The sequence below is a fragment of the Myxococcus guangdongensis genome (assembly GCF_024198255.1).
In the GTDB taxonomy this organism is placed as follows: Bacteria; Myxococcota; Myxococcia; order Myxococcales; family Myxococcaceae; genus Myxococcus; species Myxococcus guangdongensis.
The window spans coordinates 115,344-173,014 of record NZ_JAJVKW010000012.1; the positions used below are offsets into that span (position 1 = coordinate 115,344).

Consider the following 57,671-nt stretch of genomic DNA (forward strand, 5'->3'; position numbering starts at 1 on the left):
CCATCCGGGTCGGAGTCGAGCAAGCGCAGGTAACCGCGCACATCCTCGACGAAACCCGGGAGCGGCTTCGACAGCGCATTGAGGTGCTGCTCGAAGGTCTGCGGAGGTTTTTCCTTCTCCTCGGCGTGCCGCCGGAGAATCTCAAGCAGCGTCTCACTATCGAGGTCGAAGAGATTCCTCAGGAAGCCGTCAGCGGACTGCGCCTCCATGAAGTCGGGCGGGTCTTCCTTCTGGAAGTGCTTCAGGTTGTTGGTCACCAGGACCTGTGCCTGCGCCTTGAAGGCAGCGGCGGCGACATGCCTGTCCCCGAGATGATTTCTCATGCTGGGCTCCAGGTGCTCGTAGCCTGTTACCCTCGAGTCGGGGAAATGCATCTCCAGCAGGGCGAGAGTCCTGTCGATCGACTCTGGGGTGCGGTTCCTCTTCGCTATCAGGTTCCGGCGGACCTCTTCGAGGACGCGGTCACTCCAATACGGCTGGATGAGACCCGCCGAAGCGACGCGCAACAAGGTGTCGCGCGTCACTCCCGAGAAGAACACGTTCGCGTCGATGAACACCCGAAAGACCGCTGGGAACACGCCCCACCCCGCAGCGGACCGGCGTGCTTCGACCGGCCCTAGCTGTAGTAATCCTCGTCGTCTTCACTGAGCTGCGTGAGCTCTCGAAGACCACTCGCCCTTGCCTCGTCCCGCTGCTGCTTATAGCGCAGGAGGTCCTCGAAGAGGATGCGTCGATGCTTGACGCTTCGGGTGTATTTGATTTTCCCGGACTCACACAGATTGACGAGCCCCTGGCGCGAGATGTTGAGGAAGTCCGCTGCTTGCTGCGTGGTCAGCGCCTTCCTTGAGGGCACGATGCTCACCGGCTCACCCTTGGCGAGCGAGGCGAAGAGCGTGCGCAGCAACTCCGCGGCCTCTGGCGGCAATTCGACCTGAGCGCCGTTCGGGAAGAGCAGGACCGGCGACTTCGGGCGGGCCCCTGACGCGGCCTTCCCCTGGACGAGCTGCCGATGGATCTGCTCGGCGATGGGGCGCTTCTCGGGCGGAAGCGCGACGGGGTCGTCGAGGTCGGTCAGCATGCGAGCACTCCCCTACAGCAACAAAGGAATCCCTGTTTATTCAGGGGTTTGAATCGGTCGGCTTCGATTCAAAATCGCTAAATTCGCCAACCTGATTTAAACAGGCCACCTGCTTCTGTCAAACCCGTCAGTGCCCCAGGCTGTCCACTCCTCGCAGCGGGCGCATCAGCGCGGAGACGAGTCGCTCGCGGCGCACCACGAACTCGGCCGTGCCCGTCATTCCTGGGCGCAGCTTCACGGGCACTCCCGCCGTGGAACGCGGCGCCTCCGGCACCCTCACGTCCACTCGATAGGGCGAGGCTCCCAGCGTGTCGTCCTGCCTCCTCGTCGTGTCCCCCGCGACGCGTGACAACTCTCCCAACAACACACCGAAGTCCTGGAACGGATAGCCGTCCAGCTTGATGCGCACCGCCTGCCCCTCTCGCAGGAAGGTGATTCCCTCCGACGTCACCGCCGCGCGCACCACCAACGCATCCTCCGACGGCACCACCAACCCCAACACACTCCCCGCCTGCACCACGTCCCCCCGGTCGAACACCGTCAGCCCCTGCACCGTCCCCGCTCGCGGCGCCACCACCTCCCACCTCGCCACCTCCAGCCGCGTCTCCTCCAGCTCCCCCTCGTACCGCTCCAGCTCCACCTTCGCCGCCGCCAACGCTGCGCCGTCCGCCAACGACGCCACCCTCGCGTCTCCCTCCAACCCTCGCTGCTCCAACTCCAGGCGCCCCAGGCTCGCCTCCAGCTCTCGCGCCGCCGCCCTCGCCGCTTCCACCTGTGAGCGCGCGACCTCCGCCTGCATCGCCGCGTTCTCCACCTCCACCGACGCCACGAACTCCTTCGCCTTCAGTTGCTCGGCCTGCCGCGCATCCCTCGCTCGCGCCTCCGCCTCCCGCTCCTTCGCGCTCACCTGCGCTCGCGCCGCCTCCAGTCGCGCCACCGTCTCCACCGCCGTCGCCTTCCGCACGCGCACCTGCATCCCGTACGCGTCCGCTCGCGAGGCCACCAGCGCCTCCAACATCGACACCCGCCCTCGCGCCTCCGCGACCTGCTGTTCGAGCAGCTTCTTTCGCGTCCGCACCTGCGCGTCATCCAGGCGCAGCAGCACCGCGCCCTGCTCCACCTGCTGCCCCTCTCGCACCGAGATGTCCGCCACCACCCCCGAGCGCTGTGCCTGGACTCGCGCTGTCTCACCCACCGGCGCCACCACCGCCTGTGCTCGCACCACCACGTCCAGCTCGATGAAGAACAACGCGCCGAAGCCCAGCAGCGCCAGCCCCGCGCACACCAGGTACAGCGTCCGCAACACCTGCCGCGTCCTCGGGAAGTCGAGCACCGGCAACAGCTCGCGATAGGTGTCCTCACTCACCGCCATGCCCCACCTCCGCGCCATGGCGCTTCCAGTTCGGCGTCGCCTGCGCGAGCGCGCTGTACAGCTTGCCCTGCGCCGACATCAGCGACTCGTGCGTCCCCATCTGCGAGATGCGCCCCTCGTTCATCACCACGATGCGGTCCGCGTGCTGCAACGTCTGCAACCGATGGCTGATGATGAGCGTCGTCCGCCCTCGCACGATGTCTCGCAGCCGGTCGTGAATGGCCTGCTCCGCCAACGGGTCCAGCGCCGCCGTCGCCTCGTCGAAGATGAGGATGCGTGGGTCCGTCACCAACGCCCTCGCGATGATGACCCGCTGCCGCTGCCCTCCCGACAACGTCAACCCACGCTCCCCCACCAACGTCTGGAACCCATACGGCAGCTCCGTGACGAAGTCGTACGCCCCCGCGAGCTGCGCCGCCCTCACCACCGCCTGCTCCGTCACCGGACGCCCACAGGCGATGTTGTCGAACACCGTGCCGGAGAACAGCTGCGTCTCCTGCGTCACCATCCCTATCTGCCCACGCACCGACTCGGGCGTCACGTCCCGCAGGTTGTAGCCGTCAATCGAGACCGTCCCCTCGCTCGGGTCGTGCAACCGCAACAGCAGCCGCACCAGCGTGCTCTTCCCACACCCCGACGGCCCCACCAGCGCCACCACCTCGCCCGGCGCGAACTCCAAATCCAACCGCTCCAACGTGTTGGACTCCCTGCCACTCCCATAGCGGAAGCTCACCCCGCGAAACCGCAGGTGTCCCTTCACCCTCGGCAGCTCCAACACCGCCGAGGCCCGCTTGTCCCCCTCCCCCGCCACCTCCTGCACCGCCCCCACCCGCTCCAGATGCGCTAGCACCCGCTGGTAGTCCCGCCACTGCGTCGCCAGTCGCACCAGCGGCCCGCTCATCTGCCGCGCGAACAACGTCGCCGCGATGAGCGCCCCCACCGTGAGTTCCCCGCGCAGCACCGCCCTCGAGCCCACCCACAACACCAGCGCGCTGCCCATCAGGTCCAACGTCTGCGACACACTCGCGCCAATCGCCCCGTGCATCGCCGCCTTGAAGCCGTGCTGCAGCGAAGGCGCCAACAGGCGCTGCATCGTGCGCAGGAAGGGCAGCTCCAGCGCATGCGCCTTGAGCGACTCGAAGCCCTTGAACGAGTCCATCAAGTGCGTCTGGTACAGGTCATGCTGTGACAGGTACGCCACCATGTGGTTGCGCACCTGCCGCCCCACCACCGCCGACACCAACAGGTGCAACGGCATCAGCGCCAACGCCAGCACCGCCAACACCGGCGAGTACAGCGTCAACACCGCCGCCGTGCTCAACACCAACGCCACGTCGATGGTGATGGCGATGGCGTTGTCAACGATGAACCCGCGCACCAACCCCACCTCGAGGAACCGGTTGAGGATGTCGCTCGTCGTGAAGCGCTGGAACAGACCCGAGGCCCCATCCAGGATTCGCCGGTACAGCGTCTCCACCACGTCGCGCTCGATGCGCGTGGACGCCTCCAGCACCAGGTAGCTGCGCGCATAGGACAACACTCCGGACACGACCGCCGTCCCGAGCAATCCCACGAGCAGCACGTCGAGCAGCGCCGTGTCCGCCCGCATCAACACCCGGTCGATGACGACCTGACTCCCCAGCGGGAACGCCAGCGCCAGCACCTGCAACAGCAGCGACAGCCCCACCAGCTCCGCGATGGCCCAGCGATAGGGACGCAGCAGCACCGAGAAGCGCCCGAGCGCGGACTGCTCGCGCTGCTTCGGAGCCAGCGGCGCCACCGCCGTCGTCATCCGGTCCGATGGCTTGAGCAGCAGCAACATCCCCTTCCACGAACGCTCGAACTCCTCTCGCGGAATCGTGCGCGTCGCGAACGAGGGGTCCCCCACCACGACCCCCTTGCGCGTCACCCTCCACACCACGACGAAGTGATGCCGGTCCTGCAGGTGCGCGATGGCTGGCAGATCGACTGAGTTCAAGAGCCCCCAGTCCGCCTGGATACCCGTGGTGATGAACCCGAGCTGCTCCCCCGTGCGCGAGAGGTCCAACAGGCTGGTGCCATAGCGGCTCACGCCCGCCAGCTTCATCAGCGAGGGGTAGTCCAGCTCATGGCCGTAGTACCTCGCCACCATGCGCAGGCACGCGGCCCCACAGTCCATGTGCTCCTGCTGTCGGTAGAACGGCACCGGCTTCCATCCCGGCGCGGAGCTGGGTCGCTCGGGCAGTTCCAGGGAGGATTCGTCCTCCGTGGGCGCCTCGGACGGCGCGCTCACGTCCGTGAGCACCACGTGCGGCCAGCGGTTGAACTGCGCGCTGCTGCGAGTCACCCGTCGCCCCAGTGCCCTGCGGACTCCTGGGAAGCGCAGCAAAACCTCGGCCGTGGCCCCTCGGGGCGCGGACAACAACGTGCTCGGCTCCAGCGCCGTCGCCGCGGCGAAGACGGGCGCATCCAAGAGCAGTGCATCCAGCGCGAAGTCCTCGCCCGGCCCGAGGGCCCGCTCCCCGTAGCGGACCGAGCCCTCACGCAGCACCCACCACTCCGCCGCCGTGGCCCCCGCGGGTATGAGCGCCGTGCCCTCCGCCACCGTACTCTCACGGAAGCACGCCGCGAGCCGCAGCGCGCCCTCCGGCTCCACGTCCTCCACGAACAGGTCCAGCAACGCCCTCCGCAGCGCGGGGCACAGCAGCGCCTTCAGCCCACCCGTCTCGTCGAGGGCCAGCGCATCCGTGAACGCCGCACCAGGGACCTCCAGCACCCGCGCGCCGCTGCTCGCCACCACGTCGAACCCGTGCGTCGCTCCCGCGTCACGCGCGTGCGTGCCGTACAGCTCACCCGCCGCCACATGGGTCACCCGGAGGAACGCACCGTGGCTCGCGCCCAGGTGCCCCATCACGAGCATCCCCTCGAGCACCAGGAGCACCGAGTCACACGGCTGCCCTCGCGTCACCACCAACTCCTGCGGCGCGAAGACACGGATGCGCCCCGCGCTCTCCAGATGGCGACGGACCTCGTCCGGCAGGATGCGCAGCACCCCGGATACACGACGTAACTCCAGGGCCGAGACCTCGGCGCTGTCCGCGAGCATGCTCATCATCGACACCTGTCAGCCAGGACGGCCCGCACCCCGGACACACGTCGTGCATCCGAGGCGAACGTCTCGACGCTGTCCGCGAGCACGCTCATGGCGCCGCCACTCAATCCTCCACGGTGAAGACGAGCGGCCCCTCGTCCGGGCCGTAGAAGTCGAGCAGCTCGCGGTGGTACGCCATCGTCAATCGGCAGAAGGTGATGAGCCTGCGACGGATGCGCGCCTGGTCCGCCGCGGTCAGCGGCCCCGAATCCGCGAACGGCTCCCGCCCGAACTGGTCGTGGTCATCACTGCAGTCCCCCACGTCATGGTCCCGGAAGGGCCCGAACGCCTCCACCGGCAACACTCCGTGCTCGGTGAAGCGCTCCCAGAACTTCCCCACCGTGGCCAGCGCCGTCGGGTCACCCTCCCCCACGCCGATGCAAGCCGAGTACGACAGTGGATCCGCCATGCCCAACCACCGCAGGTGGTTGATGAGCGCCTGCATCGCAATCAACGGAGACGCCCGCTCCAGGTCCGCCTCCGTCAACCCCGCCGCGAGCAACCCGCGCTTCAACCACGCGTGGTGCCAGTACTCGAACGACAGGTGCTCGCTCAGGATGGTCTTCAACCGCTCCGTCGGCTGCGACGCCACCGCCGCGCTCTGGTGCGACGAGGCCGCCAGCGCGAAGTGGTAGTTCTCCAGCAGGTACCCCACCGCCAGGCGCCGCGACACCGGCCCCGTCCAGAACCGGTGCAACATCGCCGACGGCCCCCACCGCTGCTGGGCGATGCCCGCCAGCGAGCGCAGGTGCTCGTAGTACGCCAGCGCGTCCACCTCGAGCGCGCTCGTCTGCACCAACACCGCGCGGTGATACAGGTCCTGCGCCACCGACGACACCAGCTCCAGCCCCAGCTTCGTCTCCCGCGCCAGCTCCGAGAGCGTGCGCTGCCCATCGAACAACGGAATCACGCGCCAGGCCTTCTCCGCGCTCTCGCTGTCGATGGTCATCACCTCCCAGGGCTCGCCCTGCGCCCCACCGAGCACCAGCTCGCGCCGCGCGAGTCCCTCGGGACGGACCCAGCTCGCCAAGGACAGCCGCATCGCGGGATGCAGCGGCCCGGGCTCACGCGTCGAGGGATGCCAGGCACGTCCGATGATGGGAAGGTGGCCGTTGCTGTCACTCATGGTTCTCACCGCCTGCGGATGGGTTGGAAGAAGGAGGAGCCACGAGCGAGACGAGCTCCTGCTGAACGAAGGCGCCCAACGTGTGGCGCGTGACGGCGAGCGCGAGCTCCATGTCCCAGCCCCGCTCGCGATGCAGCACCTCGGCCACCTGGACCACCGTCCTCACGCCGTCACAGGCGCGCCAGACGGCGTCGGTGCCCTCGTCCAAATCGAAGTAGTAGTTGTCCAGGATGAGGTGCACCTGCCCCTCCGCGCGGCGCCGCCGCACGCGCAGATGGGTGACCGGAATGAGCATGTCCATGGCGCTCATCCCTCGATGACATCCGTGAGATGGTTACACAGCCGGATGCACGTCTCCAGGTAGGCCTTCAGCGCCTCCGGTTGCGTCCTCAGCCGCGCGCCGTCGGGGAACTGGAGCTCCCAGAAGCGCTGCTCGAACGCGCGCGCCTCCGCGTCACCGCTGGCGGCGAGCTGCCCCAGGATTCTCGTGCGCCACTTGCGGCGGATGTTCGTGCTGCCTCGCGCGTGGCAGAAGGCGTCGCAGGTGGAGTTGAGCAACTCCCGCGCGCGCATCAGCGCCACGTCCGGCTGCTCCATCATCCCGTAGAGGTCCTCGAGCGCGTCGTCGACCTCGCGAATCTTCACCTCCCGCAACCACCGCGACAGCCGGTGGAAGTCGAAGCGGGCGCGGAGCCGCTCCAGGCGGCTGTCGTGCATCAGCGCGACGCCGGTGCGCACGCGGTGGAGGAAGACGATTTCGTCCTCCGTCATCCGCCGCTCCATCATCACGTTGTCCGGCCCACCCTCCTTCAGGTCGAGCGAGCCCAGCTTCGCGGCGAGCCGCTCCACGGCCGCGTCACTCCAGTACTCGAAGTCCACGCGCCGCTTGCCGAGCATGTGCACGGAGAAGAGCGCCTCCCCCGCCTTGTGCAGGCTGGTGCCCTTCGGCTCACCCCCACCGACGATGAACACGTCGATGTCGGAGAAGGCGTTGCCCATGCCCTCCACCAGGGAGCCGGACAGGAACACCGCGGCCTCCAGCGCGGGTGTCAGGGACTCGAGCGCCAACAGCTGGCCCAGGTCCACACCCAGGAGGTCCACCAGGTCGTCACGCGAAAGCTGCGTCATGAGGGCCGCCACACCGGAAAAAAGAAGAGGAAGGACGGCGCGGGCCCGTTTCAGGCGGCCCGCGCCCCCCCTGCATGAGCCTCAACGGCCCACGCGGTCAGCCTTCACCGGCGAAATCACAGCACCGGGAAGACGCGGCCCGGACCCGTGATGATGGGGCCCGTCACCACGGGACCCGTGATGACGGGGCCCGGCAGGGTGACGACGGGGATGTTGGAGACGGGGATGGAGCCACCGACGACGCACTTCATGGTGTCGGCGGACAGTTTGATGGCAACGCTGCGGGGCTTGTTCATGGTGATGCTCCTTGATGTGTCGGTTGTGACTGCGTGCTACGTGCTGCGTGCTGCACCTGTGGCGGCCACACCCCACCGCCTGAATCGAGCGAGTCCCCATGCGGGGGCCGTGCGAGGATGGGTCCCCTGGAATCCGGAGGACCGTGGATGCGTGCCGCTGCCTCGACACCCGTGCTTCGCGTGGGACTCAACAAGGTCGCGCTGCTGCGCTCGTCGCGTGGGAGCGCCGTCCCCGACCTCGGTGAGGCCGCGCGGGTGCTCGTCGACGGTGGGTGCCGCGCGCTGCTCGTGCACCAGTGGCCGGACCATCGACACGTGAAGCCCGAGGACGTCTCCGCGCTCGCGCGGCTGGATGTCATCCGCGACGAGCGCGCGACGCTGCACGTGGGCGGAGACCTGCGCGAGGACCTGGGCGCACTGCTCGAGCGGACGCCCGGTGTCGGCTGCTGGGTGGTGACACCCTTCGAGGCCCAGCACCTCACCACGCAGCGCGGCTGGCGCGCGGAGGATGACCAGGCACGGCTGGCCCACTGGGTGCGCTCGCTCCAGGGACGCACGCGCGTCTCTGTCTTCGTGGACCCGGAGCCAGCGGCCGTGGACCTCGTCGCGAGGGCGGGCGCCGCGGCGGTCGAGCTCAACTGCCGTGCGTATGTCGAAGGCTTCGCGACTCCCGCGCGGGAGCGAGCGCTGGAGGCACTGGTGCTCGCGGCAGACCGGGCGTGTCAGCTCGGGCTCGAGGTCAACGCCGCGCATGACCTGGACCGGCGACACCTGCCGCCGCTCATCCGCGCGGTACACCCCACGCTCGTGTCCGTGGGGCATGCCTTCGTCGCAGCGGCGGTCATCGCGGGGCTGCGTGAAGTGCTGCCTGGCTTCCTCCAGGCGGCCTCGGAGGAGTGAGAGGGGTCGTGACTTCGCGCCCCCAGGCGGCACCACCCGCCCGCGCGCGACCTTGAGGACCTCGCGGCTTGGCGCGATGGACGGGTGCATCCGCGTCATGGCGACACCCCGATGTCTCGGGTGCCGTGCAGCTCCAGCGCTTCCGCGAGCAACCGCACGCCCGTCGCGTGCAGGACGAGCGCGATGTCCTCGGTCCGTGGGTTCACGGGCGCCAGCTGGAACGGCGCGTTCGCCAGGAGCAGCAGCGGTGCGAGCACGTCCAGCCTCACGCGCCAGTCCGCGTCCCTCCGCGCGCGGGCCTTCACGGACAGCTCGTCGACCAGCCATGAATCCAGCGCGGCGAAGCGCTGCAACGCCGGCCCGGCCCACGCGGCCCACTCCCAGGAGATGCGTCCCTCGCCCTCACTCACCCGCGCCGCGCCCGCGCGCACCAGGTCATAGAGCCCGCGCGTGCACGTGCGCAGCTTGGCCAGGTCCTCCATGTAGTCGCTGTCGGAGTCCCCGGTGACAGTCGAGCCGCGCGGGTCCAGCAACAGGAAGCGACCCGTGGCTGGCTCGAACAGCACGTTGTCGTACTTGAAGTCCCCGTGGAATCGACCCAGGCACGGTGGACGCAGGCGCGAGAGCAACACGGTGTCGCGTTGCAGCTCGCGCATCAGGGACGCCGCGCTCGGGTACACCCGGCCGTGGATGTCCAGTTGCTCCGCTGAGCACAGGCGGTCGAAGCGCTCGGACATCCCTCGCCCCGCGCTCGCCCTGCGCCAGAACTTGTCCACGTAGCTGACGTGGAAGAAGTCCTCCGGTGCGGGCCGGTGATGGTCCGCGTAGAGCACGTCGAAGGCGAAGCCGAGGAGGCTCCGCGTCCCGGAGATGGCCTCGTCGACCGTCAGCGTGCCGTCCACCAGCACGCGCGACATGTCCGGCCACGGGCAGAAGTCCATGTCGTACTCGGCCCAGCCCTCCCCCGTACGCACCTCCAGCACTCGCGGGAAGTACCCCACCGCCCTGGGCGGCAGCGCCTTCAGCCACGCCACCTCGCGCAGGAGCTTGTCGCGGCCATGTGTGGCCCGCTTGGTGACGCGATGGCCCGTCACGCGCACGTCGCGCACGACGCCGCGCCAGTCCCCCTCCGAGACGGGCCCCCTCATCGCGTCGCCTCCCGCTGATGACGGAGGACATCCAGTCCCTCCGTGAGCGTGAGCGGCGGCTCGAACCCGAGCGCGGACAGCCGCGTGGAGCCCAGTCGGTTGTCGCGAGGACGCGCCGCGAGCGACGACTCCTTGCGCGCGCGTACCAGGGACACGTCCAGGTCGAAGGCATGCGCCAGTCGCCGCGCCCAGGAGTACTTCGTGGTGGCCTCGGCGCCGCTGAAGTGCAGCACCCCGCGCACGCCTCCACCCGCGAGGCGCGCGAGCACCGCCGCCACTTCGTCCACCAACACCGGGTAGCGGACCTGCTCGCTATCCGCGTACACGGACTGTCCCGCGGCGAGTCGCTCCAGCGTGGACGCGACGAACGTCGACTTCTCGTCCGGACCCGAGAGGCCGTAGAGCAGTGGCACGCGCAGCACCAGCGCGTCCTCGAGTGTCAGCGCCAGCAGCTCCCCTTCCCGCTTGGTGACGCCGTAGTGCTGCAACGGCCGGGGTGCATCCGTCTCCACGTACGCCTTCGAGGGTGCGCCGTCGAAGACATGGTCCGTGGATACGTAGAGCAGACGGGTGCGCGAGCGTCGGCACGCCTCCACCACGTGACCCGTACCGCCCACGTTGGTGGTCGACGCGAGCGTCCGGTGCCGCTCGCAGTCATCCAGGTTGCATCGCGCCGCCGCGTGGATGCACACGTCGAAGCGCCCCGTCACGAAGGCTTCGTCCACGGCGCGCGCGTCGGTGATGTCCAGGCGCTCCAGGCCCTCGCGTGGTGTCGTGCTCCAGGTCCCCACGGCCTGGGCTCCGTCCATGCGGAGGGCGCGCATCAGTCGACGACCCAGGAACCCACTCGCCCCCGTGACAATGACCTTCATGACCCGGCCCCCGTGTCCGCCTCGCCGCTACAGCAGCGAAGAGGACGCGCCCCCGCTCGCGCCCAGTCCCGTGCCCAACAGTGCCAACCGGTCCGCTCCCGCTCGGGGCCCCGGTACGCCGCACTTCACCGCCGCCACCTTCGTCGCGAAGCGCAGCGCCTCACCGAAGCCCTGTCCCGCCAACACCGCCGCGATGTAGCCCGCGTGGAACGCATCCCCCGCGCCCGTGGTGTCCACCACTTCGCAGGACTCCGCCGACACGCGGTGGTGCTCTCCACCCGACGTCCACCCCTCGCAGCCCTCCGCGCCCAGCGTGCCCACCACCACGCGCAGCCCTCCGCCGAGCAGCACCCGCGCGGCCGAGGCCAGCTCCCGCTCCCCCGTCAGCTCGCGCAGCACCTTGCCCGGCGCCACCAGGCTCGTGAGGTGCGGCAACAGCGGCCGCGCCTCGTCGGCCACCTCCGCGTCCGCCAACACCGGCAGCCCCCGCGCTCTCGCGTGCTTCGCCAGCGCCAACGAGAAGGCAGGCTCGTGCCCATCCAGATAAACCAGGCCACACGCGTCCAGCGGCGCGGCCTCCACGGGGACGCCATCCATCCGCAGCCGCGCATCCTTGTGCATCACCAGCGAGCGCGTGCCATGCGTCGTGTCCACCACGATGGCCGCCGTGTGCTGCGCACAGTCCGCCACCGTGAGACTTCCATCCACCCGCACGCCCGCCTCCACCAGCGAGCCGCGCGCGAGCCGCCCGAAGTCCCCTCCCCCGAAGACACCGAAGTAGCGCGTGGTGACCCCCAGCGCGCCCAGCATCGCCGCCACGTTGGCGCCCTGCCCGCCGCCGAAGAAGCGCAGGCCGTCCGCCTGCACCTTCCCGTCCGTCACCAGCGCCTCGCGCGTGGAGAAGACGATGTCCACCGTGTTGTTGCCGATGACGAGCACTTCCATCGCACCACCCCGTGTCTGCATTGCCTGCCCACCCCTCGGGCCTCGTCGCTCCCCCGCCGTCGCCACCTAGCGCGCCACCACCGGACGAACCGGTGCCTCCGCATGCAGCCGACGCAGCACGTCCGTCGCGATGCGCTCGGCCACCTGCTCTGGCCGCAGCTCGCTCGTGTCCACCACCACCCAGCGCTCCTCGGGCGGCAGCAGCGACACGAGGAACTCGTCGTAGGCCTGGTGACGCTCGGGGTTGTCGCGCAGGTACGTGTCCCGCACCGACTTCGAGGGACGCAGCAGCGAGCGCTCCCGCTTCGCCTTCGGCGTGGACGTCAGGTAGTAGTTGAACGCGAACGGGAGGTGCTCATCCCAGATGAGCTGACTGGGCAGCCCCGCCGCGTCCGGATGGAAGAAGCGGTTGCGCCCCACCTGGCTGAGCCAGTGCCGGTCCTGCACCAGGAACCCCGACGGCAGCCCGCGATGACACCGCGCCAGATCCAGCAGGATGTTCGCCGAGTAGAACCAATCAATCTGGAGCAGGTCCGGCGTGAGCTTCGCCTCGGCCAGGAAGTGGTCGAGGATGGGCAAATCATGCACGTAGCAGTGCCCCAACCGCGCGGGCAGCCCCGCCGCCGACAGGCTCGCGCCCAACAGCTTGCACACCGTCGTCTTGCCCGCGTAGTCCGTGCCTTCAATCAGCAGTCCGTGAATCATGTGCGTGGGCCTCGCTCGCATCAGGGTTGGAGGACGACCTTCAGCGCGCCCGCGGGAGCGCCCTGGCGCCGCGCGTCCACGTCGCAGCCCACCAGCGCCAATCCCTCTCGGAAGCGCGTCAGCGGCAGCTGGTGCGACACCAACCGTCGCGCGGGGATGACACCCGAGGCGATGAGGTGCAGCGCGGTGGCGAAGCTGCCGTCCAACGAATCGATGGAGCCCTGCACGGACAGGCTCCGGTCCGCGATGGCGCCCACGTCCAGCGGCACCTCGTGACGCTTGAGCCCCACCAGCAACAGCTGTCCACCGCGCGAGAGCCTGGACAGCACGTCCCCCGCCATGCGGCCGGTGGTGTCCACCACCACGTCGAGCGGCGCCGCGTCCCTCGCGTACCGCGCGCACACCTCGTCCAGTGACTCGGCCACAGTCCAGCGTCGGTCCACCACCTCGCGGCACAGCTCCCGCCGCCCCGGTGCGCGCTCCACCAGCGTGCCTGTCAGTCCCAGGCTCGACAGCACCCACGCGTACAGCACGCCCATGGGTCCGCCCCCCAGCACCACCGTGCGCAGCGACGGCCGCAGGCGCAGCTGGTTCGCGCCCGTGACGGCGCAGCTCAACGGCTCGGTGAGGCTCGCCTCCTCGAAGCCCACGTGCGCGGGCAGCGTGTAGAGGAAGCGCTCCGTCGTCTTGTGCAGGGGCGCCATCGTCCCGTCCGCGCTGACGCCCGTCTCCGTCTCGCCCTTGCGCTCACAGTGGTTCTGCCGACCCGAGCGGCACAGCCGGCACTGGCCACAGAAGAAGGTCGGGTCGATGACGACGCGGTCCCCCACCTGCACGTCGCGCACGGCGGGGCCCACGGCCACGACTTCACCCGAGGACTCGTGGCCCAGCACCACGCCGGGCTTCGCCGCGTACTCGCCGCCGATGATGCCCAGGTCCGTGCCGCAGAGGCCGGTGGCGCGCACGCGCACCAGCACCTCGTCCCGCGCCGGCGCCGCCGGCTCCGCGCGCTCCTGGAGCGACAGCTCCCAGGCCGCTGAATACACCAATGCCCGCATGTGACACGCCCCCTCGAGTCAGCCCACGTCCGCGAGCGCGCGACCCAACCGCGCGACGATTTCTTCCAGGTCGTCCTGCGTCGCGATGAGCGGCGGGCGCACCTTCACCACGTTGCCGAAGCTGTAACGCGAGCCACGCAGCACCAGCTGGTGCCGCTCCTGCGCCACGCGAATGAGCGCCAGCGTCTTCTCCACGTCCGGCGAGCCATCCTCGCGGACGATTTCCAGCCCCCACATGTACCCGAGCCCCCGCACGTCCCCGACGCACGGGTGACGCGTGGCCAGGGTGCGCAACAGCTCGCCCAGCACGATGCCGTTGCGACGCACGTTCGCCAGCAGGTGGCCGGACGTCATCGCCTTCAGCGTCGCGGACGCCGCGGTGAGCGCCACCGGATTGCACCCCGAGGTGAAGGAGTGCTCGTGGCTCTCCAGCACGTCCAGCTTGCCCTCGAAGAGCACCGCCGCCACCGGCACGCCGATGCCTCCCAACCCCTTGGCCAGCGTGACGATGTTCGGCTTGAAGCCCAGCGCCTCCGAGGCGAACAGGTGCCCGGTGCGCCCCATGCCCGTCTGCACCTCGTCCGCGATGAGGAGGATGCCCTTCTCCTCACACAGCTGGTTGAGCGCCTGGAAGTAGCCCGGCGGCGGCACCACGTTGCCGCCGTTGCCCAGCACCGGCTCCACCAGCATGCACGCCACCGAGCCGCTGCTCGCGTACTCGACGAAGTCGCTGATGCGCTCCACGCACAGCATGCCGCAGCCGGGGTACTTCGCCTTGTAGAAACACCGATAACAGTACGGCGCCGGCACCTTCACCGAGTGCGGTGACACCGCCTCCGGGAAGCCCTTGCGCCGGAAGGCATTGCCTGAAATCGCCGTGGTGAATTGTGTCTGTCCATGATGGGACAGGAACAGACTCAGCACGTCTGTCTTTCCCGTGGCCTTCTGCGCCACCTGCACCGCGCACTCGTTGGCGGTGGAGCCGGTGATGTCCCGCATCCATCCGGCCGTGAGGTGACTGGGGGCATGCGCGAGGAGCTCCGAGAGCACCTGCTTCGCCTGCGCCGCCATCAACGAGGAGCTGGCGTGCGCCATGCGGCGCAGCTGCTCGACGACGGCCTCCACCACCTCCGGGTGGTCATAGCCCAGGGGCACGTTGAACGTGCCCGACGCCGCGTCGAGGAACGCCGTGCCGTCCTCCCGCACCAACCGGATGCCACGCCCCCGGACGAAGCCCTCCGCCCTCGAGGCGCCCTCCGTCGTGACTTCGGACGCACCCTCTCGTACATCCGGCCCTTCCCCAGGAAGGACCTTCAGATTGAGACTGGACATGCGCGTTCCCCCGAACGGCATGAAACGTCCCCCCTTGGACGTTTCGAATCCCTGCTGCTGGTGTCTCAACGGGGGTCTTGAAAATCCGTCGGTGGGTCACCATTTCCCCGGCGCTTTTCGCGCGGCGTCACGCCTGCCGCGTCACCTCCCTCGTGAAAACAAAGACAGGGGTTGGCCGCGCCCGCATGGACGGCCAGGATGTCCGCCATGAAGACGGAGCACGTGGAGGAGACGCTGGAGCGCATCGCCCGCGAGGTGGAGTCCACACCGGGCGGCATGCTGGCCTTCGACGGAGACGGCACGCTGTGGAGCGGCGACGTCGGCGATGACCTGTTCATGACCATGACGGGGCACGACGCCGTGCGCGAGGACGTGCGTCCCCGCCTCACCGCCATCGCCACCCACTACGGCCTGGAGACCGAGGGCAGCCCCAGCACGCTGGCGCGCCGTGTGTTCTCCGCCTTCCAGGCCGGCCGCATCCCCGAGAAGGACATCTGCGAGATGGCCACGTGGGTGGCCGCCGGCTGGACGCTCGAGGAGCTGTCCGCCTTCGCTCGCGGCGTGGTGGAGTCACACGGCGTGGTCGAGCGCGTCCACCCCGAGGTTCAGCGTGTCCTGGAGTGGGCACGAGCGCACGACGTGCCGTGTTACGTGGTGAGCGCCTCGCCACTCGCCGTCGTGGAGGCCGCCGCGCGCATCGTCGGCATCCCCCCGGAGCAGGTGGTGGCCAGCACGCCCCAGTCCCGCGATGGCGTGGTGTGGACGGACGTGGTGTCGCCCATCCCTTATGGCCCCGGGAAGGTGACGTGCCTCAGGGCCCGCACCCAGCGCCCCCTGTACGCGGCCTTCGGAGACAACGTGTTCGACCTGGAGCTGCTCGGTGCGTCCCGGGTGCCGGTGGCGGTGCGTCCCAAGCCCCGGCTGATGGAGCGCGCGGACAGCCTGCCCTTGCTGGTCCAATTGCACCCGGTGGCCAGTCGCTGACAGCGTCCGCTGGGGAACGCGTCCGGCGAGCTTTTGGGGGCGTCCGCCGCCGCGTCCGTGCTAACTCAGGCGCCCTCACTTCACTTCTTCCAATCCGCCACGGAGAGACACAGTCATGCCGCTCATCGCCCTGCGTCCCCTGCTCGACTACGCCGCCGCCAACAACTTCGGGGTCGCCGCGCTCAACGTCAACAACATGGAGCAGATCCAGGCCATCATGGAGGCCGCTCGCGCCACCCAGAGCCCGGCCATCATCCAGGCGTCGCGCGGTGCGCGGAAGTACACCAACGACTTGTTCCTGCGCAACCTGATGCAGGCCGCGGTGGAGCTGTATCCGGAGATTCCGGTGGTCATGCACCAGGACCACGGCAACTCGCCGGAGACGTGTATCAGCGCCATCCGCATGGGCTTCACCAGCGTGATGATGGACGGCTCGCTCGAGGACGACGGCAAGACGCCGTCCAGCTACGAGTACAACGTGGCCGTCACGCGCGAAGTGGTGAACGTGGCGCACCGCTTCGGCGTGTCCGTGGAGGGTGAGCTGGGCGTGCTGGGCTCGCTGGAGCACGGCATGGGCGAGAAGGAGGACGGCCACGGCGCCGAGGGCAAGCTGACCCTGGACCAGCTGCTCACCGACCCGGACCAGGCGGTGGACTTCGTCAACCGCACGGGCATCGACGCGCTCGCGGTCGCCATGGGCACCAGCCACGGCGCCTACAAGTTCTCGCGCAAGCCCAGCGGTGATGTGCTCGCGATGAGCCGCATCGAGGAGATCCACAGGAAGATCCCCAACTGCCACCTGGTGATGCACGGCTCCAGCTCCGTGCCCAAGGAGCTGTGCGACATCATCAACGCCAACGGGGGCCGCATCAAGGAGACCTACGGCGTGCCGGTGGAGGAGATTCAGCGCGGCATCCGCGCGGGCGTGCGCAAAATCAACGTCGACACGGACAACCGCCTGGCCATCACCGGCGCCATCCGGAAGGCCTTCACGGCGAAGCCGGAGGAGTTCGACCCGCGCTACTACCTGACGCCCGCGCGCGCGGCGATGCAGGCCGTGTGCGAGGAGCGCATGAAGCAGTTCGGTCAGGCGGGCCACGCGAAGAAGGTGCCGCACGTCACGCTGGAGCAGATGGCGCGCGACTACACGGCGGGCAAGTTCGGCGACAACGCGCGCCCGGACACCATCGTCGGCAAGAAGGCCAAGTAGTCACGCCCCTTCCGGGGGAGGAACGCGCTGGATGGCGGCTCCCCCGGAGGAGGGTTCCTGAAGACAGGCGGCGCTCACTTCTCTCCCTGAAGCGACGTCGCCAGGTTCCGTGTCTCGTTCTCCACCTGGTAGTCGGCCACCACCTTCTGGCCTTGCCGGGGAGTCTGCTTCAGCCTCAGCGCCTGCAGGTCCAGCGGAATGACGGCGCCCTGCTGGTCCTCCTGGATGTAGAGGACGTCGTTGCCCAGTCGCACCACCTCGCCCGAAATCTGCTTCGTGCGTTTGGGGTCCGGCATCGTGTCCACCTTGGGACCTTGCACGATGGGGACCTGTCCCTGCGTGGGGGTGACGTCCGTGCCAATCATGCCGCCCAGGTTGAGCGGAGGCAGGACGGAGGCCCGCGTGGTGGTGTTGTCCGTCCCAATCTGGCTCTGCTGGAACTCACGCGAGTCGTTGTTGGGTATCTCCGCGGCGCCGACGGCGGGCAACAGCAGCGCTCCCGTGGCGGGTACCGCCAGGGCCAGACTCTTCCAGCGACTCCACCTCGTTCGTGTCATGACGCGTGCTCCGGCTCGGGGGTCCTCGACCCGTTTGCCGAAGCTAGGTCACGCCCCGGCGCTCACGCCTGGAGGGTGCCCCGGCCACCTCCCGGCGGAGCAGGCCGACGCTGTGGCCTGAGTGTTCAGCCGATGAACACCCGCGCCCCAGGCCCGTGGGAACAGGCTAGGGTGCACCCGCAAGGCCCGGCGGGCGCCCTTCCGGACGGAAGACGCGCCGGGGCGCCCTACCGCAGAGGCCTCACGTGAACGGTCGGACCAACGAGCACCGCATCGCCCTCTTTCTCGACTTCGAGAACCTCGTCACCAACACAGGCATCAGCGCCTCCAACTTCGACCTCCAGCCCTCGCTCGACCGACTGCTGGAGAAGGGCAAGGTGGTCTTCCGCCGCGCCTACTGTGACTGGTCGCGCTTCAGCGACGCGAAGATTGGCCTGCACCGGTTCGGCGTGGAGCTCATCGACGTGCCGCCCTCCACGCGCGCGGGCAAGAACGGCGCGGACATGCGCCTGGTCATCGACGCGCTGGAGCTGTGCTACGCGCGCGAGAGCATCGACACGTTCGTCATCGCCTCCGGCGACAGTGATTTCTGCCCGCTGGCGTACAAGCTGCGCGAGAACGGCCGCACCGTCATCGGGCTGGCGGTGAAGGAGTCCACCTCCCCCCTGTTCGTCAACGCGTGCGACGAGTTCATCTACCTGCGCACGCGGCAGCGCTCGGAGAAGAACGACAAGGGCGACAAGGGTCGTCACGGTGGAGCGGCCGAGGAGGCGGGGCACGGCAAGCGCGGCCGGCACGGGCGCGACTCCGGAGGCAAGGGCGGCAAGGCGGAGGCCGACAAGCAGGCGTCGTCGGGCGGCAAGGCCCACGCCAAGTCGGACGTGCCGCAGATTGCCCGCGAGGTGGTGCAGAACCTGCTGGCTCGCGCGACGGGCCCGGTGAACCCCTCGCTCATCAAGGAGACCATCGTCCGCAAGGAGCCCGACTTCGACGAGAGCGAGTACGGCTTCGCCACCTTCGCCAAGCTGCTCGCCGCGCTGGAGCAGGAGGGCGTGCTGCGCCGCATCCAGCAGGGCCGCCAGTGGTACGTGGTGGGCGCCGACGCGGACCTGGGCCACGGCGGCGACACCAAGGAGCCCAAGGAGTCCAAGGGCAAGAAGCACGGCAAGGGCCGCGTCGAGGAGGTCGAGGAGGAGCTGGAGTCCTACCCCGACCCGGATGAGGACGACGGGCTGTAGGAGCGATGACCCGCGGGCGGTGCGAACCGTCCCGCGGGTCAAGCAACGGGGAACGAGTCAGCTGGAAGGGTCAGGATTTCTATTTTGGGTTCTAGAAAGTAGGGCCGCCTTCCCCCTGCGGTGGAGTCACTCCGACGTGCTCCAAGTACTTTCTTCATTCCCCTGACATTCAATCGCTGTGTTTCCTTTCTTCTGGGTTTCAATTCCGCCCAGGGAGGAGGACTCCTCTTCGGCTTTCGTGAATGGTTGATCGTCAAGCTCGGCAAGGAGCTCAACGCGGGATGGCCCGAGTTCATCATCCAGCTCGCGCTCAAGGCGGGCAGGCCTTCCTTCGATCCCAATGAGAAGTCCGAGGAGAATACGGCCTATCTCCTGGACACACTGGACCTCTTCCTCGCCGAACGAAGTACCGATACGGGAGCCAGAGCCATCTTCCTTCCTCGTCGAGTCCAGCCACCTCTGGGTGGCGGACCAGGGTCTCAGCACGCGCTCTGTTCCCCAGGACAAGGTCGAGACTGAAAGAGGCGATGATGGTGACGAAGGAGAAGCAACGCGGCGCCCTGCTCGCGCTCAATTCCATCCTGGTCCTGTCGAGGAGCCTCGCGCACGAGGGGAGGAGCCACGACCTCGCCATCATCCTCGATATCACCGAGTACCTGCCGATGCTCATGCTCGAGTCCGAGGATAGGACCGGGGTGTTCCGCGAGCAGCTCGTCGACCTCGCGCGACGGTACCCGGTCTTCGCGCACGCATTGGAGCGCTTCGACGGGGTGGATTGACCCGATGCCCTCTTCGCGCCGCGCGCATACGTCAGCGAGCAATCAGTCGAAGCGTCCAGGCGACGCATGACGAACCCCGACCCTGCGTCCACCCCGCGCAGACGCGTGCTGCGCTTCCGCGTCGCGGGCTATTTCCGGGAGCTCTCCTCCGATGATTCTGGAGAGCCCTCACGGGTGGACACGCCTTCCATCGTGGAAGCGCGCGGGAAGCTGTCAGAGGCGCACCGCATCCGCGCCGCGCCCTACCTGGGGGGCGGCCGGGTGTTCGTCGTCTCCAGTGGCTTCGAGAACGACTGGTTCCGCGGCACCCAGCACATCGCCGAGCGCATCAGCCGGACCGATGGCTCCTGGATATGGCCGGACAGCCTGGCCCACTACGTGGCCATCCACCGCGTGGCACTCCCCGAGGAATTCCTCCAACACATGCAGTCCCACCAGTGGGCCTGTCCCTTCCTCACCGATGAGGAGATGAGCGCCTTCGGCGATGTGGTCTCGGAAGACCTCAGGAATCTCCAGAAGTTACGGCGACGTCACCGACGTCCCGTGTGACGTCTTCCGCTACGAATCCGCCGTTTTTGTGACGGCCCACGCTACAGCGCTTCCGGTGTTGGCCTGGAAGACGTCGTTGGCACGCCCACTGCTCTGTGCGGGCTCGCCGGGTTTTCAAATCCCCCAACCGGCCCTCACCGCGGAGCATCCAACATGTCACAGGGTCATTTCCGCCGACGCCTCACCCAGGCGTTGGTGCTGATGGGCGTCTGCAGCGCGCCCTCGGCGTTCGCCGTCGTCCAAGGCTCGGAGGGCGTGCGCAGCCACGACGCCCGCGTCACCCACAACCAGGGCCTGCGCCAGGGCCTCAGCGCGAAGCAGCAGGACAAGGCGGCCCAGCTTCGCAAGAGCGTGCCCGAGCTGCGCGTGGAGCACGACGCCACCACGGGCCTCGTCCGCTCGCTGGTCAACCCCGTGGGCGCGCTGACCTCCCCCCTCAAGGGTGACGCGCTCGCCGTGGGCCTCACCTTCGTGCAGAACCAGCGGGAGCTGCTCGGCCTGGAGCTCAAGGACCTGGCCAGCCTGGAGGTCACCGACCGCGTCTACTCGCGTCAGACGGGCATCACCCACCTCTACCTGCGCCAGACGCACGAGGGCCTGCCCCTCTACAACGGCCAGCTCCAAATCAACGTCGACAGCCAGGGCCGCGTGCTCAGCGTGCACAGCGACTTCCTGCCGTCGCTGGCCCAGAGCATCGCCAGCATCCAGCCCCGCCTGGGCGCCGCCGCCGCCGTCACCGGCGCCGCGCGTCACCTCGGCCTGAAGATGGCCACCGCGCCCCGCGCGCTGGAGAAGGAGGCCGGCCCCCGTCAGCGCACCCGCGTGGAGCAGTCCGGCCTGTCCACCGAGCCCATCGACGCCCAGCTCGCGCTGTTGCCCGTGCGCCCCGGTGACGCCCGGCTGGTGTGGAACTTCCAGGTCCACACCCCCGACAGCAAGCACGTCTACGACATGACGGTGGACGCCAACACCGGCGAGGTGTGGACGCGCTTCGACTGGACGGCCTCGGACGCGTACTCCGTCTACCGGCGCCCGGTGGAGAGCCCCATCCACAACACGCCGCTGCCGCCGATGGACGGCCGGCTGAGCCTGCTCAACCCCGCCAACCTCATCGCGTCACCCTACGGCTGGCACGACACCAACGGCGTCCCCGGGGCCGAGTACACCATCCACCGCGGCAACAACGTCCACGCCTACGACGACTCGGCCAACGCCGACGTGCCGCCCCTGCTGCAGCCCGACTGCGGCACCGGCCTCACCTGCAGCTTCCTGCTGGACCTGACCCAGGACCCGTCCACGTACAAGCCGGCGGCCATCACCAACCTGTTCTACTGGAACAACATCATCCACGACATCCAGTACCAGTACGGGTTCGACGAGGCGGCCGGCAACTTCCAGCACAACACCTACGGCAACGGGGGCCTGGGCAACGACTCCGTGCGCGCCGAGGCGCAGGACGGCTACGGCCTCAACAACGCCTACTTCACGTCTCCGCCGGACGGGCAGCGCCCGCGCATGGAGATGTTCGTCTGGAACCAGACCTTCCCCCGCCGCGACGGTGACTTGGACAGCGGCATCATCGTGCACGAGTACGGGCACGGCATCTCCAACCGCCAGGTGGGTGGTCCCAGCAACGCCAACTGCCTGCAGAACAACCAGCAGCCGGGCGAGGGCATCAGCGACTTCCTGGCGCTGATGTACACCGCGCGCCCCACGGACACCGGGCCGCAGGGCCGCGGCATGGGCACCTACGCCATGGGCCAGCCCACCACGGGCCTGGGCATCCGCACCAAGCGCTACAGCACCAACCAGACGGTGAACAACTGGACCTACGCCAGCATCAACGGCATGGCCGTGCCGCACGGCGTGGGCTCCGTCTTCGCGCAGGCGATGTGGGAGGCCTACTGGTCGCTGGTGGACCGCTGGGGCTTCAGCACCAACCTGTACAACGCGGCGGGCGGCGCCGGTAACCAGCGCATGATGCTGTACTTCAACGAGGGCCTGAAGAACACGCCCTGCGGCCCCACCTTCACCCAGGTGCGCGACGGCATCATCACGGCCGCGACGGCGCTGAACAACGGCGAGGACGTGTGCCGGCTGTGGACGGCCTTCGCCGACTTCGGCCTGGGCGTGGACGCCAACTCCGTGGGCCCCGCCAGCACCGCGCCCGTCAACGGCTTCAACGTGCCGGCCGCGTGCAAGACGGACGTGTGGGGCAAGGACAAGCCGTGGGACACGGGCGCCGAGCCGGACCCGGCCACCGCGGCCAACGGCATGTGGGAGAGCGAGGACATCTGGGTGCGCACGACGGCGACGCCCGGTCCGCACGAGAACCCGGAGGCCGGTCAGCCCAACTTCGTGCACGTGAAGGTGCGCAACCGCAGCGCGGTGGACGCGCACAACGTGGTGGTGAAGGTGTACGGCACCGCCGCGGCCACCAGCACCTCGTGGCCCAGCCTGTGGACGGAGCTGGGCGAGGCCAAGGTGGTGTACCTGCCGGCCGGCGCGGATGACGAGGTGGTGGTGCAGTGGAACCCGGCCGCCGCGGGCCACTACTGCCTGCTGGCGCGGCTGGTGACTCGGGCCGACCCGATGACGACGGCGGAGATTGGCAACCCCGACTACAACACCCGCCAGAACAACAACATCATCTGGCGCAACACCAACGTGGTGAACCTCATCCCGTTCGGCTTCTCCGACGCCACGTTCATCCTGCGCAACACGCTGACGGAAGGCCGCCTGTTCAACCTGCGCTTCCAGGACCGCACCGTGGAGGCCAAGCGCCCGCTGCTCGAGCGCGGCGGAATCGTGGTGGACCTGGGCCGCGAGCTGATGGAGCACTGGAAGAAGCACGGCGGCGAGCTGGAGGGCCTGGAGCAGGTCGGCGAGACGCGCTTCCAGGTCGTGGACCCGACCAAGGCCCGCATCGGCATCCACCTGGAGCCCGAGCAGGAGTTCCCCGTGGGCCTCCAGTTCCGGGACCGCGAGTGGAAGGAAGGCAAGCAGACCGACGAGTTCGTGCAGTACGAGTTCGCGGCCGTGCTCGAGGACCCCAAGCACGAGGAGGCCAAGACGCGGGACATCGGCGGCGTGACCTACTACGTGCGCATGTCCGCGCAGTAAGCCGCGTCGGCCTCACGTGAGGCCGGGGTGAAGCACACGGGGCCGGGTGGAGCCATCAAGGGCCACCCGGCCTTCGTCGTCTCAGGCGACGCGGGGCGTGGTCGCCTCGCACAGGTGCTCGAGGAACTCGGGCAGCAGCGCGGAGGAGATGATCCACAGCTTGCCCTCGCCCAGGTCGGCCAGGGCGGCGCGCTCGACGTACTCCACGCACGCCGACTCCACGTAGTGCACGAAGACGCGGCGGCCGCGCGGGCGGTACCACTCCGCGGCGTGCGCCAGCAGCGCGAGCAGGGCCCGCTGCGTCTCCGGCAGCGCATCGTCGGTGAGCGTCACCAGCCGCACGCCGTCCAGCACGTTGAAGAGGTTGAGGCCCGGCTGCGCGGACTCCATCACCGCGAAGGCCACGGCCTTGCCGTCCACGCGGGCCACGCGCAGCTCGCGCTCTCGGCCCAGGCCCGCCTCGCCCCACTTGGTGCGCGCGCGCGACAGCTCGAATCGCTCGGGCACCAGGTCCAGCGCCTCGCGGTACGCCACGGGGCGGGTGCGCTCGACCTCCTGGAAGAACCTCGCCTGCTCAGCCTCGGTGGGCACGGCGACGTCCACGTCCTCGGGGTGGTCCCAGTCGCGCTCCACCTCCGCCTCCATCAGGCGGAAGGGCGTGAGGCTGGCCTGCCCGGTGTGCTCGTACCAGCTGGCGAAGTCGAACTTGGTGAAGCGCACCCAGCGCACGTTCGCCTCGCAGTAGGCGATGAACCACTTCACGTCCGGGTCCACCTGCGTGGGCTCGTAGCCGCGCAGGTAGATGTCGCGCAGCGCCTCGCGCGCCGAGGAGCGCTGGCCGGGAATCGCCTGACGCGCCAGCTGGTGCGCCATCCACGTGCCCTCGTACGGCTTCACCACGGAGAGCGTGGCCTCCAGCGACTCACCCGCCGGACGCACCACCCGGTAGCCCAGCCGCGTGCGCCCCTCGAGCCGCTCCTGCGTGGCGTCGAACCAGGGGCGCTCCTCGGTGAAGTCCTCGGGCGACTTGCCCGGCAGCCCGAAGTAGCCCGAGCCCTGGAAGAGCTTCCACGTGGCGTCGCCCCAGTCGCCCTCCACGCGGGTGGACGGGTGCATCTGCGCCTCCACCAGCGCGCGCCACGCACGGGCGCCCTCGGCGTCCAGGGGGCGCACGGACATGCCACACCGGCGGCCCACCGCGGTGCCGGAGATGTTGCGCACCTCCGCGCGCAGCCGCACCGGCGCCATGCCCTCCATGGCCACTTCGAGCACCGGCTGGCGCAGCCCGGGATAGAGCAGGTCCTCGCCCGGCTCCGTCATGAAGGCCAGGCCCTCGTAGGACAGGTCGAGCACCGGCCGGCGCACGTGCACCTGGGGCCACAGCGGGTGGTCGAAGGACAACGTGCACGGGCTGCTGGGCGGGGCGCGGCGCAGCCAGCGGTGGCGGTAGCGCACCACCTCCGTGGGCACGGACATCATCACCCAGCCGGCCTCCTCGCGCGCGTCGTGGATCTCCAGGTGGACCACGCTGCTGTAGCCGAAGGCCTCCAGCACGAACGGGCCCTGGGGCAGCGGCCCCTCGAAGCGCCAGCCCATGCGGCCGTTGTGCACGTCGAAGTGGACGGCGGTGACGGGGACCTTCTGGCCCTGCGGCGTGCGGGCGACACCGCGCGCCTGACGTCCCACCAGCGCCTCGCAGATGCGCAGCACGCGCTCCTGGCGGTCGATGCGCTCCTTCCACACGGGCCGCGTCTCGGGCGGCAAGAGCAGGCCGTTGTCGCGCAGCGCCTCCAGCACCGTGACGATGCGCCGGCCCGCGTCGAGCGGCGGCGACACGAAGCGCAGGCTCACCTCCGGCTTGCCGCCGCGCACCTCCGTCACCTCCGCCGCGAGCGACGTGGCCCAGCGCTCACCCTGGCCCAGCACCACCGACGCGGCCTGTCCGGGGCTCGGCAAGGACCTTGAGTCCAGATGCAGTGTCAGGTGCTCGAGCGAGAGCTGCACCAGGCGGCCCGGCGCGTCACCGTCGCCGAACGAGGCGATCGCGGTCAGCTCCGTCCCCACCCGGTAGCCGAGCACCGACTCCCGGCCGCGCGTCCCGTCCCGTGTGTCCGCCTGCATGCCAGCTCCGTTGTGAGAAGGGAGACGATTGTACGACTTCGCGCGAAAGGAAGCAGTCCCCCGGTACGGATACCACCTGGGTGAACCGGGGTTCATATAGCCTGACCACTCCCGCGGGACGGGGAACTTGTTCGCCAGTACAGGCGTGGCGGAACCACATCCGGCGCGCCAACCCCCTGAGATTCAGGGACAAGTCACCTCCCGGAAGCCAGACACCCCCTCCGTTTTCGCGTCGGGTCTGCTTTCACCCGCCGGCACCCGAATCGAGTCCTGTCCGCCCACGAGGGCAGGCTCCCCGTCGCTTCCTCGACATCGACGCCGGGGTCACGGACGCCCGAGTGGCCAGGGTGGACCGTGCGGTATCGGGGGCTTCCCCGCCTCGATGGACACTGCTTCGTTGCCCGCATGAACGGGCGCTCGACGCGGTCCGGTGTGGGCCTGGGTCCGTGCCGAGGACGCGCGCTGCTCCCTCGGAGGAGGGGGACACACCTGGGGACCTCCGCAGTAGCACCTCATCCCACGGGCAGGCGGGCGGGGGCATCCGCCGCGCCTCGCCGAGATGGAACGACGTGCCCAGACGCGTTAGGGGGAGACGATGCCCCTGTCCACCCTCTGCCTTCGTTGCGGCATGTGCTGTGACGGGAGCCTCTTCACCCACGTCTCGCTCCAGCCCGACGAGGCCTCCGCGCTCGAGCGGCACGGTGTCCCCCTCTCGCGCCGCGAGGACGGCACCCAGGCGCTCGCCCAACACTGCGGCGCCCTGGAGGGCCGGACCTGCACCGTGTACTCGGACCGGCCCGCGAGCTGCCGCCGGTACCACTGCCAGCTCTTCGCCGCGCTCGCCGAGAAGGAGGTCTCCCTGGAGGAGGCGCTCGGCATCGTCGACCAGGCCCATGCGCTGAGGGCGACCTTGGAGCGCGAGCTGCCGGACGACTCGACCCTGGACGCACCTCGCTCGGTGATGCAGCGGGCGCGGCGCGCGGCCCAGGCCCACCCGGCCCGGCCTCTGTCCCAGCGTGCGCAGGATGCGTATGCGAGCACGGAGGCCTTCCTCGACAAGCACTTCCGGGGGCGCTTCGGCCGACGCGGGTGAGTCCGCTCCAGCGCACGTGGGCATGACACGGGCGCATGGAGTCCCTTCAGCTACGATGCGCGCCGCGCGGCCCCTTCACCGGGTGCCCAGGTCCTCAACGAGGTCACTGCCATCATGAAGACGTCGCTCCTCCCCGCCATCGCCCTGTCGTCCTTCGCGCTGCTGCATGCTCCGCTCGCGCTCGCGGGTGACGACCCGCTGGTGAAGGCCGCCTCCATCGACCTGAACGGCGACGGGAAGCCGGAGGACATCTCGCTGGAGACGAAGGAGGACGCGAAGGGGTTCGGCTACGTGCTCAAGGTCGGCGCCGCAACCGTCAACGTCCGCTCGGACGCCGAGGTGCACGGCTTCGTCATCGTCGACGTCGACAGTGGCGACAAGCGCAAGGAGGTCGCCGTGCACACCGGCATGACGGACCACGACAGCGCCAGCACGCTCTACGCGTTCGATGGCAAGGCGCTCAAGTCGCTGGGCTCGGTGCGCTCGCCCATCGAGGCGAAGGGCAACAACATCATCCTCTCCAGCACGTGGCAGTCGTTCTGGACGCGCGTCGACAAGTACGTGCTCGACGCGAAGGCCGGCAAGCTCGACCACGTGCCCCAGGAGTTCTACTTCGTGGGACAGGAGGCCAAGGTGCGCGAGTCCTTCCCCATCTTCCAGCAGCGCACCACCTCGAAGCCCGTCGCGCAGCTGGCCACGGGCTCCACCATCCAGGTGCTGCTCGCCGTGCCCGTCACCGTCCCCAGCGGCGTGAAGGGCCACCTGAAGGTCCAGGCCCACGCCTTCCTGGTGAAGTCCTCCACGGGCCTCGTCGGCTGGGTGAGCGAGAGCGTCCTCTCGTCCAAGACGGAGGGGCTCCCGTTCGCCGGCTGAGGCGCGCCCGCGTCTAGCCGACGAGCGCCAGCTCCACGCGTCCGAGCTGCTCGTCGGTGGAGGCCACCTTCACCGTCACCGGCATGCCCACGGTGAAGGCGCGCTCCTTGCCCACCAGCGACAGCTCGCGAGCGTCCGGACGGAACGGGCCTCCGGGCAGTCCCTCCGCGGGGAGCATCCCCTCCGCGAGCATGCCGTCGAGCTGCGCCACCAGGCCGAAGGGCTTCACGCGGACGATGCGCGCGGAGAACTCCTTGCCCACGTGGCCCGCCAGCCACCGCGCCTCCAGCACGTGGTGCCGGTCCGTCTCCGCGCGGTTGGCCGAGCGCGCCCGCGCGTTGATGTGCGTGGCGAGCGACTCCACCGTCGGGTCCTCGTCCAGGTAGTCGCGGCGCCCGTGCAGGTAGCCCTTCAGCGTGCGGTGCACCGCCAGGTCCGCGTACCGGCGGATGGGCGAGGTGAAGTGCAGGTACAGGGGCGCGGCGAGGCCGAAGTGCGGCCCCGGCTTCACGGTGTAGCGCGACGGGCCCAGCGAACGGCGCAGCACCGAGCGCAGCGCGGGCTCCGCGGCCGCACCGACAATCTGCCGGTCGAACGCGGACAGGGCCAGCGGCGTCAGCTCCCGCCCGAAGCCCGCGGCGAAGCCCGAGTGCTCCGCGAACGCGTTCAGGTCCGCGACCCGCTCCGGGTCGGGCTGCTCGTGCACGCGGAAGACGCCGGGCAGGCCGCGCGCCAGCATCCACGTGGCGATGGCCTCGTTCGCCGCGACCATGAAGCGCTCAATCATGCCGTGCGCGGACGTGGGCCGCTCGGACACGAGGCCCGACACCGCGCCGGTGGACGCGTCGAAGGTGAACCGCGCTTCATCTCGCGCGAACTCCATGCCGCCGCGCGCGCCACGGGCCACGGCGAGTCGAGCGGCCGCCAGTCGGAACCACGGCATGACCTCGCGCACGGGCTCCATCGGTGGGGAGACCTCGCCCCGGTCGAGGAAGGCCCCGACCTCGTCGTAGTTGAGCCGCGCCCAGGAGCGGATGACGCTCTCGTACACGTCCGCGGCCGTCACGCGGCCCTGCGGGTCGATGCGCAGCTCCACCGTGAGGCAGTGCCGCTCCTGTCCCGGCACCAGGCTCAGCCAGTCCGACGACAGCGCCTCGGGCAGCATCGGCAGCACGCGGCCCGCCATGTACACGCTGGTGGCGCGCTCACGGGCCTCCGCGTCGAGCACGGTGCCCTCCTTCACGCGCTCACTGACATCCGCGATGGAGACGAGCAGGCGCAGCGCGCCGTCAGGCCCCGCGGGCAGCACGGAGATGGCGTCGTCGATGTCCCGCGTGGACGGCGCGTCCACGGTGACGGTGGGCACGTCGCGCAAATCACGGCGGGAGCCGACGGCGTGAGGCACCTCGCGAGCGAGCCGCGCGTCCTCGATGGCTTGTGGGGAGAAGTCCTTGCTCAGGCCATGACGCGCGATGATGCGCTCGAGCGAGCGGTCCTCGCCGGGCTCGACCTTGTAGAGCAGGACGACCTTGCCCTCGGCGATGGAGGCGACCACCGCGTCGCCGTGCTGCACGCGGGTGGAGCCTGCGTCGAGCACCCAGTCGGCGTTGCCCACCTCGCGGTCGATGCGCAGGAACAGGGCGCCCTTGCGTGAGACGACCTCGCCGTAGACGCGGGTGCGGGGGCGCTCCACCAGGGACAGGTGGCTCGCCGTCCAGCGGCCGTCCGCGGCGGCGGTCACGGTGCCGGTGACGATGTCGCCAGAGAAGAGTGGGTTGAGGTCCGGGGGCGGGATGAAGGCGGACAGCACCTCGCGCGAGCCCGGGGCCTGCACGGTGAGGAAGCCGAAGCCTCGCGGGTGGACATCGATGCGGCCAGTGACGGTGCGGGGAGAAACAGGAGTATCCATGGAACCTTGGAGCGCGTCTTAGCCCAGGTCCCAGCGGGGACGGGCGACACGGACGCGCGGAATGTGAAGTGGGAAGGGGGCGCTGTCCGGAGGCCGGCTCACGAGAGGAGCCTGGGCTCGCTGGGAACAGCGCACGAAACACGATGAGAACGGGGACCCGGACGTGGGGCGGCCCGCGCTCCTGACGCCCTAGTTCTTGGGCTCGTCGCGCATCGCCCGGCGCTGCTCGAATGAGCCGAACAGCGTCTCCACGAACTGCTTCGTGGAGAGGCCCGGTGGAAGGCCGGGCGCGGGGAGGACCGACGTGTAGACCTCGTTTCCACCCTCTAGGACCCGGAACGATGCCCCGATCCAGGCGAACAAGGTGACGTGGCCCTCCGGGTGGCGCGCCAGCTCCAGTTCACCCCCTTCGGGTCCCTCGCAGAAGACGTCGAGCCGGCCGCCAGGCTGGACGGTGAACGGCATCCCCTCGGGCTCCAGTTCCAGCTCCACGGGGATGTCCCGCGTGTTCTCGAAGTCGAACCGCACCATCTTCATGGCCGTGCCCCACTCGCTTCCCGAAGCGTCACGCCTCGGTTTTCACACAACCGCTCGCGCCAACACCACCCGCGCCCCATGGACACACATCACGGCACACCGTGGAAGTCTTCACGGTGGGTGCGTCCCGCGAGCGGCGCGGAGTAGGGTCGCCCCTTTCGCGGTGGCGAGGGGGCCTCCGCGTCCTTCCTGACGGACGAAGAATGAAGACCGAGCTTGGAATCCATCTGGGCATGTCCGCGCGCACGGCCCGGAGGAACATGGGACTGACACAGGCGGTGGTCGCCGAGCGGCTCGGCGTGGCCCGCGAGGTCTACGCGCGTCTGGAGCGCGGCCACATGCTCCCGAGCCTCCACACCCTCAAGGGCCTGTGCACCGTGCTGCGCGTGCCACCCCATGAGCTGCTCGCCCTGGACGCGAGCATCGAGACACCCCCGGGTCGCAAGCGCCCTCCACCCACCCCGCGCATCGAGTCCGCCGCCCTGGTGGACCTCCGCAAGAACCTGCGCGGCCTGTCCCGCTCCGACTTGCGCCTGCTCAACGCCCTCGCCGCCACCCTTCCCGCAACCCCTCCCCGCAGGCACGCCGCACCTGAACCCGACATCAAGAATTCGTTGAAATCGGCGTGATGTCGATATTCATGGACTTTTCTTCGACCACGACTTTCGCGTCCGTCCAGGTGCCGGTGTAGATTCGGCGCCTTCCGATGAGTGGGACGACGCTGCCGCTCGCGCCGGATGCCTCCAGGGGCCGGTCGCTGGGCAAGTACGAGGTGCTCAGCCGCCTGTCCACGGGCGGGATGGCGGAGATCTTCCTCGCGTCACAGCGTGGGCTCGCGGGCTTCCGCAAGCTGGTGGTGCTCAAGCAAATCCTGCCGGACATCCGGGGTGAGGAAGAGTTCATCCGGATGTTCCTGGACGAGGCGAAGGTCACCGCCGCGTTCAACCATCCGCACATCGCCCAGGTGTTCGACCTGGACATCGCCGAGGGTGAGCTGTTCCTGGCGATGGAGTTCGTGCCCGGGGCCACGCTGGTGGAGGTGGCGCGCGCGTGCCGGCAGGCCAACCACCCCATCCCCATGGGCTTCAGCCTGATGGCGGTGCGCGACACGGCCGTCGCCCTGCACTACGCGCACACCTTCACGGACCCGCTCGGCCACCCCTCGCCCGTCATCCACCGGGACGTGGCCGAGAAGAACGTCATGGTGACGTACGAGGGCGTCACCAAGCTGTTGGACTTCGGCATCGCCAAGAGCCTGGCGCGCGCCAGCCGCACCGCGGTGGGCATGGTGAAGGGCACCAGCGGCTACATGTCGCCCGAGCAGATCATGGGCGACCCGCTGGACGCGCGCAGTGACTTGTTCAGCCTGGGCGTGGTGCTGCACGAGCTGCTCACCGGCATGCGGCTGTTCTACGCCAAGCAGGCCGAGGCGATGATGAACGCGGTGCTGAAGTGCGAGGTGACGCCGCCCTCTCGCACCAACAAGCAGATACCGCCGGAGCTGGACGCCATCGTCCTGCGCGCGCTGTCGAAGCGGCGCGAGGACCGCTACGCCACCACGCTGGAGTTCGCCCGCGCCCTGGAGCGCGCGGTGGGCCCGCTCATCTGGCACCCCGAGCAGAGCAGCGAGGTGATGCGCCGCCTCTTCGCCGACCGGCGCGAGCAGACCCGTCAGCTCCTCATCGCCGGTCCCGCTGGCGACGTGACCGGAGAGACGAACGTCGCGCAGATGCTGGCCATGGGCGGTAACGCCCCCACCGCGCCCGACGTCCCCGAGCCTCCCACCGTCAACACCACCTCCGGCCCTCCGGACGCCGCGCCGATGCCGCGTCGGGCCTCGGGGACGATGCCGACGGTGAAGTCGTCCGGCCCGCAGTCCGGGGCCCAGGCCACGCCGCGCCGGGTCACCACCAACGCCCTGCCGGCGACGCCTCCACCACCGCCCCCGCCGGACCCGGAGCCTCCTCGCAAGGCCGTGCTCCGGGCGCCGCCCCAGAAGAAGCTGGTCACCCGGGGCGCCGGTCAGGAGCCCTCGCGTCCGCCGCCTCCGCCTCCTCCCTCGGAGACGCTGCCTTCCCGGCCGCCCGACGATGAGACGCACACGGCCCGCACCCAGCCAGGTCGCCCCGCGCTGTCGACCCCGGGCCCCGCGCGCACGCCACCGCCTCCTCCCCCGGCGGCGCTGACGTCCTCGGGCTCCGGCTCCACGCGCTCGCCTCCCTCGGCCCCGCCCTCCCCCGGCCCCGCGCGGACACCGCCTCCGCCCCCCTCGCGCCCCTCGAGCGGGGATGACACCACGCTGCGCAACGAGTCGCGTCCCCGCTCCGGCCGCACGATGGAGGCCCCACGCGCCCAGGTGCCCGCGCCGCCGCCCGCGCGGAACGAGGAGACGGCCATGGTCCGCATGACCACGCTCTCCTCGGAGTCGGGCGCGTCCCGCAGGCCCCCGGCCCCTCGTCGCAGGACCCAGGCCCAGCTCCCCGCGTCCACCCAGGCGCCGGACCCGAACCTGGAGGTCACCACCAAGCCCGCGCGCTCCTTCCAGGAGAGCCGCCGCCCTCCCCCGCTCGCGGAGGCCGAGGACAACGACTCCCATGTCCACACGCTGAACGGCGTCCCCGCCGCGCGCTCCCGGGTCGGCCTCAAGGTCCTGGCCACCGTGCTGGTACTGCTCGCGGTGGGGGCGGTCGTGGTGGGACTGGGGCTCGACGGTGGAGTCGTCTCCAATCGGGTGCGGCCCCTCCTGGGACTCGCGCCCCGCGTGACGCCGCTGCCTCCGGAGCAGGTGAAGAAGCCCGTCCCCCCGCCCAAGGCGGAGAGCGCCCCCACCCAGAACCCCCTCGCCGACAAGCCCGTGGCTCCGCCGGCGGACCCGGTGGCGCCCCCCGCCTCGCCGGAGGAAGAGGCCGTGCCCGAGGCTCCGTCCGAGACGGAGGTCGCGGACACCGCTGCCCCCGTGAGCGAGGAGGAGAAGTCCTCGCCGCGCGCCAAGTCCCCACGCACGCCCAACAAGCGGGCCCAGCCCAAGGACTCCGCTCCCCTGGCCACCGGCGAGCCGGGCTTCCTCACCCTGAGCACCGAGCCCCAGGCCCAGGTCTTCCTGGGCGGACAGCTCCTGGGCGAGACGCCGCTGTTCAAGGTGAACCTGCCCTCGGGCAAGCACACCCTGAAGCTGGTCGACGATGAGGGCAGGGCGCTCAAGCTGACGGTCGAAATCAAGCCCGGCGACACCACCTCCATGCGCGTGCCGCTGGAGATGTTGTCCCGTCAGTAGCAATCGTTCCCGGCATGGTGCGTAGCCCGGCATGAGGGGCCCCTGCCGGGCTCCACGGCCCTTTGGGAGCACGCCATGAAGACCGCCCGGATGTCCCTGCTCGTCCCCTTGATGATGTTCGCCGGAACCGCCGCCGCCGGGGACGCGCAGACGCGGGACGTCTCCGACTTCCACAGCATCGAGGTGGGCCACGGCATCAAGGCCGAGCTCAAGGTGGGCCCCAAGTCCGTCCGCGTCGAGGGCCCCGCGGACCTGCTGTCCCGCCTGGAGCTCGAGGTGGAGGACGGGGAGCTCGCCACGAAGGTGGAGCGCCAGGGCATCCGCGACTCGTTCAACGGCGGCAAGATTCGCCTCTTCATCACCGTGCCCCGGCTGGAGGAGGTCACCGTCAGCGGCGGCGGCTCGGTCCAGGGTGAGGTGGCCACCTCCGAGGACTTCTCCATCGAGGCCAGCGGCGGCGCCTCCATCGACCTGCGGGGTATCGACACGCGGAAGCTGGACCTGGAGGCCAGCGGCGGGGGCACCGTCGAGCTGAAGGGGCGCGCGCGGCAGCTGGACATCGAGGCCAGCGGCGGGGCCGTGGTCAAGGCGATGAGGCTCGAGGGCCTGAGGAACCTGGACGTGGAGGCCAGCGGCGGCGCGCAGGTGGAGGCCGACCCCTCGGAGAGCCTGCAGGTGGAGGCCAGCGGCGGCACCACCGTGAAGTGCGTCTCCCGTCCCAACCGCACCCAGGTGCAGGCCAGCGGCGGCAGCCGCGTCATCTACTCGAAGGACTGAGGCGCGGCGGGCTTTCGCCCGCTTGGGCGCGGCCTCTTCCACCTGGGTAGGGAAGGACACTCCCACCTGCGGAAGAGGGCCACCTTGCTCCGACGGGGCGGGGCCGATTGGAATGCGGCCTCCCCCACCCCCGGAGAAGCCGCGCCATGACGGACCCGATTCCTCCTCCTTCCTCGCAGGGCACCTCCGGACGCAAGGCCGCGGTGTGGAGTGGCGTGGGGCTGGTGGTGGCGCTGGCCGCGGGAGGCGCCCTCTATGTCCGGAGCGCCCGCGCGCCGGGCCACGCGCAGGACGGACACGGGCCGCATGACGGGCACGCGCACCCGGAGGCCGCCGCGCCGAAGCGCACGCGCGCCGTGAAGCCCACCGCGTCCCAGGAGGTCCTCCGCCACACGGACCGGGCCGCGCGCGCCGCCGCCAGCGGTGACACGAAGAAGGCCCGCGAGTCGCTCGGCGAGGCGCTGATGCTCGCCCCCAAGTACGCGCCCGCGCTGCTGGTGCACGCGTGTCTGGCGCTGCAGGAGGGCAACGACTCAGAGGCCGCCGAAGCCCTGGAGCGCCTGGAGGCCGAGGCCCCGGGCAGCACGGAGGTGGCGCTGCTCCAGGCGATGCGTGAGCGACGGCGCGCGCCCGACGCGGGCACCTGGCAGCAGGCCTTCCGCGACGCGTGGCTGAAGCTGGGCCGCCCCGACTTCCGTCAGAGTGAGTTGTTGCCGGGCGCCACGCCCCTGCCGCCGGACCCCGCCCAGGTGGACTGGGAGAAGGCCGCGTGGGCGCGCGCCACGTCCGACGACACCCGGCTGAGGCTGGCCCTGGCCGCGCGCAAGCTGGAGGCGGAGCAGGCCCTGTTCCTCTTGAACCAGGTGCCCCGGCTGGAGGACCCGGACCTCTACGTGGCGGTGCGGGACGCGCTGCGCGGCGAGGCGCTGCCGGAGTCCGAGTACGCGCGGGCGCGCACCGTCTTCCGCGAGAAGCTGGAGGCGCTGGCCCGGGCGCACCCGCGCTCGATGCAGCTCCAGTTGCTGCTGCTGCTGGGTGACACGGAGTCCGGCAGCGAGCTGACGCCCGTGGAGATCGACGCGCTGGAGAAGCTGGCCACGCTGCCGGCCTGGCGGGAGACGTCCTTCCACGACGGCTACGTGCGCACGCGCGAGCTGTTGCGCGAGGCGGGGGTGCCCGACGCCAGCGCGATGGCGATGGCGGTGTCCAAGCGGGTGCTGGGGGAGCGGGGCACGTGGATTCTGCGCACGCGCAACGTGGGCACGCGGGGCTCGCTCCCGCCCGAGGGGTTGAAGCGCCTGGGCCGCATCACCCGGGACATCGGCGCGAGCCTGGTGCGGCAGACGACGGTGGTGGAGCGGATGGCGGGCCTCCAGCTGGTGCGCGGCGGGGCGCAGGACCTGGGGGACGACGCGGGCCGGGTGCTGGCCATCAACCAGGTCGAGGCGCTGGAGCAGGCGATGACCACGTTCAACCAGACGGCGATGGAGCGCTGGCCGGTGGCGGCGTTGACGGAGGAGCTGCTCGTGGAGCTCACCCGCGACGAGGTGGGCTATCTGCAGGGCTTCGCGGCGAAGGCGCCCGCGGGCACGGCGAAGGCGAGGCCGTAGGCGGCCGCGGGAAGAGACGAGGTGACTCGGGCCCCAGGGAAATCTCTTCCCCCCGGGGCCCGAGCAGACCCCCCACACTGCAACGGAGCCGCCGCACGCCGGACCTCCAAGGTCGTCCGGGCAACCGCACTCCTTCCACACCAGCGCCGGAACCCAGGGGGGCATTTCCGGTCAGGCCTCGCGTGGGCAAGGTGGAACACGTCCACGTCTTTCAACGCAACGATGGGGCGAAGAATATCGGGTACGCGCGGCATGTCCACCCGCAGGGTCGGTGACGCGGGGGGTGCCGTGTCAGGACGGGCGCTGAACGGGCCCTCGTTCACCATCCGTCCGGGAAAATCGCGCGGAAACCCCAGGTCGGTGATTGACAGCGGGCCCAGAGCTTCTTCGGCCACGCCGACAGCGCGCCGCTGACACCTGATGCGCCGTTCATGACGCGCCAGCACGGAGTCACGGTGAAGGCCGCTCGCACCCAGAAGCGTTGTGGAGAAGTTGGGGACGACAACGCCCGTTGTCGGCACTGTCCACGACGTTGACGGACCTTCGCTTTGAATCCGCTGAATCCCTGACGTTTCCGAGGGTTGCAACGCCGGGTGGCACTGGCCACGGCGTTGCACTGGGGCGTGGGCATGCACGTCGCCTTCTACCTGCTGCTGGTCATCGGATTGTTGGGAGCCTTCGACGTCGTCTACTTCCACCACTGGCGTGGCCGGCTGCATGAGCGCGCCGAGTGCCAGCGCGAGGTCTTCTGGCACACGGCGCGGCACCTCATCTACGCGCTGCAGTTCCTCTGGGTGCCGCACGTGCGCTTCCAGGGGTGGGCGTTGGGGGCGCTCGTCGTGCTGTACGCGGTGGATGTCGGGGTCGCCTTCGCGGACGTCTGGGAGGAGAAGGACAGCCGCGCGCCGCAGGGGGGATTGCCTCGGGGCGAGTACTTCGCGCACGTGGTGTTGAGCGTGCTGGTGGGGCTGTACCTCATGGCCACGTTCCAGGCGGTGTGGGGGGACCGGCTCTTGCCCTCGGGGGTGCGGTGGGAGCCCGCCGACGTGCCGGTGGCGCTGCGCGCGCTGATGACGGTGATGGGGGTGACGGCGCTCATCACCTTCACGCGGGACGCGGCCCGGTGGTGGGGGATGCGTCGCGCGGCGGCGGTGCCAACGCGCCGACATCCGCTCCAAAGGATTGTCGCGGAGGTGCTCATCCCCGCGCCGGTGGAGGTGGTGTGGGAGCGGACGCAGGAGCCCAAGCTGCATGTGGCCTGGGACGTGCGGTTCACGTCCATCCGGTATCTGCCGGAGCAGGACGCTCGGGGGTTCCACGGGATGGACTACCGGACGCGCCTGGGCTTCGGGCTCGAAATCGTGGGGTGGGGGCGCTACCTGGCGAACACGCCGAACGTGCGCTCAACGTTCGAGTTCGGCTCGGAGGACTGGCGCAGCCCCATCCTGCGGGGGCGCGGGGTGTGGCTGTATGAGCGGCGCCCCGAGGGGACGTTCTTCAAGACGGTGTTCGACTACCAGACGCGGCACGGGGTGCTGGGGGAGGTGCTCGATGCGGTGCTCTTCCGTCCCATCATGCGGCTGGGGACGGAGTGGGGGTTCGAGACGCTGCGGCGGTGGTGCGCGGGGGATGAGCTTGCCACGAAGCGGGGGCGCTCGCGGTGGCGGTTCGCCCTGTTCGTGCTCGCGCGGATGCTGGGCAGGCAGCCTGCGCCAGGCGCGGCGCGAAGCTGGCTCGGGGGAGGGACGCCGGGCGCGGCGCCGGCTTCGGGGGCGAGGCTCGTGGAGGTGTCGCCGTGAGCGCGGGGGTCCGGCCACTCCGGTTCGACACGCACGAGGCCTTGCTCCAGGCGACCTCATGGGAGGACACGTTCAACGAGGAGGAGCTCGACGAGGCGCGTGACGCGCTCCCCCACGCCTCGCGGGAGGCACTGCATGGCTTCGTCCTGCGTCAGCGTGCCTGTCGACGCTCGCTCGGGCTGCTCGCGGACTTCTACCGGGTGAATCCGTGCCGCATGGCGCGGGTGCACCTGCTCGCGGCCAGCGCCGTGACGCTCGGCCGTTTCTGGGGCGTGTCCGAGCCCTTCGCGCGCCTGGGCGCCGCGGTCATGCCGGTGGATGAGACAGGACTGCCTCGCACACCCCGGTGGACTGCCTATGCGAACGCATGCGCCGAGGGCCTGCCGATGGAGGTGCGTGACGAGCGATGGATTGAAGCCCACATGGTCGACGTCGCGCGCGGACGCGAGCTCGGTCATGAAGCGGCGTTCATCGAGGAGGCCCGAGCGCATGAGCGCGAGCCTCTGTGGCGCCTTCTCGTCCAGCACGTGGAGATGACGCTCGGCGCGCGCTTCTTCGACCAGCATGCGCTGGCGGGCGCGGTGCCCGGTGAGAGCGCCATCGCGCATGGCCTCGCGCTCTCGGTGGTGCGACTCACGAGCGCGGGCTGGGTGCTCCTGCGCCACTACGCCTGGGCCACGCTGCGCGCGCTGTGCCTGCCGCGTTGGCATCGAGTCCCGGGGCTCGTCGGAGAGCGCCGCGCGGCGTGGCTGCTGCTCGCCAGCTTCCTCACCGCGTGGACAGCAGCGGGGGTGTATCGGCGGGGTGTGAAGGCGCTGCATCGGGGACAGCGCACGAGACCCTCGGACGCCTGGTCCCTGCTCGCGAGCGCGATGGGCCCGGAGGTGTCCCGCGTGGACGAGCGGGTCATCCGCTTCTACGCCAACCCCGGTGCCTGGAACGTGCGCGCCTCGGTGACGTTCTCCTCGTGCGTCGCGCGGATGTTCGCCTGGGTGGCGACGAGACTGTCAGGCCAGGGCCTCTTCGAGCACGGAGCACGCACGTTTCCCGGACGCTTCCGGACCTTCCGCCGCGCCGATGGCTCGATGCACTTCGTCCGCGAGCTGTACTGCGATGGAGCGCTGCGCAGCTTCGACTCGGACTTCGTCCTGCGAGGCGACGAGCTTCACGAGGTCTTCGTCGAGCATGGCCTGGACCTGGCCCTGGACGTGTCGGTGCTGGAGGACGGCGGCATCCGACTGCGTGGCGGCACGCTGAGGTGGCACGGCCTGGTGCTGCCACCCGTGGGACGCGGCGTGGAGTTCCGCATCCTCCCCTCGAAAGAAGACCCCAGGCGCGTGGACATCATCGGCACCTTCCGCTGGAGCACCTCCTCGCGCGCGCCCCTGGGCTGCATCCGCTACGAGGCGTGGCTCCCCGACGAGGCTCAGTGGTCCGCGCCCTCGTGATGGTCGTGTCCCGGACCCCCGAACGTCCCGGGCCACGGCTCGTTCGCGGGCAGCAACCCCGGCATCGGGAAGCGCTGGAAGCGCCCCTGGCTCGAAGCGAACGGCGGGTCGCACTCGCCGCAACTCTCGGCCCCATCCATCATCAGCAACGCACCCGGCGCCAGCTCAAACAACTGGGGCATCGTGCGCGCCTCGTAGTCCAACCTGCACTGGAAGGCCTCGCTGCCATCGGAGACCCGCACCCCCACGAGCAGCTGCGCGTTGTCCCTGTCCGTCGCCGTGGTGAGCACCAGCGTCCTGGGTGGCAGCCCTCGCGTCTCCGGCCACGTCGCCAGCCGCAGCTCCTTCGTCGTGAGCGACTGTCCCGAGCGCAGCGAGTATGTCCAAGCATCACCCAGTGACGGCAACGCGAAGCCCTGGAGCTGTGTGACGACGGGCGGGGGGCTTGCGTCGCCGACATTCACCGTCGTGCCCGGCGCGCTCGGCACCAGTCGCTCACGCGTGGCCACCACGCGGCCGAAGACCTGCGGAAGCGTCGCCGCCACCGATCCATCCGCCGTGCGCAACGCCTGCCCGCCCCACTCCGGGAAGAGCAGCCCGTTCACCACCGCCAGCTCCCCGGAGCGCTGCCCCAACGACTTGCGCCAGCGCGGCACCCCGTCCGACGAGAACGCCATCATCAACGAGGGCGCGCCCGCCCGCAGCGGCGCCCCCACGTTCAGCGTCTGCGCGAAGGACACATACAAGTCCCCCGCCGCATCGGACACCACGCCGAACGGGTGCGGGTGGTTGCACTCGGACAACAGCGGGTCCGTGAGCTCCTGCGCGGACACCATCTGTCCGAACGCATCGAGCACCACCAGGAAGTACATGCGGCACAACGTCTCGCGCCGCTCCCCCGCCGGATACGCCTCGAAGAGCGCCGCCAGCCGGTCCGGCGCCATCACCGCCAGCCGCGCCAGGAACAGCGTCTCCGTGCGCTGACGGATGTCCGGCCGCGCGTCGCCCAACGTGAACGTCCACCGAGGCACCCCTGTGTATCGCTCCATCAGCGACACCGTGCCGTCCCGGGGCAGGTCCATGCACAGCAGCCGGTCGTTCCACAGCATGCAGCGCCGGGCCTCGTCGCGGCTCAAATGGGGCACCGGCGCCGCCGCGTCCAGCAGCGCCGACTCGTAGAAGCCCGACAGCGTCACGTCCCCCTCGGGGCCCACCAGCAGGTCATGCAGGTCGCGCGGGTACGCCGCCGCGTCGAGGCTCCAGTCCGGCGCCAGCGCCACCGCCGCGGGGCGCTCGCACACGGGCCCGCGACAACGGCCCTCCGCCTGACACGGACTGGCCGACGCGCAGACGAAGCCATCCGGCAAATCCCTCCGCGCACACGCGCCCTCGACGCACACGTCCGCCGCGTCGCAGCCGCGCTCCGTCCCGCAGAAGGTGCCATCTGGCGCATCCGCCAGGCCACACCCGAGCTTCGAATCACACGTGCCCACCTGGCACGGCCCACCCCCGGGACACGGCGGCGCCGGCACCGAGCGGCACCCATCCAACGCATGACACGCATCCGTGGTGCACGCATTGCCGTCGTCGCACGGCCGCTCCTGCCCTCGGCACCGCCCCTGCTGACAGGTGGCCATGGTGAGGCACGCGCTGCCCGGGCTGCACGCGGTGCCGTCCGGCGACACCGTCTCCACGCAGCGCTCGCTGACGGGGTCGAACACCGAGGACGCACACACCACCGCGACACACACGGGCGTCGACCGCGCCTCGCCCACGAGCACCAGCTCCACGCGCCCTCCATCCGACGCGGTGCCCACCAGCCGCGACTCGAACGTGCCGATGGCGCTGGGATTGAAGCGCACCCGCACGGGCACCTCCTCCACCCCCACGCGCGAGGGCAGCCCATCCAGCAGCGAGAACGGCGCCTCCACCGCGGTCCACGTCACATCCAGCGGCGCGCGCCCCGCGTTGAGCACGCGCACCTCCGCCTCACGCGTGCCCCCCGGATAGGCGAAGGGGAAGTCGAGCCGTTCGAGCGACAACCGCAGCCGCCCCTGCGCGCCCACCAGCGACGGGTCCTCGCGGCAGGCGATGAGCCCCGTGCCCAACACCACCGCCATCACGATGACGGCCCACCCCGCCCCGCCTGTGCTCGTCGCGCGCGCCATGGGTGCCTCCCGGACTCCAGCCCTCCGCGTATAGCCCCGGGCTTCCCACGATGCGAGGGGTGAGCACCTCGCGCCTGTCCGCCATCGCCTCTCACGCACCCCGCTCGTTTCGGCTGCTGAACGCTCGCGTCACGGTCTGCTCACGCCACCACGTGGCGACCCGAGTGCCATGCGTGACGACTTCCGGGACCTCTGCAGGGACATCGCGCCGAGCACCGCTCGACCTCCGCGCGCGCCGCGCCACCAGCGCCCCGAAGTCGCAATCTCGTGGCAGAGCTGAACGTCGGACGGAATCCTCATCCACTCGGGTAATGGAAGCGGGTGGAGGCATGGAAGGCGTGCCTTGCCACAGACACTTCAGATTGCGTCCACCAACACCCTGTCATTTTTTCAGACGGTCGCTCCGGACCCACTCCAACCGCGCGGAATGGTTGGATCCAGGAAAGGTATGGTTCTCGCAATCGGCGCGGGGATGACTTCCGTCGCCGACACGGGCTCTGCGTCCTCCCAGGCCTTCACCGTGCTCATCCCACGCAGCCTGCAAGGCACCGTGGACGGGCTGACGCCGAAGACGCGGCAGGCCCTGCTGTCGGAGCTCTTCCGCATGGCCACGCTGGCGCACCAGGAGCGCGGCCTGCTGCCCGCGTCGGAGCCGTATGCGTTGAACCTGGACTTCGACGAGTGCCACGTCACCGTGGAGATGGACCCCTCCCGCGCCCGGCTGACCCTGGCCGGACTTTCCCGGGCTCGAGCGCTGGGCTGAGCCCGGCGATGCGTGGAAGCAATGTCTCGACGGGCCGGCTACGAAGAATCCTGGGACCTGACCTATCTGGTGGAGCAGCTGCGCGAGCTCATCGGCCGCGACCTGCAACTGGATGACGCGCTCGGCGAGGAGCTGGAGGACACCCTCGCGCGCCTCGTGCTGCGCAACCAGCGGCTGCGCATGCTCCAGCGGATGGTGAACGCGGAGCGCTCGGCCGAGGACCTGGAGATTCTCCGCAATGCCCTGGAGCACACGGACCGTGAACTGCTCACGGCCCTGCCCGGCCTCCTCGAGCGTCTGCGCACCGCGCTGACCTGAGCTTCCGAGGCCGAAGGCCCCAGCGCCTCCTGGCGCCCTGTTCCAGCCCCGGAAGCTCCCGGTGTGCCCGCGAAGGCGCCGCGCGCGCCCCAGGGCCCTCCACGGCCGCCTGGCGATGCCCCGCTGGCACCTGCCCGCGTGGGCTTCTCGTTCCCACGTGCCTGGATGCCCGGGTGCCGTCGCGTGCCCGGATGCCAGGGTGTTACAGCCGTGTGGCGCTCATCCACAGGCGCAAGTCACAGGCACCGTCTGCTTCTTCAAAAGAGAGATGGGGTATTGATCAAGTGGTGGAAGAAGTAGAGGGCACGGAGTTGGGGACAAGTCAGCAAGCTCGCGGGATGACTGACGAATTCGCCCGATGCTACATGTGGGTAAACTGGCGGTTTCCCACGGCCACCCACAGGTGTTGATCCACGCCGGGGTTTCTCCACAGCCATCCCCCCGCTGTCCACAGGCCATCCACAGGCTCGTGGTGGATGACGGGAAGACGGTGGGTGACAGCGTGTTCTCACCACACGTCCGCGCCATACAAGCCTGTTATCCTCCGCGGCGTTGCGGCTCCGGTGGCGGGGCGCTGGCGAGGAGGGTTGACCCATCGATTTCTATCGGGGCGAGCGCATCGGGAAGTACGAGGTCGTCACGCAGTTGTCCGTGGGTGGCATGGCCGAGCTGTTCCTCGGCTTCACCTCGGGTCCGGGTGGCTTCCGCAAGTACGTGGTGGTGAAGCGCATCCTGCCGGACGCTCGGGACAACGAGCAGTTCGAGCGGATGTTCCTGGACGAGGCGCGCATCACCGCGGCCTTCAACCACCCGAACATCGCGCAGGTGTTCGACCTGGGGCAGGAGGAGGACGGCCTCTTCCTGGCGATGGAGTTCATCGCCGGGCAGAACCTCAACCAGATTACCAGCGCGTGCCTGCGCCACCATCGCTCGGTGCCGCTGGGCTTCACGCTGTCGGTGGCGCGCGACGTCTGCATGGCGCTGCACTACGCGCACACCTTCACCGCGCCCTCGGGAGACCCCAGCCCGGTCATCCACCGCGACGTCGCCCAGAAGAACATCATGGTGACGTACGACGGCATGGTGAAGCTGCTCGACTTCGGCATCGCCAAGGCGAAGAACAGCCTGGAGCGCACGCACGCGGGCACGGTGAAGGGCACCACCGGCTACATGTCCCCGGAGCAGGTGCGCGGCGACAAGCTGGATGGGCGCAGCGACTTGTTCTCCGTCGGGGTGATGCTGCACGAGATGCTCACCGGCTCGCGCCTGTTCGCGGGCAAGACCGAGCGCGACGAGATGATGAAGATCCTCGAGGCGCCCATCCCCTGGCCCTCGCACGTCGCGCCGCACGTGTCGGAGCAGGTGTCCAAGGTGGTGATGCAGGCCCTGGAGCGCAGCCGCGAGAAGCGCTTCGCCAACGGGCGGGACATGGCGCGGGCGCTGGAGGCGGCGGCGGGGACGCTGATGCAGGACGCGGAGCACCGCGCCTCATTGATGAAGGAGATGTTCTCCGAGCGCATGGCGGCCACGCGCGCGCTCCTGGAGAGCGTGGACGGCACGGCCAGCTCGCTCATGGTGGACTCCGCGAAGCGCGCCCTGCGCGGAGACGATGGGCCGTACCTGCCGGTGCGCGAGGAGATGGCCACGCCCCGGGCGGGCAATACGCCGCTGACGGGCAGCAAGAAGCCCTCGCGCAAGGTGTCGACGGTGAAGACCGAGGCGCCGCTGCCTCCGCTGGAGAGCGACGAGCTCACGCCCGCGCAGAAGCTCCGCTCCAACGTGCTCTGGGGATTGGTGCTGCTGAGCATCCTCGGCGGCGGCATCTATGGCGCGGTGAAGTTGAGCCGCGCGCTGGATGACTCGGCGACGATGGTGCCCGTGCGGGAGGAGGAGCCGCAGGACGCCAGGCTGCGTCCCATCCAGCCCGGGGCCCTGGCGGGGAACCTGGGGCCGGGGCCGGGCGAGCCGGTGCCCGGGGTGAAGCCCGAGCCCGCGCCGAGGAACACCGTCCCGGCGCAGGGGGAGCCGCCGGATGAGGGCTCGAAGCCGGAGCGCACGGGGACCAAGCCCGCGCGCGTCACGGGCAAGCTGACCTTCAACATCGCCGGGCAGTCGGCGCCCGTCTATCTGGGGGGCAAGAAGCTCGGCGTGACGCCGCTGCTGGGAGTCGCCGTGCCGGTGGGCAAGCACACGTTGAAGATCGTCGACCCGCAGGGGAAATCGCGCTCACTGCCCGTGGTCATCAACGCGGGGGAGACGACGGTGAGCAACTTCTCGAGCTGGCAGGACCTGCCCTGAGGGGTGTGAATCCGCTGCGATGACGAGGGGGCCTGTTATCTTCGCGCCCCCTCATCCTTCCCTCCGAGACCCATGGCCCCGCTCACCCTTGGCTTCCTGATGGACCCCCTCGAGACGGTGCGGGTGGACCACGACTCCACCTTCGCGCTGATGCTGGAGGCGCAGAAGCGGGGCCACCAGGTGGTCTACTTCGAGCAAGGGTGGCTGCGCTTCAACGGTCGGGTGGCGGAGGCGCGCATGCGCCACGTCACGGTGCGCCGGGAGCTGGGACGGCACTTCGACGTGCTCGACGAGGCGCCGCGCGAGCTGTCGACGGTGGACGTGTTGTTCCTGCGCAAGGACCCGCCGGTGGACGCGGAGTTCCTGCACGCCACGCAGCTGGTGGAGCTGTGTGGTGACCGCCCGCCCATCTACATCAACGACCCGGCGGGCATCCGCGACGCGAACGAGAAGCTCTTCTGTCTGCGCTACCCGGACCTGATGCCGGACACGCGCATCACGAGGGAGCTGCCGGTGCTCCTGGACTTCATCGCGAGGAACGCGCAGGGCACCATCCTCAAGCCGGTGGATGGCTTCGGCGGCAAGGGCATCCTCTTCCTCGCGCCGGGGGACCGCAACGCGCGCTCCGCCGCGGAGCTGCTCACCAGCGGAGGCCGCGAGGCCGTCGTCGCGCAGGCGTACATCCCGGAGAGCCGACAGGGCGACAAGCGCATCATCCTGGTGGACGGCGAGCCGGTGGGTGGCGTGCTGCGCGTGCCGTCCGGGGATGACCACCGGGGGAACATGGCGGCGGGAGGCACACCCCACAAGGCGGTGCTGTCTGCGCGGGATTTGGAGATCTGCGAGCGGCTCAAGCCGGAGCTGCGCAAGCGCGGGCTCCTGCTCGTGGGCATCGACGTGCTCGGCGACTACCTCACCGAGGTGAACGTGACGAGCCCCACGGGCCTGGTGGAGGCGAACCACCTGGACGACGTGTGCATCGAGGCGCGCGTCCTCGACGTGGCCGAGCGACTGGCGGCACGGCGTCCGAAGGCCTGACGTCCGGGGCGGAGCGGGGCTCGTGGCGGATGCTCTGGCCATCCCCGCGCCATCCTCCAAGGAGGGCGGGGTCGTGTGCCTCCGCGGAGCTTCATCGAGCCTCATGCCGAGCGCGGGTTGCGGGTGCGCTGGATTCCAGGGGCTCACGGGTGGCTCCGTGGCTGTTCGGATGGCGCCGGGTCCCTGAATCGACTTCATGGAGGTCGTGTTCTTCACGGGCAACCGCTGACGTCGTGAGGACGGTCCGCCGATGGGCCTGTCCGGAGCGATTTCCCGAGTGAAAGTGAGCTGAAGGACGGTTCAGGTTCCAGGGTGCCCGACGCGGTGCGCTGAAATGAACCCTGGTTCATGTTTCAGGGCCTGGGCGACGCGGCGCGCCTTGAATCAGGGGTGTGCGGGGGAGTCACGTTGCCGCCCGCGGCCGTCATCCCCCTTCCCCCGACGGCCCGGGAGGCACCATGTCGCCGTGGCGTTCTCGACTCTCCTCGACGTGCTTCACCTTCACCGTGGCGCTGGGCCTGGGCGCACTTGGATGTGGCGGAACCGACGTGGGCCCCTCGGCGCCGGAGGACTCGGTGCTCGAGCGCTCCGAGCAGGCCCTCACCCAGGTGACGGGCTTCGGTAGCAACCCGGGCAACCTGCTGATGTTCCGGCACGTACCCTCGGGGATGCCGGCCAACGCGCCCCTGGTGGTGGTGCTCCATGGCTGTACGCAGAACGCGACGGGCATGGAGCTCAGTGGCTGGACGGCGGCGGCGAACGTCTACAAGTTCTACGCGGTGTATCCGCAGCAGCAGGGCAGCAACAGCGGCACCAGCTGCTTCAACTGGTACGAAATCGGGGACACCACGCGCGACGCGGGCGAGGCGCTGTCCATCAAGCAGATGGTGGACGCGATGAAGGCCACCTACTCGATTGATGCGTCGCGGGTGTACGTGACGGGCTTCTCCGCGGGCGGCTACATGGCGTCCTCGCTGCTCTCCGTCTACCCGGATGTCTTCAGCGCCGGCGCCATCAACGCGGGCGGACCGCACCGCTGCTCCACGTCGGTGAACGCGGCCTTCACGTGCATGAGCGGCATCGACAAGACGCCCGCGGCCTGGGGCGACCTGGCGCGCAGTGGCTACCCGAGCTACGCGGGCCCGCGTCCGCCGGTGTCCATCTGGTACGGCACCAGCGACTTCACCGTGCGGCCGATGAACGGCACGGAGGCGATGGAGCAGTGGACGAACGTGCACGGCATCGACCAGACGCCGGACACCACGGAGACGGTGGGAGGCTTCCCGCACAAGGTCTATCGCGATGGCGCGGGTCGAGCCCTGGTGGAGACGTGGGAGCTCACTGGCATGGGGCACGCGGTGGCGTTCGACGCGCAGTTCAACTTCCCGGGCAGCACCACGGCCTGCGGCTCGGTGGGCGCGTACGTGACGGATGTGAACCTGTGCGCTGTGTATCACCAGGCGAAGTTCTTCGGCCTCACCGAGGGCGGCAACGAGCCGGGCGGTGACACCACGCCTCCCACGGTGAATGTGACGTCTCCGGCGAGTGGGACCACGGTGAGCGGCACGGTGACGGTGACGGTGAGCGCCACGGACGCGGTGGGCGTGGCGCGCGTGGAGCTGCTGGTGGATGGGACTCCGGTGGCGACGGACACGGTGGCGCCGTACGAGCTCGCGTGGGACAGCCGGACGGTGGCGAACGGCGCGCACACGCTGGGGGCCCGGGCCTATGACGCCGCGGGGAATGCGGCGACGGACAACGACACGAGTGTCACCGTGAACAACGCTGGAGGTCCGCCCACGCCCGTCACCGTGAGCTTCACGAGCATCGCGGCCGAGGACGGCTACCTGAAGGCGAACGCGGATGGCAGCGGCGCGGTGCTCGGGACGCTGACGAACCTGGCGCTCGGGCGTGGGACGGATGGGAAGTACAACCGCTCCTTCCTCTCGTTCGACACGTCGGCGCTGCCGGATGGGGCCACCGTCACGCGGGCGTTCCTCACGGTGAGCTACTCGTCGGGCATGGGGGACCCCTGGGCCACGCCCGCGGGCAACACGCTGGTCATCGACGTGAAGTCCGGCACGTTCAACGCGGCGTCCACGGAAGGTGCGGACTGGGCGGCGGTGGCGGACGCGAGCGCGGTGGCGAGCATCGAGCGGTTCACCAGTGGCGCGAAGGCCTCGGCGGACTTCAGCGGTGCGGGCCTGGGGGCCATCAACGTGGCGGGCCGGACGCAGCTGCGGCTGCGCTTCAGCCAGGAGCAGACGGCGACGCAGTACCTGTTCGTGCGGGACTCGGCGAACGCGGTGCTGACCGTCGTGTACACACCGTGACGTGAGGATGTCCCCGGGGTGGACGCCTGTTCGACGAGGATGCGAGCATGGCGTCCCCCCGTGACTGACTTCGCCTCACAGCCCGGCCCGGACGAGACGCTCGACTCCATCGGCACCTCGGGCGTGCGCGTCTTCCAGCGACGGGATGGGTATCGGTTCACGCTGGACGCGGTGCTGCTCGCGGCCTTCGCTGCCACCGAGTCCACGCAGGGCTCGGGGCGGATATTGGAGTTGGGTGCGGGCAGCGGCGTGGTGTCACTGCTGCTCGTGAAGCAGTTCGGGCTGGGGCCCGTGGATGCGCTGGAGCTGCAGCCCGCGGTGCATGCGCGGCTGACGCGCGCTGTGGCGCTCAATGACTGTGAGTCCCGGGTGCGACCGGTGCTTGGGGACCTGAAGCGCATCCGTGAGCAGGTGACGGGTGGAGCGTATGTGCAGGTCGTGTCGAATCCGCCGTTCCGGGTGGCGGATGCGGGGGTGCGCAGTCCGGATGACGAGCGCGCCATCTCCAAGTCGGAGGTGGCGTGTGATGCCCGGGACGTGGTCGCGGCGGCGCGGTACGCGCTGGCTCCTGGGGGACTGGTGAGCCTGGTGTATCCGGCGGCGCGCGCGGCGGAGGTGCTCGGGTTGCTGGCGCAGTCGAAGCTGCATCCGCGCGTGCTGCGCTTCGTGCACTCGAGGGTGGAGGCACCGGCCACGCGCTTCCTGGTGCAGGCCGTGCGCGACAGGGACCGGGGCCTCACCGTGCGCCCGCCGCTCGTGGTCCACGGGGAAGGACCCGGGGGCTACTCGGCGGAGGTGGCGGCGCTCATGGACCCGCCGCTCAAACTTCCTCGAACTTCGCTCCCGTGACGTTCGCGCGCTCCATGGCCACCTTGATGTCCTCGGTGACGATGAGCGCGACGGTCCATCCCCAGGTACGGAAGACCTTGGCATCGCCTACTTTCGTGCGGTCGATTCGCAGACCCGCCACGCTCCGGTATTGGCCGAGCTTGTCCGGTCGTTCGTCCTCTGGCTTCCAGCGAAGAATCTCTCTGGAGGCCTTGTCGTCGATGCACCGGACGACCTTCGTGGCCACGAGGAGTTGATACGTGTCTGGGAAGCCTTGGATGGCCACGGGTATGCACTGAACATCATCGGGTGCCAGCTCCGCGAAGACATTGGCCACCTTGATGTGAACGACGGGAGTCAATGCCGCGCCCGCCGTGCTGAAGTCCAACGGTCGTCCGGGCACGTCGATGGGAATCGACAGGGGACCTGTGACATGACTGGGTCGTCCCGACGTGAACTCCCTGAAGTTCTCCAACTCGCGGCCCTGGCCATCGAGCGGTTCATCCAGGGACCATTTCCCTCGCTGCATGTCGGGCTCGAGCGAGAAGTATCGAGGCTGTTTCGGCATGGTGGACCTCCTCACTACCTCACAGGCTGTTTCATCAACAGCCTGTAGACTTCCGTCCCTCGGGTCTGGGCTTCCTTGGCGAGAAGGCGCAGCTCGCTCGTGAGCGCCTTCTGACACTCCGCCACCTTCCGACACTCTCCCAAGCCTTGAAGCAATCGCTTGTAGATGAATGAGTGATACTGCTCGGTGTGTGGCCCCTTGTGACCCACGATTCTGACGATGTTTTCGGGATCCTTCAGCTCCATCCCTGCTCTCCTGAAGAGCTTGCGGAACTCTGGCGTCCAGGGCCCCCCAGTCGCGGTGGAGATTTCATTCTTGTTCGTGGCGAGGTGGTGGCGTTGTCCCTTGCCCGAGCGCATCTCCCGGCTCGCCATGGCCAATGCGTTGGGGGCGAGCGCGATGGTGAACCCTTCAGCCGACACCGCGATGGATTGCACACTCCCCACCGCGGCGTACTGGATGCCTGCTTGAGTCTCCACGGCCATCGCGGCCTGCGCGGAGCCCGGAAGTCTCGTGGCCTTCGCAGCCAGGCCTGCCGTGCTTCCGATGGCGGCCGTGGCCAGCATCACGAAGACCCGTGCGGCATTCTCTCCGAGGACTTCGCCGTAGGCCTCACCTGAAGCATGGAGCTGCGCGAAAGTCGTGGCCTGCTCCACCTCGCGCACCAGGGTCAACCACCCGTCCAACAGACGCCACACCGTGTCCACGCCCAGATAGGCGATGGCAATGGCGGTCATGGTCGCGGCGACACCTTTCGAGATGGGCTCGGGTAGCGCCCAGAGCAGGAGGTACATCGTCGCAGTGGCGGTGATGGTGGCCATGACCACATCGGGGTCTGCCATGCCCTCCAATGCCTCGGCCGTCTCCTCCCACACGGAGTCCATCGCGATGGCCAATGCCCATGTGTATTTGCCGTCGCTGGCGAGCAGCGGGCCCTCCTCCAGCAATCGCAAGCAGTCCCCAGGTTGGTTCTTCCGCACGCACCATTGGCCGTAGGCTCGCGTCAGATCGTCGTCTGCGTAGGACGCCAGCAAGTGAGGCCCTTCCGCGTCCTCTCGACGCTGGGGTGTAAGGTGTGGGGGGCGGCTCTCGTATCGGTACACACCACCACGGGATGGCACGCCGAAGAGTTCTCGGGCTTCCTGCATCGGGTTGCGAAACGGACGCACGTCTCGGACCAGTTCCGCGATGGCCTCCTCGTACTCGTCATCGTCGAGTTCGGCTGCTTCCACTTCCGCGCCTGGCTCCTCGTGAGGAGTGACGACATACGAATCAGTTCCGGCATCCAGTCGCACGACCCGACTCGTCGTGCAGCCGGTGATGACCACGAACAAGATCAACGGTGCCGCCCAGCGAAGCAGCATGGAGTGTCCCCCATCAGGTGGCCCTTCACACAGAGGGCACGACTCAGGAGTACCAGAAGGCAATGACCTTCCGCCAAGACTGACGCGGCGTCGTCCGGGGAACTCTGCCTGCGTCAGGTTGCCGTCGCCGCGACTGGGGCCATGAAGACGGCTTGGCATCATCCTGGCCTTGGACTCGTGGAGTGGTTGAAGGCCCGGTCGTCCACCGAGGGAGGGGCACCGGCACACGGGTGCCGTGGTCATGGAGCGTTCCCAACGTACTCAGGTTTCCCGGATGGGCCCGTGGCCCCCGAGCAAGGAGAACAGGGAATGAACGCGGCGACGCTGACCGAGCAACCGGACTTCCTCAAGGCGGCGGCCCTGCTGCCTCCTCGCCTGTCATTGGGCTCGACCATGGTGGTGCATGGCATCGCCAAGCTGCGCAAGGAGGGCACCGAACAGCACGCGGGCTTCTTCGAGCAGCTCGGCCTCACGCCGGCCAGGCCCCTGGTGCTGGCCACCGGCGTGACCGAGGTCCTCGCGGGGGTGGGCGCCATCCTGGGCATCGCGACCCGACCCGCGGCGGTGGCGGTGCTCGTCACCCAGGCGTTCGCCATCGCGAAGGTCCACGGCTCCAAGGGCTTCGACAACACGAAGGGCGGCTTCGAGTTCAACCTCGCCCTGTGCGCCATCGCCCTCGGGTTGCTCCTGCGGGGTCCGGGTCGACTGTCGGTGCACAGCGCCGTGGAGTCGAAGGTGAAGCGCAAGGAACTGCGGCGGTTCAAGCTGCTGCCGCGTCAGCGCCGGGGCTCCAGGCTCCTGGACCTGCTGGGTTAGGCGCGAGCGGGGTGGGTCAGCAGGGCCGCCCGCCTGCCCGCTGAAGTCACAGGCATGCGGGGGCTGTCCCTGGAGGGCCCCAAGGCTCGTAAGATGCGCGAGCCATGTTCCCGTCCGCTTTCGTCCTGCTCGCGCTCGCCACCTCATCGGGTCCCTCCTCGGAGCACGTGCCCGACGTCGCCCACAAGTTCTCCACAATGCCCGTGGGTCGGAGCGCCGAGCTGTTGTCCTCGGCCGGCTCACGGTCCGTGCTCAGCGCGCTGGAAATGGAGGCGCTCACGAGCGCCGCTCAGCGCGCCGGTGAGGCGTCAGCGCGTGCGGTGGTGAGGGGCATGGCCGTGGGCGCCACGATGGCGAGCTCGGGACCGAGCGCGTCCTCCGATGTCATGAGCGTGGGAGAGCATGCGGTGCGCTCCGGACTGAGCGCGTCGAGCGAGGCCACCGTGATGAGCGCGGGCGCGCGCTCGGTTCCGAACGTGCCGTCCATGGCCTCGATGACGTCACGGGTTCCAGTGGCCCTGGCTTCCTCGACCGCCTCGGCGACCGACTCCTCCATGCAGCCCGCCCCCGCGGGAGGTCTCTCGGACATCGGGAACGCGGCCGCTCGAGCCGGTGCCGGCGCGCTCCAGGCCGCCGTCCTGGCCTTGAACGCGGGGGCCTCGTTCGTCCCGGACCCAGAGTCGGCCGAGCTGCACTACGTCCGCGGCCTCGAGGCCCTCAAGCAGAAGAACACCCCCATCGCCATCCACGAGCTGTCCTCGTGCGTGAAGGCCCTGCCCACGCGCGTGGACTGCCGTTGGGAGCTGGGCTGGGCGTACTCGGTGGAGGGCCGCTGGGCGGACTCGCTCACGCAGTGGACCGAGGTCCAGAAGCTCGCGCCCGAGCACCCGGACCTCGAGACCGCGCTGGCCCAGGCCCGAGGTCAGGCCGCGCTGCAGGCGAAGCTCAACCAGACACCGGTCGCCAGCAACCGCCCTCCCCCGCCGCTCGATGCCAAGGTCCGCATCCGCGCTGTGGGCGACATGATGCTCGGCACCACGGTTCCCGAGGGGAACCTGCCACCGGATGGCGCCAGCAGCGTGATTGCGGGTGTGCGCTCTTTGATGGAGGACGCGGACGTCACCTTCGCGAACGTCGAGGGCCCGCTGTGCGACAACGGCTCGACGAAGAAGTGCCGCTCGTCCAGGAACTGCTACGCGTTCCGTTCGCCCACGGCCTACGGGCAGGTGTTCAAGGACGCGGGCGTGGACCTGGCGTCCACGGCGAACAACCACTCGGGTGACTTCGGGGAGCTGTGCCGTCGCGAGACGGAGGCCACGCTCGATGCGCTCGGCATCGCGTGGAGCGGGCCGCCGGGCTCGGTGGCGACGGTGGAGCGCAACGGGCTGCGCATCGGCATGGTGGCGTTCCACACGTCGCCGTCGTGCAACCACCTCAACAACACGGAGACCGCCACGGCGTTGGTTCGCGCGGCGGCCGTGGAGCACGACATCGTCATCGTCTCCTTCCACGGTGGCGCGGAGGGCGGCAAGGCGCTCCATGTTCCTCAGGGCCGCGAGATGTTCTTCGGCGAGGACCGTGGCGACTTGAGGGTCTTCACGCACGCGATGGTGGACGCGGGTGCGCACGTGGTCATCGGCCACGGTCCCCACGTCGTGCGCGGCATGGAGTTCTACAAGGGCCGGCTCATCGCGTACTCGCTGGGCAACTTCGCGACCTACGGACGGTTCAACCTGAAGGGTCCGCAGGGGCTCGGCATGGTGCTCGAGGTGGAGCTGGACCGCGAGGGTGCCTTCACGGGTGGCCGTGTGCTGGCCACGAAGCAGGTGGACAAGGGCATCGCGGTCCCCGACGAGAAGGGCGCCGTCATCAAGCTGCTGAGGGATTTGTCCGCCGAGGACTTCCCCGGCTCGGGCGCGCGTATCTCCGAGGACGGCACCATCCACCCGACGGGCAAGGGCCCTGTCTCCGCGCGCTCCGCGCCCGCGCATCGCTGAGCGCGTTCCAGGTCATGCCGCGCTGCTCGATGATTGGAGCGCGGGCAGCCCGTGACTTCGTCATCCCCGCAACGAGCAATCCGTGTGACTCGTTGCTCCTCATCGAAGCCGTGGTGTCTCATCGCGCGCTCGTCTCCGCACGCGAGCCCCGCTGTCCCGACAGATGCGCACTCGCGCTCACGCGAAAACTCACGGGGCTTCCTCGGAAATCAATGAGTGAACGCGTCCGTGGACACTGTGCTGCCCGCTCCGCTCGCGAACTGTGTGTCACGAAGACGCGGCGAGGGTCGTCCCTGGTTTCGTCATCCACCGCACGCTGAAGCTCGGCTGCTGGCCCCTCTGCCACCCGCGTGATTGCGGCCCCAATGATGACGCGGCTCGGGAGAGCGCGTCGTCAGCGCGTGCGGTACAAGGAACTCCGCCGTGCGCGCACTTCGACTGCCCCATCTCTCTTCGCTTCGCGCCTTCGAACACCCCGGCTATCTCGCGGTCTGGCTGGGCGCCCTCATCTCCAACATCGGTACCTGGATGGAGACGGTGGCGATGGGCGTGTACGTCACGCAGGAGACGGGTCGCGCCGAATGGACCGGCGGCATCGTCGCCCTCGCCTTCCTCCCCTCGGTCATCCTGTCACCGCTCGGCGGCGCGCTCGCGGACCGGTTCGACCGCCGCGTCTACGTGGCGTTGGGCATCGCCGTGCAACTGGTGCTGGCTGCGGTGCTCACCGTGCTCGCCTTCATCGGTGAGCTCACCGTCCCCATCGTCGGCGTCGTCACGCTGCTCAACGGCTGCGCGAGCACGCTGACGAACCCGGCCTTCTCCGCGATGCTCGCGGAGCTCGTCCCTCCCCGCGACTTGCACAGCGCCATGAGCCTCAACTCGGCGCAGTACAACCTGGGGCGCATCATGGGACCGCTGCTCGCGGCGCTGGTGCTCCAGATGGGCGGCGCGTCGTGGGCCCTGCTCATCAACACGCTGTCCTTCGTCGCGAGCCTCATCGCCCTGTCCCGCGTGACGCTGCCCTCTCGTGACACGCCGCGCACACAGGAGAGCCTGTGGGCCGGCATCACCCGAGGCGTCTCCGTGGCCCGCGCCGACGAGGACATCTGGCGCGTGCTCTGGGGCACGCTGTTCGTCGCCGCGCTCGTGGCGCCGTTCATCGGCCTGGTGCCCGTCTTCGCCATCAACGTCTTCGGCCAGGGCGCCGCCGCGACGTCGCTGCTCGTCGCCTGTCAGGGCGCGGGCGCGGTGGTGGCCGCCGTCGTCGTGGGCACGCTCGCGGACGCGCTCGGCCACCGCAAGCTCCTGGGCTTCGCCGCCATGTCCATCGGCGTGGTGTCCGCGCTGTACTGGATGTCCCCCACGCTCACCGTGGCCGCGGCCGTCATCTTCCTGCTCGGCGCCAACTACCTCACGCTGATGAGCGGCCTGCACGCCTTCGCCACCTCGCGTGTTCCCCGGGACATGCAGGCGCGCGTCAGCAGCCTCTACAGCATGGTGCTCGGCGGAGGGTACGCCGCGGGCGTCTGGGCGCTGGGCGCGCTCTCGGACCGCGTGGGCGTGCGCTTCGTCACCGTCACCGCCAGCGTCATCTTCCTGGCCCTGGTGCTGACGCTGCGCCTGCTCAGCCCGCGCAGCTTCGACGACTCGCGCGCCTGAACCCCCGCACCCGGGGTGCCCGCCCGCTCCACGATGAGGCCGTGCCCGGGGTCCACCCCCGGACATGAATGGCGATTCAGGTGCCGAAGGGACTGCGTCCCAACACCCCGCGCGCTACACACGGACGCTGACGACCCCCTCCCGAGGAGCGCATGCCCATCCGTCCATCCGTCCTGGCCCTGTCCGCCCTTCTCCTGGCGGCCCCTCCCGCCCTCGCCCAGTCCAAGGCCCCCGTCGAGCCGCTCGGCACCGCGCTCGAGGGTCTGCCCTCCGCGTTCCCCGTGCAGTACCTGTCCACCCAGGTCGAAGGTCAGGACGTCCGCCTCGCCTACCTGGACGTGAAGCCCACCGCGCGCGCGAACAACCGCACCGTGGTGCTCCTGCACGGCAAGAACTTCTTCGGCGCCTACTGGGAGCCCACCATCCGCGCGCTCACCGCCGCGGGCTTCCGCGTCGTCGCCCCGGACCAGCTCGGCTTCGGCCGCTCGTCCAAGCCCGACGTCCACTACAGCTTCCACACCCTCGCGTCGCTCACCAAGCAGGTGCTCGACTCGCTCGGAATCAAGCAGGCCGTCATCCTCGGCCACTCCATGGGCGGCATGCTCGCCACCCGCTTCGCCCTCATGTACCCGCAGGCCACCGAGCGCCTCATCCTCGAGAACCCCATCGGCCTCGAGGACTACCGCGAGAAGGCCCCGTGGCAGCCCACCGAGGCCTATTACAAAGAGCAGCTCGCCGTGACGGAGGAGTCCACCCGCAAGTACCACCACACGTACTACGTGAAGTGGAAGCCCGAGTACGACGTCTGGGTCCAGGTCCTCTACCGCCAGACGCTCAGCGGTGACTACCCGCGCCTGGCCCAGGTCGCCGCCGAGACCTCGCAGATGATCTATGAGCAGCCCGTCGTCCACGAGTTCCCCCTCGTCAAGCCGCGCGCCCTCGTCGTCATCGGCCAGGAGGACCGCACCTTCATCGGCCGCGGCAAGGTGCCCGCCGACGTCGCCGCCACCCTCGGCCAGTACCCCCAGCTCGGGAAGAAGACCGCTCAGGCCATCCCCCAGGCCACCCTGGTGGAGCTGCCCGGCGTGGGCCACATCCCCCACATCGAGGCCCCCGAGAAGTTCCACGCCGCCGTGCTCGACTTCCTCGCGAAGTAGCCCCTGTGGGCAACTTGGGGACGCAGGACACACTCCCCGCATGAGCGCACCCTCCTCGGGTTCACGGGTTAAAGTCCGTGAATCCGGGGCTCACGGCCCTGACGCATCTCGAGGGGGCGTGGATGAAGAAGCTGCTCGGGCCGATGCTGTACACGACCACCCAGCCGTCGCAGGAGCGGTGGTCGTTCTTCGTGAACCTGTACCTGTCGGTGGACGCGGTGGACGCGGCGAGGCTCCCCCGGCTGCGCCTGCGCGCCTCGGAGGGCACGGCGCTGCCGGACACCGTCGTGGCCCCTCCCCGGCTGGTGGCGGACTTCTCCGCGCTGGAGGGCCGGGCGGCGGGCGTGCTGTGGCGCTGGGAGGTGACGCTCGAGCGCGAGGACAAGGCCCGGCGGGTGACGTACCGCTTCGAGCCGGTGGACGCGGGCGACGCGCTGGAGGAGGTGGACTTCTCCGCGCCGCACCACCCACCCCGGCCGTGGAACCAGGACACGCTGGGGACGGTGGTGGTGCCCGCGAAGGGCGCGCTGCCGAAGGCGGCCTTCTTCTCCTGCAACGGCGCGAGCGACGCGAAGACGTGGAGCTCGGTGATGCGGATGAAGCGGCCCTTCGGCTGCTGGATGGACATGCTCGCGCAGCACGAGGAGCCCACGGAGGGCGGCTTCGAGCTGCTGATGGGCGGCGGCGACCAGGTGTACGCGGACTCGCTGCTGGACCACGAGCCGCTCCTGGAGTTCCGCAAGCGCGAGCTGGAGCAGAAGCTGAACCGCGACTTCGGTCCGCCCAAGGGCTTCCACGAGCAGATGCTGGCGCGCTACGTGGAGCTGTACTGCGAGCGGTGGGGAGGCTCGGCCGGCATCGCCCCCATGCTGGCGCGCGTGCCGGGCCTGTTCACGTGGGATGACCACGACATCTTCGACGGCTGGGGCTCGCACGAGTCCCTGCAGTCCTGCGAGTGGTTCGAGTCCATCTACAGCGCCGCGGCGCTCGCGTTCGAGGCGTTCCAGCTGGGCGCGCTCCGAGGCTCGGAGAAGCCGACGCGGCGCAAGCCGTGCGAGGGGCACTATCTGCAGTCCGTGCGCTTCGCGGGCGCCGAGTGCGACGTGGATGTGCTCGCGTTGGACTTGCGCAGCGGGCGCACCTACCGGCGGCAGACGAACGGGAAGATGGTGCACGAGGTGATGAGCGCGGAGCAGTGGCACGCGCTGGATGCGTGGCGCCAGGAGCACGCGGGGCGGGGCGCGAGCAAGCCTCGCCACGTGCTGGTGCTGTCCTCGGTGCCGCTGGTGCACCTGCGCTTCGGCCCGGCGGTGGAGGCGCTGGGCGGGGACACGGAGCTGCACGACGACATGCTGGACCAGTGGGAGTCGGTGGCGCACCGGGGCGAGCGCAT

At 69.6% G+C, this 57,671-nt stretch carries 48 protein-coding genes (2 of these 48 cut by a window edge); 26 read left to right on the forward strand and 22 right to left on the reverse strand.

Going from position 1 to position 57,671, the window contains the following annotated elements; all coding sequences use genetic code 11:
* The 8 genes from LXT21_RS31815 to LXT21_RS31855 all read right to left on the reverse strand — a co-directional run.
* Positions 1-578, reverse strand: partial view of a PIN domain-containing protein gene (locus LXT21_RS31815; protein WP_254041978.1) — the 5' portion only. 10 nt of this gene lie to the left of the window's left edge; the window shows 578 of its 588 coding nt (coding positions 1-578); its start codon is at positions 576-578; its stop codon lies off the left edge, out of view.
* Between the two features lie 38 nt (positions 579-616).
* On the reverse strand, positions 617-1,078 hold the full coding sequence (locus tag LXT21_RS31820) for a helix-turn-helix domain-containing protein (protein WP_254041979.1): 462 nt from the start codon (positions 1,076-1,078) through the stop codon (positions 617-619).
* Between the two features lie 127 nt (positions 1,079-1,205).
* Entirely contained in the window at positions 1,206-2,450 is a 1,245-nt protein-coding gene (locus LXT21_RS31825) for an HlyD family efflux transporter periplasmic adaptor subunit (protein ID WP_254041980.1), read from the reverse strand.
* A complete protein-coding gene (locus tag LXT21_RS31835) occupies positions 2,437-5,544 on the reverse strand; it encodes a peptidase domain-containing ABC transporter (RefSeq protein WP_267145430.1) in 3,108 nt (1,035 codons plus the stop codon). Before LXT21_RS31835 ends, LXT21_RS31825 begins: the two co-directional genes overlap by 14 nt.
* A 100-nt stretch (positions 5,545-5,644) precedes the next feature.
* Positions 5,645-6,706: an iron-containing redox enzyme family protein gene (locus LXT21_RS31840; protein WP_254041981.1), complete on the reverse strand. Its 1,062-nt coding sequence runs from the start codon at positions 6,704-6,706 to the stop codon at positions 5,645-5,647.
* On the reverse strand, positions 6,699-7,007 hold the full coding sequence (locus LXT21_RS31845; RefSeq protein ID WP_254041982.1) for a hypothetical protein: 309 nt from the start codon (positions 7,005-7,007) through the stop codon (positions 6,699-6,701). The genes LXT21_RS31840 and LXT21_RS31845 overlap by 8 nt, the downstream gene beginning before the upstream one ends.
* A gap of 5 nt (positions 7,008-7,012) precedes the next feature.
* Positions 7,013-7,834, reverse strand: coding sequence for a hypothetical protein (locus tag LXT21_RS31850; protein WP_254041983.1), 822 nt, complete (start codon positions 7,832-7,834; stop codon positions 7,013-7,015).
* A 116-nt stretch (positions 7,835-7,950) separates the two neighbouring features.
* On the reverse strand, positions 7,951-8,130 hold the full coding sequence (locus LXT21_RS31855) for a hypothetical protein (protein ID WP_254041984.1): 180 nt from the start codon (positions 8,128-8,130) through the stop codon (positions 7,951-7,953).
* Between the two features lie 147 nt (positions 8,131-8,277).
* Between LXT21_RS31855 and LXT21_RS31860 the strand changes: the two genes are divergently transcribed.
* Positions 8,278-9,030, forward strand: a complete 753-nt coding sequence (locus LXT21_RS31860) for a pyridoxine 5'-phosphate synthase (protein WP_254041985.1) — start codon at positions 8,278-8,280, stop codon at positions 9,028-9,030.
* Positions 9,031-9,125: 95 nt separating this feature from the next.
* Here LXT21_RS31860 and LXT21_RS31865 read toward each other — a convergent pair whose 3' ends face one another.
* The 6 genes from LXT21_RS31865 to LXT21_RS31890 all read right to left on the reverse strand — a co-directional run bounded on the left by LXT21_RS31865 (position 9,126) and on the right by LXT21_RS31890 (position 15,090).
* Positions 9,126-10,178 (reverse strand): hypothetical protein, encoded by a 1,053-nt coding sequence (locus LXT21_RS31865; protein WP_254041986.1) that lies wholly within the window; start codon positions 10,176-10,178, stop codon positions 9,126-9,128.
* Positions 10,175-11,050: an SDR family oxidoreductase gene (locus tag LXT21_RS31870; protein WP_254041987.1), complete on the reverse strand. Its 876-nt coding sequence runs from the start codon at positions 11,048-11,050 to the stop codon at positions 10,175-10,177. Before LXT21_RS31870 ends, LXT21_RS31865 begins: the two co-directional genes overlap by 4 nt.
* Before the next feature lie 27 nt (positions 11,051-11,077).
* Positions 11,078-11,995, reverse strand: coding sequence for a carbohydrate kinase family protein (locus LXT21_RS31875; protein WP_254041988.1), 918 nt, complete (start codon positions 11,993-11,995; stop codon positions 11,078-11,080).
* Positions 11,996-12,061: 66 nt separating this feature from the next.
* Complete coding sequence (locus LXT21_RS31880; protein WP_254041989.1) at positions 12,062-12,700, reverse strand: hypothetical protein; 639 nt, start codon at positions 12,698-12,700, stop codon at positions 12,062-12,064.
* A gap of 20 nt (positions 12,701-12,720) precedes the next feature.
* On the reverse strand, positions 12,721-13,758 hold the full coding sequence (locus LXT21_RS31885) for a zinc-dependent alcohol dehydrogenase (protein WP_254041990.1): 1,038 nt from the start codon (positions 13,756-13,758) through the stop codon (positions 12,721-12,723).
* Positions 13,759-13,776: 18 nt separating this feature from the next.
* Positions 13,777-15,090, reverse strand: a complete 1,314-nt coding sequence (locus tag LXT21_RS31890) for an aspartate aminotransferase family protein (RefSeq protein WP_254041991.1) — start codon at positions 15,088-15,090, stop codon at positions 13,777-13,779.
* Positions 15,091-15,297: 207 nt separating this feature from the next.
* Between LXT21_RS31890 and LXT21_RS31895 the strand changes: the two genes are divergently transcribed.
* On the forward strand, positions 15,298-16,074 hold the full coding sequence (locus tag LXT21_RS31895; RefSeq protein ID WP_254041992.1) for an HAD family hydrolase: 777 nt from the start codon (positions 15,298-15,300) through the stop codon (positions 16,072-16,074).
* A gap of 115 nt (positions 16,075-16,189) precedes the next feature.
* Positions 16,190-17,284 (forward strand): class II fructose-bisphosphate aldolase, encoded by a 1,095-nt coding sequence (gene fba / locus LXT21_RS31900; RefSeq protein ID WP_254041993.1) that lies wholly within the window; start codon positions 16,190-16,192, stop codon positions 17,282-17,284.
* A 74-nt stretch (positions 17,285-17,358) separates the two neighbouring features.
* Here the strand turns inward: fba and LXT21_RS31905 are convergent, their stop codons facing one another.
* Positions 17,359-17,841, reverse strand: a complete 483-nt coding sequence (locus tag LXT21_RS31905) for a hypothetical protein (protein ID WP_254041994.1) — start codon at positions 17,839-17,841, stop codon at positions 17,359-17,361.
* A gap of 245 nt (positions 17,842-18,086) precedes the next feature.
* Between LXT21_RS31905 and LXT21_RS31910 the strand changes: the two genes are divergently transcribed.
* Positions 18,087-19,079 (forward strand): NYN domain-containing protein, encoded by a 993-nt coding sequence (locus tag LXT21_RS31910; RefSeq protein WP_254041995.1) that lies wholly within the window; start codon positions 18,087-18,089, stop codon positions 19,077-19,079.
* A 126-nt stretch (positions 19,080-19,205) separates the two neighbouring features.
* Here the strand turns inward: LXT21_RS31910 and LXT21_RS31915 are convergent, their stop codons facing one another.
* Positions 19,206-19,565: a hypothetical protein gene (locus LXT21_RS31915; RefSeq protein WP_254041996.1), complete on the reverse strand. Its 360-nt coding sequence runs from the start codon at positions 19,563-19,565 to the stop codon at positions 19,206-19,208.
* A 41-nt stretch (positions 19,566-19,606) separates the two neighbouring features.
* Here LXT21_RS31915 and LXT21_RS31920 point away from each other — a divergent pair, with 41 nt between their 5' ends.
* The 3 genes from LXT21_RS31920 to LXT21_RS31930 all read left to right on the forward strand — a co-directional run bounded on the left by LXT21_RS31920 (position 19,607) and on the right by LXT21_RS31930 (position 23,530).
* Positions 19,607-19,858, forward strand: coding sequence for a hypothetical protein (locus tag LXT21_RS31920; RefSeq protein ID WP_254041997.1), 252 nt, complete (start codon positions 19,607-19,609; stop codon positions 19,856-19,858).
* Positions 19,859-19,924: 66 nt separating this feature from the next.
* Positions 19,925-20,407, forward strand: a complete 483-nt coding sequence (locus LXT21_RS31925; protein WP_254041998.1) for a hypothetical protein — start codon at positions 19,925-19,927, stop codon at positions 20,405-20,407.
* Positions 20,408-20,560: 153 nt separating this feature from the next.
* Positions 20,561-23,530, forward strand: a complete 2,970-nt coding sequence (locus LXT21_RS31930; protein ID WP_254041999.1) for a M36 family metallopeptidase — start codon at positions 20,561-20,563, stop codon at positions 23,528-23,530.
* An 81-nt stretch (positions 23,531-23,611) separates the two neighbouring features.
* On the opposite strand, the gene LXT21_RS31935 is transcribed toward LXT21_RS31930, so the two are convergent.
* Positions 23,612-25,651: a PilZ domain-containing protein gene (locus LXT21_RS31935; RefSeq protein WP_254042000.1), complete on the reverse strand. Its 2,040-nt coding sequence runs from the start codon at positions 25,649-25,651 to the stop codon at positions 23,612-23,614.
* Positions 25,652-26,246: 595 nt separating this feature from the next.
* Between LXT21_RS31935 and LXT21_RS31940 the strand changes: the two genes are divergently transcribed.
* Positions 26,247-26,744, forward strand: coding sequence for a YkgJ family cysteine cluster protein (locus LXT21_RS31940; RefSeq protein WP_254042001.1), 498 nt, complete (start codon positions 26,247-26,249; stop codon positions 26,742-26,744).
* Positions 26,745-26,858: 114 nt separating this feature from the next.
* Positions 26,859-27,617 (forward strand): hypothetical protein, encoded by a 759-nt coding sequence (locus LXT21_RS31945; protein ID WP_254042002.1) that lies wholly within the window; start codon positions 26,859-26,861, stop codon positions 27,615-27,617.
* Positions 27,618-27,630: 13 nt separating this feature from the next.
* On the opposite strand, the gene LXT21_RS31950 is transcribed toward LXT21_RS31945, so the two are convergent.
* Positions 27,631-29,526, reverse strand: a complete 1,896-nt coding sequence (locus LXT21_RS31950) for a ribonuclease R family protein (protein ID WP_254042003.1) — start codon at positions 29,524-29,526, stop codon at positions 27,631-27,633.
* 189 nt (positions 29,527-29,715) lie between these two features.
* The gene (locus tag LXT21_RS31955) at positions 29,716-30,063 is read right to left on the reverse strand and encodes a hypothetical protein (RefSeq protein WP_254042004.1); all 348 of its coding nucleotides are present in this window, start codon (positions 30,061-30,063) and stop codon (positions 29,716-29,718) included.
* A gap of 203 nt (positions 30,064-30,266) precedes the next feature.
* Here LXT21_RS31955 and LXT21_RS31960 point away from each other — a divergent pair, with 203 nt between their 5' ends.
* From LXT21_RS31960 to LXT21_RS45505, 6 genes are all read left to right on the forward strand, one after another.
* Complete coding sequence (locus LXT21_RS31960; protein WP_254042005.1) at positions 30,267-30,692, forward strand: helix-turn-helix domain-containing protein; 426 nt, start codon at positions 30,267-30,269, stop codon at positions 30,690-30,692.
* Between the two features lie 77 nt (positions 30,693-30,769).
* Entirely contained in the window at positions 30,770-33,337 is a 2,568-nt protein-coding gene (locus LXT21_RS44970; protein WP_256572159.1) for a serine/threonine-protein kinase, read from the forward strand.
* Positions 33,338-33,412: 75 nt separating this feature from the next.
* Entirely contained in the window at positions 33,413-34,114 is a 702-nt protein-coding gene (locus LXT21_RS31980) for a head GIN domain-containing protein (protein ID WP_254042006.1), read from the forward strand.
* Between the two features lie 146 nt (positions 34,115-34,260).
* Positions 34,261-35,724 carry a tetratricopeptide repeat protein gene (locus tag LXT21_RS31985; protein ID WP_254042007.1) on the forward strand — a complete coding sequence of 488 codons (1,464 nt, stop codon included), beginning with the start codon at positions 34,261-34,263 and terminating at the stop codon, positions 35,722-35,724.
* Positions 35,725-36,317: 593 nt separating this feature from the next.
* Complete coding sequence (locus LXT21_RS31990) at positions 36,318-37,523, forward strand: SRPBCC family protein (protein WP_254042008.1); 1,206 nt, start codon at positions 36,318-36,320, stop codon at positions 37,521-37,523.
* The gene (locus tag LXT21_RS45505) at positions 37,520-38,971 is read left to right on the forward strand and encodes a DUF4166 domain-containing protein (protein WP_254042009.1); all 1,452 of its coding nucleotides are present in this window, start codon (positions 37,520-37,522) and stop codon (positions 38,969-38,971) included. The genes LXT21_RS31990 and LXT21_RS45505 overlap by 4 nt, the downstream gene beginning before the upstream one ends.
* Here LXT21_RS45505 and LXT21_RS32000 read toward each other — a convergent pair.
* Positions 38,950-41,139 carry a tenascin-X gene (locus LXT21_RS32000; protein ID WP_254042010.1) on the reverse strand — a complete coding sequence of 730 codons (2,190 nt, stop codon included), beginning with the start codon at positions 41,137-41,139 and terminating at the stop codon, positions 38,950-38,952. The two genes, LXT21_RS45505 and LXT21_RS32000, sit on opposite strands and share 22 nt — an antisense overlap.
* A gap of 448 nt (positions 41,140-41,587) precedes the next feature.
* On the opposite strand from LXT21_RS32000, the gene LXT21_RS32005 reads away from it, so the two are divergent.
* The 6 genes from LXT21_RS32005 to LXT21_RS32030 all read left to right on the forward strand — a co-directional run bounded on the left by LXT21_RS32005 (position 41,588) and on the right by LXT21_RS32030 (position 48,738).
* Positions 41,588-41,902 (forward strand): hypothetical protein, encoded by a 315-nt coding sequence (locus LXT21_RS32005; protein WP_254042011.1) that lies wholly within the window; start codon positions 41,588-41,590, stop codon positions 41,900-41,902.
* Between the two features lie 21 nt (positions 41,903-41,923).
* Positions 41,924-42,220, forward strand: a complete 297-nt coding sequence (locus LXT21_RS32010; RefSeq protein ID WP_254042012.1) for a hypothetical protein — start codon at positions 41,924-41,926, stop codon at positions 42,218-42,220.
* 660 nt (positions 42,221-42,880) lie between these two features.
* Positions 42,881-44,518, forward strand: a complete 1,638-nt coding sequence (locus LXT21_RS32015; RefSeq protein ID WP_407667075.1) for a protein kinase domain-containing protein — start codon at positions 42,881-42,883, stop codon at positions 44,516-44,518.
* A 72-nt stretch (positions 44,519-44,590) separates the two neighbouring features.
* A complete protein-coding gene (gene gshB, locus LXT21_RS32020) occupies positions 44,591-45,556 on the forward strand; it encodes a glutathione synthase (protein WP_254042013.1) in 966 nt (321 codons plus the stop codon).
* 458 nt (positions 45,557-46,014) lie between these two features.
* Positions 46,015-47,889, forward strand: a complete 1,875-nt coding sequence (locus tag LXT21_RS32025) for an extracellular catalytic domain type 1 short-chain-length polyhydroxyalkanoate depolymerase (RefSeq protein ID WP_254042014.1) — start codon at positions 46,015-46,017, stop codon at positions 47,887-47,889.
* Between the two features lie 60 nt (positions 47,890-47,949).
* Positions 47,950-48,738, forward strand: a complete 789-nt coding sequence (locus tag LXT21_RS32030) for a tRNA1(Val) (adenine(37)-N6)-methyltransferase (protein ID WP_254042015.1) — start codon at positions 47,950-47,952, stop codon at positions 48,736-48,738.
* Here the strand turns inward: LXT21_RS32030 and LXT21_RS32035 are convergent.
* Positions 48,710-49,285, reverse strand: a complete 576-nt coding sequence (locus LXT21_RS32035) for an imm11 family protein (RefSeq protein ID WP_254042016.1) — start codon at positions 49,283-49,285, stop codon at positions 48,710-48,712. The genes LXT21_RS32030 and LXT21_RS32035 overlap by 29 nt on opposite strands.
* Positions 49,286-49,299: 14 nt before the next feature.
* Positions 49,300-50,649 carry an AHH domain-containing protein gene (locus tag LXT21_RS32040; RefSeq protein WP_254042017.1) on the reverse strand — a complete coding sequence of 450 codons (1,350 nt, stop codon included), beginning with the start codon at positions 50,647-50,649 and terminating at the stop codon, positions 49,300-49,302.
* Positions 50,650-50,958: 309 nt separating this feature from the next.
* Here LXT21_RS32040 and LXT21_RS32045 point away from each other — a divergent pair, with 309 nt between their 5' ends.
* From LXT21_RS32045 to LXT21_RS32065, 5 genes are all read left to right on the forward strand, one after another.
* On the forward strand, positions 50,959-51,465 hold the full coding sequence (locus tag LXT21_RS32045) for a DoxX family protein (RefSeq protein ID WP_254042018.1): 507 nt from the start codon (positions 50,959-50,961) through the stop codon (positions 51,463-51,465).
* A 104-nt stretch (positions 51,466-51,569) separates the two neighbouring features.
* Positions 51,570-53,462, forward strand: coding sequence for a CapA family protein (locus LXT21_RS32050; RefSeq protein ID WP_254042019.1), 1,893 nt, complete (start codon positions 51,570-51,572; stop codon positions 53,460-53,462).
* Between the two features lie 423 nt (positions 53,463-53,885).
* Positions 53,886-55,121 (forward strand): MFS transporter, encoded by a 1,236-nt coding sequence (locus tag LXT21_RS32055; RefSeq protein ID WP_254042020.1) that lies wholly within the window; start codon positions 53,886-53,888, stop codon positions 55,119-55,121.
* Between the two features lie 152 nt (positions 55,122-55,273).
* On the forward strand, positions 55,274-56,278 hold the full coding sequence (locus LXT21_RS32060) for an alpha/beta fold hydrolase (RefSeq protein WP_254042021.1): 1,005 nt from the start codon (positions 55,274-55,276) through the stop codon (positions 56,276-56,278).
* Between the two features lie 122 nt (positions 56,279-56,400).
* Positions 56,401-57,671, forward strand: the 5' portion of a protein-coding gene (locus LXT21_RS32065) for an alkaline phosphatase D family protein (RefSeq protein WP_254042022.1). 451 nt of this gene lie beyond the right edge of the window; 1,271 of the gene's 1,722 nt are visible here — the first part of the coding sequence; it begins with the start codon at positions 56,401-56,403; the stop codon falls past the right edge of the window.

Bases quoted from the DNA above. Each gene is read 5' to 3' on its own strand.
- LXT21_RS32045 (WP_254042018.1), top strand. From the start codon at position 50,959: ATGAACGCGGCGACGCTGACCGAGCAACCGGACTTCCTCAAGGCGGCG.
- LXT21_RS31955 (WP_254042004.1), bottom strand. From the start codon at position 30,063: ATGAAGATGGTGCGGTTCGACTTCGAGAACACGCGGGACATCCCCGTG.
- LXT21_RS32025 (WP_254042014.1), top strand. From the start codon at position 46,015: ATGTCGCCGTGGCGTTCTCGACTCTCCTCGACGTGCTTCACCTTCACC.
- LXT21_RS31820 (WP_254041979.1), bottom strand. From the start codon at position 1,078: ATGCTGACCGACCTCGACGACCCCGTCGCGCTTCCGCCCGAGAAGCGC.
- LXT21_RS31835 (WP_267145430.1), bottom strand. From the start codon at position 5,544: ATGATGAGCATGCTCGCGGACAGCGCCGAGGTCTCGGCCCTGGAGTTA.
- LXT21_RS31950 (WP_254042003.1), bottom strand. From the start codon at position 29,526: ATGGATACTCCTGTTTCTCCCCGCACCGTCACTGGCCGCATCGATGTC.
- LXT21_RS32010 (WP_254042012.1), top strand. From the start codon at position 41,924: ATGTCTCGACGGGCCGGCTACGAAGAATCCTGGGACCTGACCTATCTG.
- LXT21_RS31920 (WP_254041997.1), top strand. From the start codon at position 19,607: ATGATGGTGACGAAGGAGAAGCAACGCGGCGCCCTGCTCGCGCTCAAT.
- LXT21_RS32035 (WP_254042016.1), bottom strand. From the start codon at position 49,285: ATGCCGAAACAGCCTCGATACTTCTCGCTCGAGCCCGACATGCAGCGA.
- LXT21_RS31850 (WP_254041983.1), bottom strand. From the start codon at position 7,834: ATGACGCAGCTTTCGCGTGACGACCTGGTGGACCTCCTGGGTGTGGAC.
- LXT21_RS31980 (WP_254042006.1), top strand. From the start codon at position 33,413: ATGAAGACCGCCCGGATGTCCCTGCTCGTCCCCTTGATGATGTTCGCC.
- LXT21_RS31960 (WP_254042005.1), top strand. From the start codon at position 30,267: ATGAAGACCGAGCTTGGAATCCATCTGGGCATGTCCGCGCGCACGGCC.
- LXT21_RS31840 (WP_254041981.1), bottom strand. From the start codon at position 6,706: ATGAGTGACAGCAACGGCCACCTTCCCATCATCGGACGTGCCTGGCAT.
- fba (WP_254041993.1), top strand. From the start codon at position 16,190: ATGCCGCTCATCGCCCTGCGTCCCCTGCTCGACTACGCCGCCGCCAAC.
- LXT21_RS32050 (WP_254042019.1), top strand. From the start codon at position 51,570: ATGTTCCCGTCCGCTTTCGTCCTGCTCGCGCTCGCCACCTCATCGGGT.
- LXT21_RS32015 (WP_407667075.1), top strand. From the start codon at position 42,881: ATGGCCGAGCTGTTCCTCGGCTTCACCTCGGGTCCGGGTGGCTTCCGC.
- LXT21_RS44970 (WP_256572159.1), top strand. From the start codon at position 30,770: ATGAGTGGGACGACGCTGCCGCTCGCGCCGGATGCCTCCAGGGGCCGG.
- LXT21_RS31945 (WP_254042002.1), top strand. From the start codon at position 26,859: ATGAAGACGTCGCTCCTCCCCGCCATCGCCCTGTCGTCCTTCGCGCTG.
- LXT21_RS31855 (WP_254041984.1), bottom strand. From the start codon at position 8,130: ATGAACAAGCCCCGCAGCGTTGCCATCAAACTGTCCGCCGACACCATG.
- LXT21_RS31865 (WP_254041986.1), bottom strand. From the start codon at position 10,178: ATGAGGGGGCCCGTCTCGGAGGGGGACTGGCGCGGCGTCGTGCGCGAC.
- LXT21_RS31875 (WP_254041988.1), bottom strand. From the start codon at position 11,995: ATGGAAGTGCTCGTCATCGGCAACAACACGGTGGACATCGTCTTCTCC.
- LXT21_RS31925 (WP_254041998.1), top strand. From the start codon at position 19,925: ATGACGAACCCCGACCCTGCGTCCACCCCGCGCAGACGCGTGCTGCGC.
- LXT21_RS31930 (WP_254041999.1), top strand. From the start codon at position 20,561: ATGTCACAGGGTCATTTCCGCCGACGCCTCACCCAGGCGTTGGTGCTG.
- LXT21_RS31825 (WP_254041980.1), bottom strand. From the start codon at position 2,450: ATGGCGGTGAGTGAGGACACCTATCGCGAGCTGTTGCCGGTGCTCGAC.
- LXT21_RS31895 (WP_254041992.1), top strand. From the start codon at position 15,298: ATGAAGACGGAGCACGTGGAGGAGACGCTGGAGCGCATCGCCCGCGAG.
- LXT21_RS31845 (WP_254041982.1), bottom strand. From the start codon at position 7,007: ATGGACATGCTCATTCCGGTCACCCATCTGCGCGTGCGGCGGCGCCGC.
- LXT21_RS32040 (WP_254042017.1), bottom strand. From the start codon at position 50,649: ATGCTGCTTCGCTGGGCGGCACCGTTGATCTTGTTCGTGGTCATCACC.
- LXT21_RS31880 (WP_254041989.1), bottom strand. From the start codon at position 12,700: ATGATTCACGGACTGCTGATTGAAGGCACGGACTACGCGGGCAAGACG.
- LXT21_RS32060 (WP_254042021.1), top strand. From the start codon at position 55,274: ATGCCCATCCGTCCATCCGTCCTGGCCCTGTCCGCCCTTCTCCTGGCG.
- LXT21_RS31890 (WP_254041991.1), bottom strand. From the start codon at position 15,090: ATGTCCAGTCTCAATCTGAAGGTCCTTCCTGGGGAAGGGCCGGATGTA.
- LXT21_RS31885 (WP_254041990.1), bottom strand. From the start codon at position 13,758: ATGCGGGCATTGGTGTATTCAGCGGCCTGGGAGCTGTCGCTCCAGGAG.
- LXT21_RS31870 (WP_254041987.1), bottom strand. From the start codon at position 11,050: ATGAAGGTCATTGTCACGGGGGCGAGTGGGTTCCTGGGTCGTCGACTG.
- LXT21_RS31985 (WP_254042007.1), top strand. From the start codon at position 34,261: ATGACGGACCCGATTCCTCCTCCTTCCTCGCAGGGCACCTCCGGACGC.
- LXT21_RS32000 (WP_254042010.1), bottom strand. From the start codon at position 41,139: ATGGCGCGCGCGACGAGCACAGGCGGGGCGGGGTGGGCCGTCATCGTG.
- LXT21_RS31940 (WP_254042001.1), top strand. From the start codon at position 26,247: ATGCCCCTGTCCACCCTCTGCCTTCGTTGCGGCATGTGCTGTGACGGG.
- gshB (WP_254042013.1), top strand. From the start codon at position 44,591: ATGGCCCCGCTCACCCTTGGCTTCCTGATGGACCCCCTCGAGACGGTG.
- LXT21_RS32005 (WP_254042011.1), top strand. From the start codon at position 41,588: ATGGTTCTCGCAATCGGCGCGGGGATGACTTCCGTCGCCGACACGGGC.
- LXT21_RS31935 (WP_254042000.1), bottom strand. From the start codon at position 25,651: ATGCAGGCGGACACACGGGACGGGACGCGCGGCCGGGAGTCGGTGCTC.
- LXT21_RS31905 (WP_254041994.1), bottom strand. From the start codon at position 17,841: ATGACACGAACGAGGTGGAGTCGCTGGAAGAGTCTGGCCCTGGCGGTA.
- LXT21_RS31860 (WP_254041985.1), top strand. From the start codon at position 8,278: ATGCGTGCCGCTGCCTCGACACCCGTGCTTCGCGTGGGACTCAACAAG.